Genomic DNA, 57531 nt, shown 5'->3' on the forward strand with positions numbered 1-57531 from the left:
AGCTGGCGCTGTGCAAAGCGGCAGTCCTGCCGCTTTGTCGCGCACAGGGTGCGCTCCTACAAAAGGGCCTCCCGTACAGGGGGCGATAGCATTCAGCGCTTGGACTTGAGCAACGTCCCGGTGCATTTCGTCGAACCGCAACGACACTCCCACAACTTCTTCAGCCGCGCCGTATGCGGCACGTCGAGCGTGATGCCGTAGTCGTAGGTCAGCTCTTCGCCGGGCTTGATGTTGCGGATCGCCTCGATCAGCACGCGGTCCTTGCGCGGATCGCTGTTCGCGCTTTCCTCGACCAGTGCCTGGCAGTTCGGATCGCAGCTGTGGTTGATCCAGCGCGCGGTGTTGCCCTTGCGATTGGCGTCGATCAGGTACTCGTCGTTGAGCGTGAACAGGAACGTGTGCCCGGTCTCGCCGCCGTCGCCATAAAGCACGTCGGCCTCGGCATGGGTCATCAGCGTGCCCTTGTACTCGATGACTTCCTCGCCCTTCTTGATCGGGGCGACGGCAAAGACGCCATTGCCATGGATGGGCGAGCGGCGGGCAGCGATACGTCGGGTCATGAGTGCCAGGCGGAGTTTTGGGGAAGCCGCTGATGATGCCTGCTGCAACGCGCAATGGGAACCTCCCGGCGCACGGCCGACGCCATCATGCAGGGATGACGGCGCCCGCCGCACCATGCAGCAAAATCGATCTTGAATGCCGAAGGCAGGTGACAGACGCCTCGGTCCTCCTGCTAAGATTCAAACAATCGTTTGAGGTGAATCCATGGGACGACTGCTTCGCTGGATGGCGCTCGCTGCTCTGATGGCCGCTTTGCTGGCAGGGCTGGTGGCTTGCGGGCCGCCGCGCAAGAGCGTGTTCCCGCCATCGGTGAGCATCCAGGAAGTGAGCCTGCGCCCGAACGGACAGTGGCAGCTCACCTTGCGCATCCAGAACAACAGCTACGGCGGCATGGACTTCCGCTCCATTGACGGTGAGCTGAAGGTGGCCGACCTTGTCCCGGTGCGCTTGCACACCCGCTTCGATCTGGACATTCCCGCCTTCGCCGCGGATGTCACCCAGATCAACCTGCTGCCCACCCCCGAGATGACCGCCGCCCTCAAGGCCACCGCCAGCAAGGGCAGCGCGGGCAGCCTGGCTTATAGCGTTTCGGGCAACACCAGCGCCCAGCCGGAGCAGGAAAAGGCGGCGCGCGATTTCACTTTCCACGACAACGACTGGCTGTCACCGGTGCCGGGCATCCCCAACACCTGGCGCTGACTGCTGGCGCCCGCATTACCCACGAAGGACTACGCCATGACCATTTACAAGGCTCCGCTCGACGACCAGCGTTTCGCCCTCTTTGACGTGCTTGGTGCGGAAGCCGTGCTTACCAAGTTGCAGGGTGGCGAAGGCCACACGCGCGATCTGCTGGACGCCGTGCTGGAAGAAGCCGGCCGCCTGAGCGAAGCCGTGTTGGCGCCGACCAATGCCAGTGGCGACGAGGAAGGCTGCCACTTCGACAAGGCCACCCTGACGGTGACCACGCCGAAGGGTTTCAAGGCGGCCTTCAAGGCGTTCGCCGACGGCGGTTGGACCGGCCTGACCCAGGCCGAGCACTTTGGTGGCCAGGCCCTGCCCAACACCATCGGCACCGCCACCACCGAGATCTTCCAGTCGGGCAACCTGTCGTGGAGCCTGTACCCGCTGCTGTCCGAAGGCGCCTGCCACGCGATGGAGGTGCACGGCACCGAGGCGCAGCAGAACACCTATCTCAAGCCGATCGTGGAAGGCCGCTGGACCGGCACCATGTGCCTGACCGAGCCGCAGGCTGGCTCCGACCTGGGCTTGCTGAAAACCCGCGCCGAGCCTAGCGCGGACGGCAGCTACAAGATCACCGGCACCAAGATCTTCATCAGCGCCGGCGAGCATGACCTCACCGAGAACATCATCCACCTGGTGCTGGCCCGCCTGCCTGACGCACCGGCCGGCAGTCGCGGCATCTCGATGTTCATCGTGCCCAAGTTCAAGGTCAATGCGGACGGCTCGGTGGGTGCACGCAATGCGGTGGCCGCTGGCGCCATCGAGCACAAGATGGGCCTGCGCGGTTCGGCCACCTGCGTGATGAACTTCGACGCCGCCGAAGGCTATCTGATCGGCCAGCCGCACAAGGGCCTGGCTGCCATGTTCACCATGATGAATGCCGCCCGCCTTGGTGTCGGCGTGCAGGGCCTGGCGCTCACCGAGCGCGCCCTGCAGAACAGCAGCAACTACGCCCGCGAGCGCCTGCAGTCGCGTGCGCTGTCGGGTCCGAAGTTCCCGAACAAGCCGGCCGACAACCTGCTGGTGCAGCCGGACGTGCGTCGCATGCTGCTCACCCAGCGCGCCATTGCCGAAGGTTCGCGCGCGCTGCTGTTGTACACCTCGCTGCAGACCGACGTCGAAGCACGCGGTACCGACGAAGCCACCCGCAAGCACGCCAGCGACCTGGTCGCCTTCCTGATTCCTATCGCCAAGGGCGTGGTGACCGAACTGGCGCAGGAGAGCACCAAGGAAGCATTGCAGGTGTACGGCGGCCACGGCTATATCGCCGAGAACGGGGTCGAGCAGTTCGTGCGCGATGCCCGCATCATCACCTTGTACGAAGGCACCACCGGCATCCAGGCAGCCGATCTGCTGGGCCGCAAGATCCTCCAGCTGCAGGGCGCCGGCTTCAAGATCTTCCTCCAGGAGATCCAGGCGTTCTGCCAGCAGCATGCGCAGGACGCATCGCTGCGCGAGCTGATCGCACCGTTGGCTATCTATGCCAAGCAGTGGGCGGATCTCACTTTGTCGCTGGCGCAGCGCGTGCAGGGCAACCCGGAAGAACTGGGTGCGGCGGCGAACGACTACCTGTACTACTCCGGCTACGTCACCCTCGCCTATATGTGGGCGCGCAGCGTGGCGGCCCTGGCCAATAGCAGCCAGCAGGAAGCGTTCAAGCAGTCCAAGCGCGATACGGCCAGGTTCTATTTCACCCGCATCCTGCCGCGCTGCCTGACCCACCAGGCCGCCGTGGAAGCAGGCATCGATACCTTGCCGGCGATCGCCTGACCAACCAGCGGCCCTCATCACGAGGGCCGCCTGGTTCCTGGGGGATGTAGGAGCGCACCGTGTGCGCGACAAAGCGGCAGGACTGCCGCTTTGCACAGCGCCAGCTGCCCGTAGGGCGAAGGCCAAGGAGGGCCCGAGTCAAGGAGGGCCCAAGTGAAAAGCCTACGTAGCGGCAACGCCGTGATCGCGCGCAGGGTGCGCTCCTACAAGAGCGATACCCGCCCCCAGGGACTACCGCGACGGCCGGGCAAGGTGTAGAACCAGCAAACCTTTCCCTCGCGGCCCGGTTTCCCCGCATGAGCGATGTAACCTACCTGATTCGTCTGGCCGAAGACGACGATGACTTCATTCTTGGCCTGGTGCCCCGCTTCGTGGATTTCACGCTGCCACCCTGGCGACGGCGGCACGAATGCATCGAGGGTATCCGCAAGGACCTCCTGCGCCATCTCGAGGACCAGCCGGCCAACAGCTTCCTGTTCGTCGCCGAAGACAGCGACGGCGAGGCGGTGGGTTTCGTCCACCTGCAGAAGACCCAGGACTTCTTCACCGGGCGCAGCAATTGCCATATTTCCGACCTGGCCGTGGCGCCGGCACAGGAAGGCCGCGGCGTGGGCCGGGCCCTGCTCGAACATGCCGAAACCTGGGCGCGCGAACATCGCTGCCAACTGGTGACGCTGGCCGTGTTTCCGGGCAACGAGCGTGCCCGGGCGATTTACGAAGGCGCCGGCTATGCCGCCGATCTGCTGCGGCTGGCCAAGCCCGTGCGCTGAAGCGTGACTTGCGCGCAAAATAGCTCCCAGCGCGGGCCACACGGAGATCCCAAACAGGCTCTAGGACAGGGGCGCTGGTCGCGGCGTACACGACCATCACCATGTAGGGAGACGGCGATGGAACCGCTACTGCATTCCGTTCGATTCCCTGGCGAAACCGACGCCTATCGCCGCTCGCGCGACCGCCTGCTCAAGGCCGAAATGGAATTGCGCCGACAGGTCGAGGCCACGGCCGCCCTGCGACGCGCCCTGCCGCCGGGCGGCCCCGTTCCCGTGGACTACAGCTTTGATGATGAGGGCGACACGCCGATCGACACGGATATCGAGCGACAAGTGCGCCTGTCGGACCTCTTCGAGGACGTCAAGGACAGCCTGGTCATCTACAGCTTCATGTACGGCCCGGCCATGGCCCAGCCCTGCCCGTCGTGCTCATCCATTCTCGATGCGCTCGACGGCGAGATGCCACACCTGCGCCAGCGCACCAATGTAGCTGTCGTGGCCAAGTCGCCGATCCAACGCATCCGCCATTTTGCCCGTGAACGCGGATGGCGCCATCTGCATCTGCTGTCGTCCGCGCACAACACCTACGGTGTGGACTATCACGGCGAGACCGCCGACGGTAAGCAGATGCCGATGCTCAACGTGTTCGTGCGGCGCGGTGGGCAGGTTCATCACACCTGGGGCAGCGAGTTGATGTTCGTCGCCACCGAGCCGGGACAGGATCCACGCCATGTCGATCCGATCTGGCCGCTATGGCATGTGCTGGACTGCACGCCGGAAGGCCGTAGCGTCGACTGGCGGCCCAGCCTGACCTACGGCGATAGCTAGGGCGGCGGCAAGGCCATCTGGCGAAATATCGACGCCACGTCACGGGCGCCCCATCGACGCTCGATATGCCCTTGCCTGATCGCGAACCACTCCATGGCGACGACTTCATAGTCCTTGCCGGTCACGGGACCACCGTGGAACGGCGCCACCGAACGGCCGCGCTCGGTGTAGCGCACCGCCACGGTTTCGCCCTCGGCGATCATGGCATCCACTTCGAGGCTGACCTGGAAGCAGCGCATCAAGTCGCCCCACAGCGATCGGGCGACGTCGAGCCCACCGCAGCCGAGCGCGCCATAAATCAAGGCATCGCTGGCAAAGGTGGCGCACATCGCGTCGAGATCGCCGCGATTGAAGGCGTCCACGTAGGTCAGCACGACACGCTTGTTCTGTTCCGACACGGTGGTACCTCTTCGGAAACGGAGATCACGCCGGGCGCTGGAGCAGCCCGATCAACCGGTCATGTGGCGGCAAGCATAGCCCTGGTCGGCGCTTGGGTAATGTGAGGACAACGTCGGGGAACGAACGGCACGTGGCCATGGCGGGCCGAGCCTGGGCGGCCGTCGCTCGACCCTTGGCGCCTTGCGCGCCAGAGGAAAAGCGTCGCGGCATCGAGAGAGGCCGCGACGCCGGTCGATCAGTTCTTGGTCGCGGAAGCCGCTTCGACCACTTCGACCTGCTCGCGCTGACCCAGGCGCTGGCCGATGCGGTCGATGTTGGACAGCGACAGCAGGTGCGCGTAGATCCAGCCGAACACACCCTCACGCAGGAACTCGTGCGTGGTCTTCTCGTCGAGCTGGCGCAGCTTGTCCTCGTTCACCACGAACAGGCCATTGAGGTTGATGGACTTGCCATCCTTCTCCAGGCGGATGTTGCGCGGCTCGAGCAGGTTGTGCTTGCGCAGCTGCTGCATGAACCACTGGGTGCGCGCGACATGCTGCTGGAACTCGCCGAGGAACTTCACGGCATTGGCCAGCAGCTCGGTCTCGGCGCCATCTTCCTTGAACAGGCGATCGCCTTCCGTCAGGCCGAAACCTTCGTAGGCCTCGTCGAGGAAGACGGTGAAATCATCGCCTTCCTGACCCACCGGCTTTTCAGCCAGCACGAACGGATAACGGCGCACGAAGGCGGGGATGTAAGTATTGGCTTCCCACTGGCCGGCTTCGTTGACGAACAGGTTCTCGTTCTCGCGCAGGCCGAGCAGCGCCATCGGGCCGGCATCCTCGGGGGTCAAGCCGCCGAACAGGATGGGCAGGTCGCGCGCCGCAGCGGGGAACTCCACGCCGGTCAGCGGCACCGAATGCACCGTGCTTGCGAACTTCAAGTTCGGAATCGGCTTGATGCGGAGGTCTTTGTGTGCGGTGCGGTTGAGCGGAACAGGACGCTCGTAGAACAGAACTTCAGCCACGTTTACTACCTCTCCCCCAGCCGTGCCGGGGTCGCCACCGAGGCTCCCCCTCCCAAACCCGGCCCCGGGTCTACAGATGAATGATCACTATATCAGTGCCTGAGGTCCCAGCGAACTCCCCTGCCGACCTAGGGTTCTGCCTGCCCAGACAAGCATTTGCGTGTGTTCTGTAACGAAAGTTGGTCTATGCTGCCCGGGTTACGAGCATCGTTGCATCGCCCGAACGTTCATTCGCCTTGGTTGAAGGACGCTTTGCATGCTGATGGAAGTGCCTCGCCGCGTGGTCGATCTGCATTCGACCCGCGTGCTTTCGCTAGATGCCGCCGGCCGCATTCTTGACTGGATCAGCTGGCAGGAAGCGGTTTGCCTGTATGTCCGCGACGCTGTCGCCTGGACGCTTGGCGACCCCTGCCTCACCGTGCATGGCGGCCACAACCGGCTTAGTGGTTTGCAGAGCCAGCTGTCGCTGCATCCGATCATCGCCAGCACCGGCCATTGCCGCGACCACGCGATTGATCCCGCGCCCGCGCTCACCAATACCGCCCTGTTCGCCCGCGACCGCTACCTGTGCATGTACTGCGGCGAGCGCTTCAGCCGCGGCGAGCTCACCCGCGACCATGTCCTGCCGATCTCCAAACACGGCAAGGACACCTGGGAAAACGTGGTCTGCGCCTGCCTGGCCTGCAACCTGCGCAAGAGCAATCGCACGCCCCAGCAGGCCAATATGCCCCTGCTAGCGGTGCCTTACCGCCCGAGCTGGGTCGAACACCTGATCCTGTCCAACCGCAACATCCTGGCCGACCAGATGGAATTCCTGGTCAGCCACTTGCCGCGCGACCGCCGGCAGCAGATGGCCTAAGGCCCCCCCCGTGGCCGCCCCGCGACGCAGCTGCCGCGGGTTTTCACTTCTCTGCCCTTGCCCCGCCCTTCCGCTGGGCCAACAATACGCCCATGAACGACCTGTCCCGCTACCCCCATCTGGCGCCCATCGAATCGCCGGCCGACCTCCGCCGCATCCCCGATGAGCAGCTCCCCGCCGTCGCCGATGAGCTGCGCCAATACCTGATCGAGGCTGTGGCCAGCTCGGGCGGCCATTTCGGCGCCGGCCTGGGCGTGGTCGAGTTGACTGTGGCCTTGCACCGCGTGTTCGACACGCCAAACGATCGCCTCGTCTGGGACGTCGGCCACCAGTGCTATCCGCACAAGATTCTCACGGGTCGCCGAGACCGCATCACCACCATCAAAAAGAAAGACGGCCTCGCACCGTTCCCGCGCCGTGAGGAGAGCGAGTACGACACGTTCGGTGTCGGTCACTCCTCCACCTCGATCTCGGCGGCGCTGGGCATGGCCATTGCCGCGCAGCGCAAGGGTGATCAGCGCAAGGTCGTCGCGGTGATCGGCGATGGCGCGATGACGGCCGGCTTGGCGTTCGAGGCGCTGAACCATGGCGGCGACGTCGAGCCGAACATGCTGGTGGTGTTCAACGACAACGGCATGTCGATCAGCGAAAACGTCGGTGCGCTGACCAAGATGGCGGGTCGCGCCATGTCCAGCCGCACGCTCAACGTGTGGCGTGAACGGGCCAAGCGCGCGATCCCCAAGCAATCGTTTTTCGGCCGCTTCTTCAAGCGCTGGGAAGAACACGCCAAGGGCATGTTCGTCCCGAGCACGCTGTTCGAGGAACTGGGCTTCCACTACACCGGCCCGATCGACGGGCATAACCTGCCCTTGCTGCTGACGGCCTTGCGTACGGTCAAGGACCTGCCTGGCCCGCAGTTGCTGCATATCATCACCACCAAGGGCAAGGGCTACGCGCCCGCCGAACAGGCGCAGATCGAATACCACGCGGTCGGCCCGTTCGACCCGCAGGCTGGCCTGGTGAAGAAATCGGCACCGTCCAAGCCCACCTACACCGATATCTTCAGTGACTGGTTGTGCGACATGGCCGCGGCAGACAGCCGCCTGCTCGGCATCACGCCGGCCATGCGCGAAGGCTCCGGACTGGTGCGCTTCTCCAAGGAATACCCGCAGCGCTATTTCGATGTGGCGATCGCCGAGCAGCACGCCGTGACCCTGGCCGCAGGCATGGCCTGCGAGGGCGCCAAGCCGGTGGTGGCGATCTACTCGACCTTCCTGCAGCGCGCGTATGACCAGGCCATCCACGACGTGGCGCTGCAAAACCTCGATGTGACGTTCGCCATCGATCGCGCCGGCGTGGTCGGCCCGGACGGTGCGACGCATTCGGGCAGCTTCGATCTGACTTACCTGCGCTGCCTGCCGAACATGATCATCATGGCGCCGGCAGACGAAAACGAATGCCGCATGATGCTGAGCACGGGCTTCCAGCATCACGGCCCGGCAGCGGTGCGCTATCCGCGTGGCAGCGGCCCCGGCGTTGCGCTGAGCAAGGAGCTGGAGACGCTACCGATCGGCAAGGCGGAGCTGCGTCGCCGCGGCCATGGGCTGGCCCTGCTCAGCTTCGGCGCAATGTTGGCGCCCGCGGCGGAAATCGCCGCCGAACTCGATGCCACCCTGGTCAACATGCGCTTCGTCAAGCCGCTGGACGAGGCCATGATCCTCGAGCTGGCGAAGACGCACGAGGCCTTCGTAACGCTGGAAGACAACGCCATCGCTGGCGGCGCCGGCAGTGCCGTAGCGGAGTGCCTGGCCGCCCATGGCGTGGCCATGCCGATCCTGCACCTGGGCCTGCCCGATGTGTATCTGGAACACGGTAGCCGCGAGGAAGTGCTCACCATGGCCGGCCTCGATCTGCCTGGCATCCGCAAGGCGATTCACACGCGCTTCCCGCATATCGGAACGTTGAGCCAGGTCAGCGCCTGAGTCTTGGTTCACTTGCAGCCGATGTGCGTGAGCACATCGGCTGGCAACGCCTAGTCGCCTTTGCGCCCACCACTCACGCGGTCGCGCTGTTCCAGATCGACGGCGGTGAATACCTCGGCGTAACCCGCACCAAGCAGCACGCTGCGCACGGCCTCGCCCTGATGCCAGCCGTGCTCCATCATCAACCAGCCGCCCGCTTCGAGATGGGCTCGCGCGTCCGCGACGATGCGCCGAATATCGTCCAGTCCATCGCGCCCTGAAGCGAGCGCACTGAAGGGCTCGAAGCGCAGATCGCCTTGCGCCAGATGCGGGTCGCCCGCTTCGATATAGGGTGGATTGGAGACGATCAGGTCGAAGCGCTGGTCAGCCAGCGCAGCAAGCCAGTCGCCCTGTGCAAAAGTGACGTTGGCGATGCCAAGTCGTTCGGCATTACGCCGGGCGACCGCTAGCGCTTCCGTACTTGCATCCGTGGCCACGACCAGCGCGTGCGGACATTCGCGCGCGACGGCAAGTGCGATAGCTCCGCTACCGGTACCGAGATCGGCAACGCGCGATGGCTTTTTTGCCGGCAACTTGTCCAGCGCCAGCTCCACCAGCAACTCGGTCTCGGGGCGTGGAATGAGCGTTGCCGGCGTGACTTCAAGATCCAGCGACCAGAAACCACGTCGGCCGGTGATGTATGCCACGGGCTCGCCATGCCGGCGGCGCTCAACCAACGCCGCGTAACGGGTGGCATGCGATGCATCCAGCGCTTCATCGGCATGCCCAATCAACCAGCTGCGCGGCTTGTCGAGAACATGAACCAGCAGCAGTTCCGCCTCCAGCCTGTCGCCGAGCTGGAGCGCAGCATCGGTCAATAACTGGCGCACGTCAGCCACGCGGCATGCTCCACCCACCCGGACAACGCTGCGTGAGGGAAATCGACCGAACAGGCATGCGGGTGTCCACCAGCAAAGGGCGAACAGTGTAGATCGAACGCACCTGATGTCAGCCGACGTCCGGGGCCAGATAGCGATGCACGGCCTGGATCACCACCGAGCCCTCGCCGACACTGGAGGCCACACGCTTCACCGAACCGGAGCGCACGTCGCCTACCGCATAAATGCCTGGCTTGGTGGTGGCAAACGGCGACTCCAGCAGGTGACCTTCGGCGCAGCGCCCGGTCAGCACGAAGCCCTTGTCATCCAGTGCAAGACAGTCCTTCAGCCATTCCGTGCAGGGTTCCGCACCGATCATCACAAACATGTTGCCGACCGGGCGGGTGGTCAGTGCACCGGTATCGCGATGACGCCAGCTCACCTGCTGCAGGCGTTCGTCGCCGTCGAGGCCGGTGATTTCGCTGCGCGTATGCAGGGTGATGGCCGTGGAGCGCGCGATGCGCTGCACCAGGTAGTCGGACATGGTGGCGGCCAGGCCCTCGGAACGTACCAGCACGTGCACATGTGCCGCGATGCCGGAGAGGAAGACCGCTGCCTGCCCGGCGGAATTACCGCCGCCGACCACCACGACTTCCTCGTTCTTGCACAGCTGGCCTTCCATCGCGGTGGCCGCGTAATGGATGCCCGCGCCTTCGTAACGTGCATAGCCGGGCACATCGAGTTTGCGGTAACGCGCGCCGGTAGCGACGATCACCGCGCGCGCCGCGACGGACTGGCCGTCGTCGAGCTGCAAGCGAAAGGGCTGCCCGGTGCAGTCGACGCTGGACGCCTGGCGCGAGATGGCCAGGCGCGCGCCGAACTTCTGCGCCTGCGCCTGCGCGCGTCCGGCCAAGGCCTGACCGGAGATCCCCGTGGGAAAGCCCAGGTAGTTCTCGATCTTCGACGAGGTGCCCGCCTGCCCGCCCGGCGCCAGGCTTTCCACCACCAGGGTGGAAAGGCCTTCGGACGCCGCATAGACGGCCGCCGCCAGCCCCGCCGGACCGGCGCCCACCACCACCACGTCATAGATGTGCTGTGGGTCGATCGACTCGGTGAGTCCGAGTTCATCGGCCAGTTCGCTGGTGCTCGGGTTCTGCAGGAAGCAACGTTCCGGGCAGATCACCACCGGCAATTGCTCGCTCTTGAGCTGGAAGCTGGCGACGAAACCGTCCGCATCCGGATCGACCTCGGTATCGATCAGCTTATGCGGATAGCCGTTGCGTACCAGAAAGCGTTCCAGCCGCAGCGTGTCGGCGCTGTGCCCAGGCCCCACCAGCACCACGCCACCAAAGCCCTGCCGGATCAGGCCGACCCGGCGCAGGATGAAGGCGCGCATGATGATCTCGCTGATATCCGCTTCCGAGGCGACCATGCGCCTGAAGTCCTCCGAGCGCACGCGCACTATCTTGCTGTCGCAGGCAGCGCGCCCCGAGGCGAGCACGCTGCGCTGGTTGAACAGGTTCATCTCGCCGCTGAACTGGCGCGCCGCATGAATCGTGATGACGTTGATGTCGCCGGTCTTGTCTGTCGCGAATACTTCGAGCAGGCCTTCCAGCACCAGGAAGAAGTCGGTGCCGCGCTGGCCCCGCTGGAACAACACGGTGCCGGTCGGCACAAACTCTTCCACACCGTAGGCCGCGATACGTCGCACCATCGCCGGGCTCAGCCGCGGGAACATCTGCTCCTTGCGCAGCATGGGATCGGTAGGGTCGTATACGAGCTCAGGCGATGGGGACTGATCCGACATGCAAGACTCCTCGTCATGGGCCATCCCGGCAAGCGCGGCCGGGTTCTTCCTGGGTTATCCGCCGCGCCGTGAAGATGTGCGCCCCGGTCCTGGCATCCTGCGCCTGTATCCGCGTCACCGGCAAGTCAGTTTTGCGACGGCTCCATCGCCTGCGTGATGGCCTGCACGAGGCGCTCGCGAAACCAGCGGTGCGCCTGGTCTTCGTCCTTGGCGTCATGCCAGTAGGCGAGGATCGGAAAGGCCTTCAGGCGGATCGGCAACGGGCGCACGGCAATCGGCAACAGGCCGGCAAGGTGATTGGCATAGGACTGCGGTACGGTGAGCAGCAAATCGCTGGCAGCAGCGATCTGGCACGCGGAAAAATAGTGCTGGCAGACCAGGCGTACTTCGCGAAACATGCCGCTCTGCCCCAGCAGCAGGTCCAGCGCGTTCGACTCACCTAGGGGCGAGACGACGACATGCTGTGCCCCGAGGTAGTCGGCGCGACGCAGTTGGCTCGCCAGCGGATGATCGCGGCGCATGACCACCGACAGCGACTCATCCAACAGATGGCGACGCGAAATACGCGGCCCGGCACGCAGCGGCCGGTCCACCGCCAGATCGAGTGCACCGGCGCTGAGCTCACGCTCCACCTCATCGGCAGCGAGACGGCGACTGACCACCCGCACGCCCGGCGCGGCGTGTTCGATATCCCGCATCAGGGACGGCAGCGCAATCGATTCGAGGATGTCGCGAAAACCAATGACAAACTCCATCTGCCATTGCGCCGCGTCGAACGGCGGCTGCGCATGGGTGCTGCCGAGCAATCCCTTCAGATGCGCCTGCACGGCCGGCATCATCGCGCGCACTTTCTCGGTGGGCAGCAGGCGGTTGCCCTGGCGCACGAACAGCGGATCGCCCAGGTGGTCGCGCAAGCGGCGCAACGCATGCGTCACGGCGGGCTGGGTCAGGTGCAGCACACGCGCCGCGGCGCTCACCCCGCCATGGCTGTAGATCGCGTCAAGCACACGAAACAGATTGAGATCGATGCGACTGTCGCGCTCCACGGCACCCTCCGTCGAGCCGACCCGGCTCACCGTCAACATATTCACACGGCTAATACCTGGACATAAAGCATATTCATTTCAATTATCAGGTGGCGCGGGCGTAGGCTGGCCGCTTCAGGAGGAACGCCATGGACTTCTCACCTTCCGAGCGCACCCAGGCGCTGACCGAACGCCTCGATCGCTTCATGCGTGAGGAAGTGATTCCCGCCGAGACGGTCTATGCCGCCCAGCTGGCCGGCGGTGCCGACCATCGCCAGTGGCGCCAGCCGGTCATCATGGAACAGCTGAAGTCGCGTGCCCGCGCCGCGGGCCTGTGGAACCTGTTTCTGCCCGAGCTTGAGGGGGGGCGCGGCCTCAGCAATCTCGACTACGCGCCGCTGGCCGAAATCATGGGGCACTCGTTCATCGCGCCAGAAGTGTTCAATTGTGCGGCGCCTGACAGCGGCAATATGGAAGTGCTGCATCGTTATGGCTCGCCCGCCCAGCGCGAACGCTGGCTGGCGCCGCTGCTCGATGGCGAGATCCGCTCGGGCTTTGCGATGACCGAGCCGGACGTGGCTTCGTCTGATGCCACCAATATGCGGGCGACGGCGCAAGTCGATGGCGAGCATATCGTGCTCAACGGGCGCAAATGGTGGACGACCGGCCTTGGCCATCCGCACTGCCGCTTCGTGATCTTCATGGGGCTGAGCGACGAGCAGGCCGACGTGCATCGCCGGCACAGCATGGTGATCTGTCCTCTGGATCAAGCTGGCGTGCACATCGAGCGCATGCTGCCGGTGTTCCACGACTACGACGAACCCTCCGGCCATGGTGAGCTCAGCTTTACTAACGTGCGACTGCCGCTGGACCACGTCATTCTCGGCCCCGGTCGCGGCTTCGAGATTGCCCAGGGCCGGCTCGGCCCTGGCCGCGTGCACCACTGCATGCGTGCGCTTGGCGCCGCCGAACGTGCGCTGGCCTTGCTCTGCGAACGCGCGCACTCGCGCGTGGCCTTTGGCAAGCCACTGCTCCAGCTCGGCGGTAATGCGGACATCGTGGCCAACCTGCGCATGGCCATCGAGCAGGCGCGCCTGCTGACCTTGAAGACGGCGTGGACACTGGACACGCATGGCATCAAGGCGGCGCTAAGCCTGATCTCGCAGATCAAGGTGGTGGTGCCCGCGGTAGCCCAGCAGGCGGCCGATGCGGCGATCCAGATCCACGGTGGCGCCGGCCTGTCCGACGACGTGCCGCTGACGCGCTTGTTCGCCTACGCGCGTGTGTTGCGCCTGGCAGACGGTCCGGATGAAGTGCATCGTGCCGTGGTCGCCAAACTGGAAGCAAAAGCCCAACTCGCGAAGGCAACGCAGGCATGACCGCCATGCAGGACCAGACGCGCCCGGTGCGCGAGGAAGATGCGTTCGATGCATTGCGCGTCGATGCGTTCCTCAAGCAACACATCGCGGGGCTGGAAGGCACGCCTGCGGTGTCGCAGTTCCCCGGCGGCGCTTCGAACCTCACCTACCTGCTCCGTTACGCCAACCGCGAACTGGTCTTGCGCCGACCACCGCGCGGCGCCAAGGCGAAATCCGCGCACGACATGATGCGCGAGGCACGCGTCATGAGCGCGCTCAAGCCCAGCTATCCGTACGTGCCGGCGATCCTTGCGCGCTGCGACGACGCTGAAGTGATCGGGCAGGATTTTTACGTCATGGAACGCTTCGACGGCACCATTCTCCGCCGCGACCTGCCGCCTTCGCTGGGCCTGGATCGCGATCGCGTGCATCGTCTGTGCCTTGGCTTTATCGACCGCCTGATCGAACTGCATCACGTCGACACGACCCAACCGGACCTCAGCGCTCTGGGCAAGGGTGAAGGCTATATCGCGAGGCAAGTAAGCGGCTGGAGCGAGCGCTGGCAACAGGCCGCCACCGACGGTTCCGACCCCTGCGAAGACATCCTCGCTTGGCTCGATGCGAATCAACCCGCCCACGACAACGCCAGCTGCGTCATCCACAACGACTACCGCTTCGACAACGTGGTGCTCGCTGCCGACGACCCGCTGCGCATCATCGGCGTGCTGGACTGGGAGATGGCCACCATCGGCGATCCGCTGATGGACCTGGGCGGCTCGCTCGCCTATTGGGTCCAGGCGGATGACGATGCGGTGTTCCAGTCGTTTCGTCGCCAAGCCACGCACGAAGCCGGCATGCTCACGCGGCGCGAGGTGATCGCCTACTACGGACAACGCAGCGGCCTGGACGTGTCGAACTTCGGCTACTACGAAGTGTTCGGCCTGTTTCGGCTGATGGTGATCATCCAGCAGATCTACCGCCGCTTCGCGCTGGGGCAGACCACCAACCCGCAGTTCGCCGGTTTCGGCGACGCCGCGCGCTACCTGGGCCAACGCTGCCGTCGCATCATCGCCGGCAAGGCGACGTAAGCGATGCGCGAACTGCTGCTGATCCGCCATGGCCAGGCCAGCTTCGGCGCCGAGGACTACGACAAGCTTTCGCCTATCGGTGAGCAGCAATCGTCGCTCCTCGGCGCATGGCTGGCTGCCTCGGGTCCAGCGCCCGACCTGGTGGCGATCGGACCTCGCTCGCGTCATCGCGATACGGCGTCATGGTGTCTGCAAGCGGCCGACCTGAGTGCATCACCCGTGCTGTTTCCTGGCCTGGACGAATTCGATCACCACGAAATACTCGCGCGGCAACGTCCGGACCTCGCCGGTCCAGGCGCCTTGCGTGCCGAGCTCAAACAGGCCACCGACCCGCATCGCGCCTTCCAGCACCTATTCGCCGAGGCCGTCGCACGCTGGGTCGGCGGTCAGCACGATGCGGAGTACACCGTGCCCTGGCCCTCGTTTCGCGCGAATGTGCTCGATGCACTTGAGCAGCTGTCCCGTCATCCGGCAAAGCGCCTATGGGCGTTCACCTCCGGCGGCCCCATCGCGGTCATCGCCAATGCCTTGCTGGAAGCGCCAGTGGCGCAGACCTTCAAGCTCAGTTGGCCGCTGGTGAATACCGGGGTGACCCGCTTGCGACTGAGCTCGCGCGGAGCCGCGCTGATGACCTATAACGCGTGGCCGCACCTGGAGCGCAGCAACGATACGCGCCTGGTGACCTTGCGATGAGCACGCGAATGCCTACTCGCATTTCGTCGCCGATTCGATCGCCCCTCATTCATTCATCGACTAGTGAGTATCGACCATGACTGCTTCCGCCACCTTCGACCTCACCGGAAAAATCGCCATCGTCACCGGCGCCAGTCGCGGCATCGGCGCCGAAATCGCCCGCCTGCTCGCCGTGCATGGTGCCCATGTGATCGTCTCCAGCCGGCGCGAGGCCGACTGCCAGACCGTCGTCGACGGCATCGTGGCGGAGGGCGGATCGGCCGAAGCCATCGCCTGCCATATTGGCGAGATGGAGCAGATCGAAGCGCTGTATGCACAGGTCCAACAGAAGCACGGGCGTCTGCATATCCTGATCAACAACGCCGCCACCAATCCGTTCTTCGGCCATATCCTCGATACCGAGCCGTCGGTATTCCAGAAGACCGTCGACGTCAATATCCGTGGCTACTTCTACATGTCGACACACGGTGCACGCTTGATGAAGCAGAACGGCGGCGGCTCCATCGTCAACGTCGCTTCGGTCAATGGCGTGGTGCCTGGTGTCGCGCAAGGCATCTACTCGATCACCAAGGCGGCGGTGATTTCGATGACCAAGGCTTTTGCCGTCGAGTGCGCCGAGTCGGGTGTGCGTTGCAACGCGCTATTGCCGGGCCTTACCGATACGAAGTTCGCCTCGGTGCTGGTCAATACGCCGGCCATCCTCAAGCAGGCGCTGGCCCATGTACCGATGCGTCGGGTGGCCCAGCCGTCGGAGATGGCTGGCGCTGCCCTCTATCTCGCCTCCGATGCGGCGCCCTACACCACCGGCGCCGTGCTGAACGTCGATGGCGGCTATCTCTGCGTCTGATGCGAAGGAACTCACCATGAATTACACCCCTCCTCTGCGTGCCGCCGACAAGCGTGCCTTCATCACCGGCGCCGCTGGTGGCCTCGGTTCCGCCACCGCTCGCATGCTCGCCCGCCACGGTGCCAGGGTATTCCTCACTGACGTGGATGCGGCTGCCACGGCCAGGCTGGCCGATGAGATAAATAGCGAACGCGGCGCGCCGGTGGCCTGGTCCGCGGCGCAGGACGTGCGCGATGAAACGGTGTGGAAGCAGGTGCTGGAACAAGCGGCACAGACCATGGGCGGCTTGTCGGTGCTGGTCAACAACGCCGGCGTCGGATCGCTGGGTAGTATCGAGAACATCACGCTGAAGGAATGGCAGCGTGTGATGAGCATCAACCTGGACAGCGTGATGATGGGCTGCAAGTACGCACTGCCGTACCTGCGCAACGCGCAACCGGCATCCATCATCAATATTTCCTCGCTGGCCGCCTTCAAGGTCGATCCGGACTACACCGCCTACAACACGTCCAAAGCCGCCGTGGCCATGCTGAGCAAGTCGGTGGCGTTGGATTGCGCTAGGCAGAAAATCGATGTGCGCTGCAATTCGGTGCATCCGGCATTTATCCGTACCGGCATCGTGGCGCCGTTCTTCGAAGCCCTGGGTGAAGAGGAGGCCACCCGCAAGCTGGTGCGTGGCATTCCGCTGAAGCGCCTGGGCGAACCCGATGACGTCGCCTATGCAGTGCTTTATCTAGCATCCGACGAAAGCCGCTACGTCACCGCCGCCGAGCTGGTGATCGATGGCGGCGCACGCGCCATCTGACCCCTTACCGCGAGGCCATCCATGTCATTCGTCAATCGCCAGCTGCGGCTGAAAAGCCGTCCCGAGGGCCTGGTCCGCCAGGACAATTTTGAACTGCACGAACAAGCCACCGCCGAACTCGCCGAGGGGCAGGCCCTGGTGCGCGTGCTGTACCTTTCAATGGACCCGACGAACCGCGTGTGGATGAGCGACATCCCGCAATACATGCCGCCCGTAGCCATCGGCGAGGTGATGCGTGGACTCGGGCTAGGACGCGTCGTCGCTTCACGATCCGCGCAGTACGCGGTCGGCGATCTGGTGCAGGGCCTGGTCGGTTGGCAGGACTACACCGTGGTCGACGACAAGCGGGCAAAGGATTGGGTGAAGCTGCCCCCGAAGCCGCCGGTCGCCTTGCCCACCCTGCTCGGGGCCTGCGGCTTCAGCGGCATCACCGCCTACTACGGGCTCACCGAAATCGCTCCCGTGCAGCCGGGCGAAACCCTGGTGGTGTCAGCCGCTGCCGGTTCAGTAGGCTCGATTGCCGGACAGATCGGCAAGTTGCGCGGCGCGCGCGTGGTCGGTATCGCCGGCGGCCCGGACAAGTGCCGGCACTTGATTGACGACCTGGGCTTCGATGCCGCCGTCGACTACAAGGCCGACGACTGGAAGCAGGCCTTGGCTGCCGCTACGCCCGATGGCGTGCATGTGAACTTCGAGAACGTCGGCGGCCCGGTGATGCGTGCAGTGCTGTCGCGCATGGTCAACGGCGGACGCGTGGCGCTATGCGGGCTCATTGCCAACTACACCAGCGGTGCGAAGCCTGCGGACGACTACAGCGTCATCATCGTCAAGCGCCTCACGATGCGCGGATTCCTTGCGTTCGATTACCGCGACAGCCAGCGCGCCGTGCAGGACCTGATCGGCTGGGTGCGCGAAGGCCGCATCAAGGCCGGTGAAACCATCGAGGATGGCCTGGAGAACGCACCGCTGGTGCTCAACCGCCTGTTCGAAGGCAGCAACACCGGCAAGCTCGTCCTGCGCGTGGCCGAAGACGCCTGAGTCATGCAAGATCATCGCTGCGACGGGCCATCCGTCGCAGCGATGCAGGTCAGTTACTCCGATGCCACTGGCACCGGCGGTGGCTCGACGACTTTAGGCTTGCGCGGACGCCAATAGCCGCCGCGAGTCCAGGCCTCGAAGCCCCAGCGCAGCCAGCCAATCAACGCATTGGCCAGCCACAGTGCCCACAGCAGCATGGCGATCTTGTAGACCCACAGCGAGACGCTGAAGACGCCAGCATGCGGCAGCACGCCATGACTCTGGTCGGCGAACCAGTTCAGATGCCAAGCGGTGGAGTCGTTGCCCGCCACGTGCATGTCCGGCAGGCCGAGTAGTCCTTTGGGCACCGCCGAGACCAGCACGACCAAGGCCACCAGCGTCAACAACGCCAAGCCTGATTGCAGCAGGTTGAAACTGGCACCGAAGCGTTCGGGCAACACATGCCGCGCGCGCAGGCCCAGCAAAATCAGCCAGACCACCACGAGCGCATACGCGCCCCACGCAAAAGCCGAGAAGCCAAGGCCCAGCAGAAGCCACTGATGGAAACGCAGCGGCGTCGGTGCATAGCGTGACAGCAACCACGCGGCGAGCAACAAGACGAGCAGCTGCGACCAATACATCACCGCAGGCCCTGCGGGTGGCCCCCATGTCCACAGCACCCAGCGGTCCTGCGGTAGTGACTGTTGCAGCGAGATGTTCGCCGCTGGAGCATCGAGCGAGAACGACGGCGTGCGCGTTCGTGTCGACATGCCCTGCGGCGTGCGCAGGCGCACGCTGTAGCGATGCGTGCCGGGCTGCAAGGGCAGGCTGACCTTGCCATCGCGTATCGCCAGGCTGAGCGGTGCCTCGTCGCGGCGCGCCTCCAGCAGTTCTGCACCGGGCGGCAAGCCGATCGCATGTTCGCCACCACGCGTACTGCGTGCCTTGAGTACGAGCACCGTTTCGGTCGCGCGGTCGCCTGCGCTACTGCGCACGGTCACCTCATCGAAGGCGAGACTATCGCCGGCCATGGCCTGGGGCCGGCCAATCGCCACCTGCAGGCTTTCACCGGGCAGCGGCAGGTAGCGCAGGCCATCGTCGCTGAGGTTCGCTGGTACGCCTTTGGCTTGGAGATGCCAGATCGGTGCCGCTTGCAATACCCATTCCTCGGCGCGATCGCCCAGGCCTGGCGCGGTCAGCGCCAGGTTGTCCGAAGTATCGAGGCGGCTCGTCCAACGAATGCGGTCCTGGCCCGCATTGAACGTCACGCCGATACGGCCGTCGTGGACCCGGATGTTGTCGCCGAACGGGTGCTCGCCCGGCAGCAAGGGTAGGTCCAGGCTGAAGCCGCCATCGCTCGGCGCGATGCGTTCGACCGTGTTTTCCACGCTCCAGTCCACGCCAAAGACCAGCGTGCGGGTCAACCTCACGTACGGCGGAAAGGTCTGCGCCGCCGCCTCTTGCGGCTTTCCATTCGCTGCAGCACGCACCCGGTTCAAGCTCAGGCTGTCGCCCAACAGGCGATGGTCGTCCACCCCGTCGACCGCCCACGCATCGCCACTGAACTCGATACGTTGCGGACGTAGCGGGAAATGCAGGCTGACCGTGTCGATTGGCGCAGCACGATAACGCAACGAAACGCGATGCACGCCACGCTCCAGCTTGAGCAGCAGCACATCGGCCTGCTGCGTCAGGATGCCATCGTGCCCATCCATGCTGACGCTGCTCAACTGCAGGGATGCATCGGTTTGCGGCAGCGGCACGGCCACCGTGGCGCCGGCCTGCATGTCCATATCGAGCACCACGCTGTCGCCGCTCGCTTGCACCGCCGCACGTGCCACCGCGGCACAATCCGGCGCGCAGGTCGGCGCTTCGGTGAGACGCGTGCGTAACTGCGTGAGCACCTCGTCGCTGGGCGTGTTTTGCGCCCGCGCGGCGTGCGGGATCAGGGCCAGCGCAAGTAGCGCAACGGCACCGCCGCGCAAGCTCCAACCGCGCCACTGCCCCTGCCATGGACGTAGCAAGCCAAGCGACATGCGGCCCAACAACACCAGCAACAGCGCCAGCATGGCCATGCGCAGCACACGCACCAGCCAGGCCGGAGCAATGACGAAGCGCGTGGTCTGCTCGGCCGTCACCGGCCCGGACCAGCCGAGGCGATAGTTGTTGCCGACATCCCAATGCGGCGCGCCGCGGCCCGCCTGGATGACGCTATGCGCATCCGTTTCCTGACCCACCGTCATGGAGGCAGTGATGCGCGTGCCCGTTACCGTCACAGCTTGAAGAACGTTCGGGGGCACCGTTTTTCCCGCCCTGATCTCCGCTACCGCTGCGGGTGGAGCGGGCGGAGGGGGTGGGGCTGGCTGCATCATCGCCATGGGCGCAGCGGCGGATTCGGGTGCGTTCGATGCCGCGAACTGATCCAGCTCTTCATCGTTCGCGTAAGCCTCCCTGCGGACGTAGCCCGGCGCAGGGGAATAGCCGCCACCGACACTGTGGCCCTCCAACTGCGGGTGCAGGGCATAGCTCATCTCGGTCACCGCGAAGGGCAACGTCCAGAGCACGGTCAGGGCGAGCAGCGCAGCAGCCGTGATGCGAGAGACTATCCGCAGCCGCCCTTCCGGCAGGGCACGCATGAGCAGGGCCAACGCGAGCGCCACCGCCAGCGTCCAACGCGGCGCGCCGGACTCATGTTGCGATAAGGCAAGAAACCCGACGGCGACCAGGGCCCACGGCCAACCCAGTAATCGTCCCGCGAGCAGCGCGATCACGGCGACCACGAACAGATCGAGCAGGCTCCAGTGGGCGATCCACGAATCCGGCGAACGGTCCGCACCGGCTGCGCCAAGCAAGCGGTAGCCATAGGGAAGATGTAGCGTGGCGTCGATGCTTTCCAACGGCAGCTGCCATCCCGTGCTCGGCATCGCACCGCGTTCGGGGAAACGCAGTCCGGCCTTGAGATTCAATTGGGTGTCGCGCAATTCAATGCCGCTATGCCCATCGCCGTTCGCGGTGATCAAGAGCGGCGTGCCGGCCTGCGCTGCGCTTTGCAGCTGCCAGGGCACGGTGACGTCGAGGCGCTGGTTGCGACGCAACGTACCGGTGAGGTGATCGGCTGCGTTGTAGCCGCGTCCATCGAAATCCAGCCACAGTTGGCGGTGCAGCGTGAGCTGATCACCCTGCCCGCCTTCGCCGCCACGCGTGCCTTGTTCGACGGCGAGCCCGTTGCTGGCATCAAGCAGATAAGCGGGCAGGTTTTGCCAATCGCCGGGCACGTCGGCCTGGGCCGCATCAGTGGCCTGGCCCTGGACCCGGGTACTTCGCAACGCGGTGTCGTCGGCGTAACTCCAGATTTCCTGGCGCGGCCAGGGCTCGGCGGGCAGGCTCAAGCCGATATGTTCAAGCACCTCGGTGCCGCGCGCGCCCAGGGTAAGCGTCCAATGTCCGGGGCGAAGTTGTACGCGCAGACGTCCATCGTTTTCCAGTCGTGCCGGCAGCTCACCCTGCAGCGAGGTCGCGACAAAACCTTTGGGCAGCGCCGGGCCCAAGAACTGCTCGCGCGCACTGCCTGTCACATCGAATTGAAGCTGGGTTTCCAGCCTGGATGGCAAGCCATCGGCGAGGCGCCGGTAGATCCGCAACGACAGCGCGTCCACGGCACGCTGTGCCGCTGCTGCCTCGCCGAGCGTGAGCTGGTCGGCGTGGCGTTCGACCCGGTTGACTGCGTTGCCATCCAGCGTAAGTGCCACCAGCCCGATGGATTCGGGTACGCGCAGGCGTGCTGGACGGCTCTCCCACGGCAATACCCCGCGGATGACGTAGTCACCCGCGCCCAGATGCAGCGCCGGATTCTGCTCGTGATCAAGCACCGGCCAGGGCTTGTTGTCGACACTGACCTGCTGCGGCCAGTTGCGTGCGTCGCCCGGCAGGCTCACCCAGCTCTCGGCGTCCACGTGTACATCGAGGCTGAAGTGCGCGCCGTCCTTGCCGACATCGAGGGCAAGACGTCCCGGCCAAATGCAGGCATTGCCGCCACCGACTCCCGGTGTGGCCAGCAGCGGACAGGCGTGTTGTGGCACGTCATGCAATACCCAACTCTGCCAATCGTGCAATGCGGGCGGCACGTCCTGCGCCAGCAACGGCGCGGCCACCAGCATGAGTCCCACCAACCATTCCCATGGACGACGCATGTATCTCTCCCTGACGACCCGAGCGGGTCGGCACAGTGTAGAAGCAAGCCAGGGAGCGCGTGCTGCGCTCCCACGTCATGCAACGCCGGTGCGGGTCGAAAGGGGTTGCCGCAAAAAAAGCCGGGCGCTTGGCAGCGCCCGGCGTTGGTGTGACTGCAGGTCGGCCGGCCTTTGCGCCGGCCCTTGACTCAGAGACCGGCGGTCGTTGTTTCCTGCTTGGCCTTGAGCGCGGCGCACAACAAGCTCGACTCGCTGGTCTGCGCCAGGCCGCGTTCGGCACCGGTGACGTCCTTGGCGCGGGTCTTGAAGAACGTCTGCAGGCGATCGGCCTCTTCCTTCGAGCAACCGCCACCACCCATCAGGCTCGGCAGCTGGCCGCCCGAGAAGCTGCCGGTACGCTCCACGATCTTGTCGTAGTTGGCGACCGACCAGTCCCAGGAGGCATCGCGCTGTGCGCGGGTGTCGCGACCGCCACGCAGAAGCGCGGCCATCTCGCCCACCTTCACCTGCTTCACCAGCGCGAAATCACGCACCTTGGTCGCCAATGCCGGATCTTCCACTTCGCTCAAGCCACCGAGGATGGCATTGCGCATGGCCGGATCGCTGGTCTGCGGCAGTTCGGCGATCAGCGCGTCGACCGCGCTCTTGCCGCGCTCCTGCACGGCGACGCCAAGCGCGATGCCGAGCAAGTCGGGATCGGCAGCGGCCAGATCGAGACGGCCATCGGGCTTGCGCTTGAGCGCGGCATCACCTTGCTTGAGCAATTCCGCACGCACTTCCGGCACCTTCACCACCAGCGCCAGCTGGTCGGCCAGCGTGTCGCGCATCAGCGAATCGGTGTCGGCCTCGCCCGGCTTGCGGTGATAGCCCAGCTGTTGCATGCGCGGCAGATAGGCCGCCTTGGCCCACTCGGCCAGCTTGGCGCGCTCGGCATCGTTCTGTGCCACGTTGCGGTAGATCCAGTTGAAGCTGCCCAGCGGCGCGGTGGCCACTTCGCGCGTCTTGGACGAGGTCAGCGGCTTGAGCGCTGCGAGCACGTCGGCCGCATTCAGATCGCCATGCTTGAAGCTTGCATACACCGCATCGGCGTAGGCGAGCTGCTCCGCATCGCCGAGCTTGTCCACCTGCTGGCCAAGCTTGGCCAGATCGTCCTTGGCCATGGCGAAGCGGTAGTAGCCGCTGCCATTCGCATTGGGCATGACCCAGGTCGGGTTGCTTGCGCCGGCCAGCACCATGGTGCCCTGCGCCTTGTCGAGCAGTTCGCAGCTCACCTTGCTGCCATCGGCGGTGCCGTAGCGCACGCACATCGGCACGCCCCACATGCTCTTGGCGTCGCCGCTGCTGCCCAGCGGCAGGTAGCGGCTCTGGCTCAGGTGCAGCACGGTCTTGCCGCCTTCCTGGCTCAGCTGGGTCTGCACATAAGGCACGCCCGGCTGGTTGAGGAAGCTCTTGAATGCCTGCTGGAAGTCCTGGCCCTTGTCAGTCGCCTTGGCGATCGACGCCACCAGGTCGTTTGCCGTGGCATTGCCGAACTTGTGCTCCTGGATGTAAGCGCGCATGCCCTTCTGGAACGTGGGCTCGCCGACATAGCCCTCGAACATGCCCAGCACGGCCGCACCCTTCTGGTAGGTGATGCCGTCGAAGGCCGTCTCGATATCGCCATTGCCGGTGATCGGCTGGCGGATCTTGCGCGTGGTCACCAGGCTGTCGCCATTCATCGCACCCTGCGCGCCGCGCACGCGGTCGAGGTCGGCGCGATATTCCGGATGCACCTTCTGGGTGACCTTCTGCTGCATCCAGGTGGCGAACGCTTCGTTGAGCCACAGGTCGTCCCACCAGCCCATGGTCACGGTGTCGCCGGTCCACTGGTGCGCCAGCTCGTGCGCGGTGACGTTGAACGAACCGCGCACGTAGTTGGCCGGAGAATCCGGATCGATCAGCAACAGCCAGTCGCGGAACGTGACCAGGCCCGGATTCTCCATCGCACCGGCGGAGAAGTCGGGCGCGGCGAGCAGGTCGAGCTTGTCCCACGGATAGCCGAAGCCGTAGTAGTCCTCGAGCGTGTGGACGATGCTCGGCGTTTCGCTCAGCACATGTTGCATGCGATGGCCTTCGCCCTTCGCCGCAATGCCACGCAGTTCCGTGGGCTGTGCGCGGTACTGGGTCGAGGAGATTTCCGGCCCCTTCACCACGTCCCACGGACCCACGCCGAACGCGACCAGATAGGTCGGCAGCGGCTGCGTCTTGGCGAAGGTCAGCGTCTTCCAGCCATCACCCGCGGCCTCTTCCTTCACCTGCTTGGTGTTGGCAATGCCGACTTCGTCATTGGGTATGGTCAGGCGGACTTCGAACGGCGTCTTGAACGACGGCTCGTCGAAACCGGGGAAGGCGAAGCGCGCACTGATCGGCTCCATCTGCGTCATCGCATACGGCTGGCCTTCGTGGCTCACCTTGTACAAGCCCTGCAGCTGCTGGTTGAGCGACGCGCTATAGGTGATCGCCAGGCTCAGCTCCTGCGGCGCCAGCTGGCTGCCGAAATCGATGCGCACCACCCCCTCTTTCGGCGCCACATCCACGTACTTGCCCTCGTGCGTCTTGCCAGCTGCGTCGGTGATGACGACCTTGCTGACCTTCAGCTCGCGACCATGCAACCACAGGTGATCGGCCGCCTTTTCCAGCTTCAGCTTGATCGTGGTGGTGCCGGAGAAGTCCTGCTGGCGCGGATCGACCTTGAAGTCGAGCTGATACGACTCGGGCATGGCCCAGCGCGGCAGCTTGCCTTGCGGTTGATCATTGACGGCCGGAGCGGCAAGGGCGGCACCGCAACAAGCGGCAAGGGCGGTAAGGACGAGCGGGCGAACGAAGCGGCGCATGGTGCGTGGGCACTCCTGGGACAAATAAACGCCCACGCTACGGGCTGCCATGACGAGCGACACAGTGCCAGAAGACATGGCACGCATTGTCCAAATCGATGAATACCATCAGAATCCATAGACATCACCTATCGAATCCGTGTGGACGCTCATCCATGAACCTGCGCGACCTGCACTACCTCGTGGCCCTGGCCGAGCACCGGCATTTCGGGCGCGCCGCCGAGGCCAGTTTCGTCAGCCAGCCCACCCTCTCCACCCAGATCAAGAAGCTGGAGGACGAACTGGGCGTCGCGCTGGTGGAACGCACGCCGCGCAAGGTCCTGCTGACCGAAACCGGTCGCGAAATCGCCCGCCGCGCCCGGGGCGTGTTGTCGGAGATCGACGAGATCAAGGCGATTGCGCAGCGCACGCGCGACCCCGAATCGGGCACGCTGCGACTGGGCATCTTCCCCACCCTCGGCCCTTACCTGCTGCCGCATCTGGTGCCGCTGGTGCGCAAGCACTTCCCTCGGCTTGAGCTGCTGCTGGTTGAGGAGAAAACCGAGCAAGTGGTGAAGATGTTGCGTGAGGGCGCGCTCGACGTCGGCGTGCTCGCCCTGCCCCTGCACGAGGACAGTTTGCATGCCGAGTTTCTGTTCGAGGAACCGTTCGTGCTGGCCGTGCCGGACGATCATCCGCTGGCGCACAAACGCACGAGGTTGAAACTCGACGACCTGGCAGATCAAAGCCTGTTGCTGCTGGAAGATGGTCATTGCATGCGCGACCAGGCGCTGGAGGTATGCCAGCTTGCTGGTGCCGGCGAACGCTCCGGCTTTCGCGCCACCAGTCTGGAGACGCTGCGCCAGATGGTTGCGGCGAACGTGGGCATCACCCTGCTCCCCACGCTGGCGATCAAGCCACCGATGGCACGTACCGACAACGTGCACCTGGTCGAATTTTCCGGTCACGCGCCGAGTCGGCGCATTGCGCTCGTGTGGCGCAAGAGCTCGTCGCTAGGTGTATTCCTCGAGCGTTTCGGCGATGTGATCCGCGGCTTGCCGCCGGAGCTGCTGCAGCCGAACTTGAGCGAAGCCAAACCCGCCAAGCGCGCCGCGCCCTGAGTCCCCATGCCGCGCTTCCTGCTGATCGGGCTACTACTGATTGCCGGCCTCGGTGCGGCTCACTGGTGGCGGGCGCGCCCGCTCGCAGCGGGGCCCGGCGTCCTGGCGCCGGAGGTACCCACGCAAATCGATCTCGACCAGGGCACCTCGCTGCAGCGTGGTGACATCACGCTCGTTACGCGCGCGCGCTTCGAACTGACGGCGCGCGTGCTGTCCCGCGAGGACTACCACGTCGATGCGGGCGCCAAACTGGCACCGATCGATCTCGCGATGGGCTGGGGCCGCATGTCCGACAGCAGCGTGCTGGCCAGCATCGAGATCAGCCAGGGCAACCGCTTCTATCACTGGCACGTCGACCGCTTTCCGATTCCACGCCGGGAGATCGAGACGTCCAGCGCCAATATGCACATGATCCCTGCCGACCCTGGCGTGCTTACCGAACTGGAGCACGTACGCCCGGGAGAAGTGGTGCACCTCGAAGGCTTTCTGGTCGATGCCAGCCGCCCGGACGGCTGGCGCTGGCGAACATCGATGACGCGCAACGATACCGGCGATGGAGCGTGCGAGCTGGTCTATGTCGAGAGCATCTTGCCGGCGACGCCCTGAGCTGTCGCGTCAGCGGCTCGGCGCCATCCACTGCGTCAGATCAGCGACAAAAACCACGTGAGGCCTGCTCAATAGCGCAGCAAGGCATGCAACGGCGTGTCGTCTTGCCAGCGGCTGCGCCCCTGCAGAGCGGCCAGTTCGATCACGATGCTGGCACCGACCAGCTGCGCCCCGAGCTTTTCCACCAGGGCTCGCGCCGCGGCTACCGTGCCGCCCGTGGCCAGTACATCGTCCACGATCAATACGCGTTCGCCCGGACGCAGCGCATCGCTACGCGCCTCCAGCCGATCGACGCCGTATTCCAGCTCATAGTCCACCGAAACCACCGGTGGTGGCAGTTTGTTGGGCTTGCGCAGCGGCACAAAACCCGCGTGCAGTTTCTGCGCCAGCGCGGCGCCGAAAATGAAGCCGCGTGATTCGATACCGCATACCGCCTGCACGCCGCTGCCCTGCCAAGGCTCGGCCAACGCGTCCACGCAACGCGCAAAACCACCGGCATCGGCGAGCAGTGGCGTGATGTCGCGAAACACGATGCCGGGCTTGGGAAAGTCGGCTACGGCGCGGATCAGCGCGCGGATCTGGGTCAAGGAACTGGAACTGTCCACCTGGTTCACTCCGATGACCGCACACGGGGGCGTTGCGCGCCCAACAGAATACCGCCCGGAGCCAGGGCCACGCTGGCCCAGTCCTGCCATGCGTTCGAGCAACGGAGCGCCGAAATCGACGGCGCCATCTCAGCAGAAAGCGGGCTGCGGGGCGTCCGTATCGTCGTCCGCTTCGTCCATGGCGAGGCGGGCCTCGGCCAGGGTGCGCTCGACCTCTCGCACGATCTGCTCGGCCGTATCGAGGCTCGCTTCGGGCACCAGCACGGCCACGTAATCCAGCGCCGGCAGCTGCCCTACCGCCCCGGTCAGGTATTCGCCCGAGATAAATGCAGGGATATCGGCACGCTCCAGGGCGTCCTTCACCAGGTGGGCGTCGATCAGGGTTTCAGCTCGGTATGCGATGCGCATGGGGGCACGCTAACGCGGTGGGGGGCGGGGGGCAAGTTTTTGCTTGAGCGTGATGATGAGGTGATGCCCTTTTGAGCCAGTTGTAGGAGCGCACCCTGTGCGCGACAAAGCCTTCGGGGCGGCTGAGGGCCCGCTGAAACCCCACAAAACACCACCACCTTGGACAGGGTAAACTGGCCCATTTCCGCCACCGTGTACGAGCTACGAGTCCCGATGTCCACCGAAAATGCCGCCATTGAACCCATTGTCTCGTCCGCCGCACCGCAGACCGAGGGTCAACGGGCCGATGGCCAGCGGGATTTCATCCGCCAGATCATTCGCGAGGACTTGTCCACCGGCAAGCACCACGCTATCCGCACGCGCTTCCCGCCCGAGCCCAACGGCTACCTGCATATCGGCCACGCCAAGGCGATCTGCCTGAACTTCGGCATCGCCGCGGAGTTCACCGGCTGGTGCAACCTGCGCCTGGACGATACCAATCCGGGCAAGGAAGACCCCGAGTTCGTCGAGGGCATCAAGGACGACGTGCGCTGGCTCGGCTACGAGTGGCACGACCTGCGCCATGCCTCGGACTATTTCGAGGTGTTCTACGATTCGGCGATCAAGCTGATCGAGGACGGCGTCGCCTATGTGGACGACCTCAACGCTGAGGAGATGCGCGCCTACCGTGGCACGCTGACCGAAGCGGGCCGCAACTCGCCGTTCCGCGAGCGCAGCGTGGAAGAGAACCTCGATCTGTTCCGTCGTATGCGCGCGGGCGAATTCGCCGATGGCGCCAAGACGCTGCGCGCGAAGATCGACATGACGTCGGGCAATATGAACATGCGCGACCCGGCGATCTACCGCATTCGCAAGATTTCCCACCAGAACACTGGTGACGCCTGGCCGATCTATCCGATGTACGACTACGCGCACTGCCTGTCCGATGCGCTGGAAGGCATTACGCATTCGTTGTGCACGCTGGAGTTCGAAGACCACCGTCCGCTGTACGACTGGTTCGTCGACAAGGTCGATCTGGTCAACCACCCGGAGCTGTGGCAGCACCTGCGCGAGAGCGGCTTCCGCACCGAGCCCGACAAGCCGCGACAGATCGAATTCTCGCGCCTCAACCTGACCTACAGCATCACCAGCAAGCGCAAGCTGGCCCAGCTGGTGAACGAGAACCTGGTGGACGGTTGGGACGATCCGCGCATGAACACGCTGCGCGGCCTGCGTCGTCGCGGCTTCACGCCGGCCGGCCTGCGCCTGCTGATCGAGCGCCTGGGCGTGAGCAAGCAGAACAGCATCATCGACTACTCGATCCTCGAGAACTGCATCCGCGAAGATCTGGACGCCACGGCAGCGCGCCGCATGGCGGTGCTGGACCCGCTCAAGCTGGTCATCACCAACCTGCCGGTGGACCACCAGGAGACGCTGGTGTTCTCCAACCATCCCAAGGACGAGAGTTTCGGTACGCGTGAAGTGCCGTTCTCCCCCGAGCTGTGGATCGAGCGCGAGGATTTCGCCGAGGTACCGCCCAAGGGCTTCCATCGCCTGAAGCCCGAAGGCGAGGTGCGCCTGCGCGGCGTCGGCATCGTGAAGTGCGAGGAGATGGTGAAGGACGCCGACGGCAACGTCACCGAAGTACGTTGCACGCTCGATCTCGCGTCGCGTCATGGCATGCCCGGTGCCGACCGCAAGGTGAAGGGCACTATTCACTGGGTCAGCGCGAAACATGGCGTGTCGACCGAGGTCCGGGTATATGACCGTTTGTTCAACGTGGCGGCCCCGGATGATGAAAGCGACGGCAAAAGCTGGATCGAGCACATCAACCCGGAAGCCAAGCGCGTGGTGCGTGCCTGGCTGGAGCCGGCGGCGACGAACGCCACCCCGGAACAGCGCTACCAGTTCGAGCGTCTCGGTTACTTTGTGGCCGATCGCATCGACCATCGCGCCGAAGCGCCGGTATTCAACCGTACCGTTACGCTGCGCGACACCTGGGCCAAGCAGGCGGGCTGAAGTCCGATAAGGAGTTACGCATGCTGCGCCTGCAGATTCACCTGACCCTGCCGCCGTGGATCGGCGACGTGGTCGACACCGGTAAGCGCTACATCACCGACGAAGAACGCGTGGGGCTCGCCATCGAACTGTCACGTCACAATATCGAGCACGGTCACGGCGGCCCGTTTGGCGCGGCGGTGTTCCATGCGGATGGACGCCTGGTTTCCGTGGGCGTCAACCGCGTGGTGCCGCAGATCTGCTCCGTCGCGCACGCGGAGATGATGGCCTTTATGAGCGCACAGCAGCGCCTGGCCAGCTATCGCATCAATGAGGACGGTGGGCGCTACACGCTTGCCACCAGCGCCCAGCCTTGCTGCCAGTGCTACGGAGCGACCGTATGGGCGGGTGTCGACGAACTGTTGATCGGCGCACGCGCGGAGGATGTCGAGGAGCTCACCGCGTTCGACGAAGGTCCGCTGCCCGCCGACTGGACGGGCGAACTCGAACGCCGCGGTATCACCGTACGCCGCGATATCCTGCGCGAGCAGGCGCGCGGCGTGCTGGCCGCCTACGGCCGCAGCGGGCAGCCCTATTGAGCCGCCTGCGCGCCTCGTTGCCGCTGATCCTGCTGGTGCTGGCCGGCATCGTGCTGTTTAGCTCTGGCGTGCTCGATCGCCTGCACCCCGAGCAACTGGTGACGCACCAGGCCCAGTTGCGCGCGGGTATCGCCGATAGTCCCTGGCTTAGTCGCCTTGCCTATATCGGCCTGCTTACGCTGGCCATGTCGACGGGCATCCCGGGCACGGTGATCATCATCATGGCGGGCGGCTTCGCCTTCGGCACGCTCGAGGGCAGCATCTATTCCTCCATCGGGCTCACCCTGGGCACCCTGATCCTGTTCCTGGCCAGCCGCTACGCGTTCGGCACCGGCAGCAAGCACCCGCCGGCCTTGGTGGATAAGCTGCACCACGGTTTCGAACGTCATCCCACGGCCTACACCATGTTCCTGCGCTTCGTGCCGGTGGCGCCGTTTGGCCTGGTGACGGTCGCGCTGGCATGGCTGCGCTGCCCGCTGTGGCTGTTCCTCGGCGCGAGCTGGTTGGGCGGCACTGTCTCCCTGATCTTCGAGACATCGATCGGGGCCGGCCTGGGCGAGGCACTTGCCCGCAGCCATGGCCACTTTGGCGTGAGCCTGTTGATGCAGCGCGCAGTGTGGATGCCGCTCAGCGCCATCGGCCTGCTGGCGCTGTTGCCTCTGCTGGCCGAACGTATCAGCCGCCGACGCCGGAGCGGACTGTCGGCCTCAGCGAATACCCACGACCAATGAGGGGTATGCCCTCGACCAAGAGGATAGCTGCCCTACTCAACAAATCGCGCTAGGCTCTGCGTCTATCGGCGCACGAAACGCCGAATGGGGTGACGGCCAATGGGTGCAGGGGCGAACTCCCGGGCGGTTCGGTGGTGGCGGCGCACGTCGCTGATGCAGCGATTCGCGCTGGTCGCGCTTGTGCCAACGATGGTGACCGCCACCCTGCTGGTCACCATGCTCACCCAGAGCCAGCTAGTCGCCTTGCGCGACATGGCGCAGAACACCGCCGGCGCCATCGCCACGCAGGCGGCCTCGGTGTCCACGGCCCCCTTGCGCGACATGCAGCGCCGCGAGCTCGTGCGAATCGCCGAATCGATCGGCGACTTGCCCCATGTGGCGCGTGTGCAGATCCGCGCGGCCGATGGCGAGATCCTCGCCGACAGCCTGGGCCGCAGCGGCTCGGACACGACGGAAAGCCTGACCGTGGTGCGCGATGTGGTCGACAGCGACCAGCCCGGACAACCGGTGCTCGGTTCGGTGCTGGTGGATGTCAGCCTCAGCGATGCCATCTCCGCGCAACAGGCCAGCCTGCGCAATGCGTTGATCGCCCTGTTCGTCAGCCTCCTGGTGGCCTCCGTGTTCGCGTGGCAGGCCGCGCGCTGGATCAGTGCGCCGCTACGCCGCCTCGTTGCGGCGGTGCACCAGCTCGGTCGCGGCGATCGCCACGTCGAAGTGGAGGTCACCGACCAGTCGGAAATTGGTGAGCTGCAACGCGGATTCAACAGTGCTGCGCTGGCGCTGTTCGACGTACAGCTCAGCATGGAAAGGGAGATCGAACACGCGACCGTGGAACTCGCCCGAAAGAACGCGGCGCTTGAAGCGGCCAGCGTGGCCAAGGCGCGTTTCCTCGCCGCCGCGTCGCACGATCTACGCCAACCCTTGTATGCCTTGACGCTGTTCTCGTCGTCGCTGGCGGTGGACGAGCGCGACCCGGTACGGCTGGATCGCATCGCACACATCCAGGAATGCGTGGAAGCACTCGACCACTTGTTCAGCGAGCTGCTCGATCTCTCGCGTCTGGAAACCGGCGCGATGCAGATCGAGATCACGGAATTTTCGCTTGATCAGGTTCTGCAGGAAGTCAGCCGCAACTTCCGCATGATTGCCGAGCAGCACGGGCTGCGGTTGATCATGCGCGCTACCGACGTATGGGTGCGCAGCGACCGCACCATGCTGTCGCGCATTCTCAACAACCTGGTGAGCAACGCGCTGCGCTACACCAGCAAGGGCGGCGTCCTGGTGGTCGCGCGACGCCGTTGTGATGGCACGGTTCGCCTTGACGTCTGGGACACCGGCAGCGGCATTGCGCCCGAGCACCAGGCGCGCGTATTCGACGAGTTCTACCGGGTGGAATGTCACGGCACCAACGAGCACGATACCGGTACCCGCCGGGGCTTGGGCCTGGGCCTGGCTACCGTGCAGCGCCTGGCGGAACTGCTGGACACGCAGGTGCTGCTGAAATCCCACCCCGGACGCGGCAGTGTCTTTTCCTTTCATCTGCCCGAGATCCCACCGCAGCTGGTTTTTGACACGCCGGCTGAGGAGGCGCCGATGGATGTATCGGGTATGCGCGTGCTGGTGATTGACGATGAGCCGGCTATCCTCTCCGGCATCCGTTACCTGCTGCGCAGCTGGGGCTGCGAGGTCGCCATCGCCGAGGATCGGATTCAGGCCTTGCAGGCGGCCGAAGAGTGGCCTACGCCACCCGATATCGTGATTTCGGACCTGCGCCTGCGTGACGGCGAAAGTGGCCTGGACGTATTGGCGGCGCTGGATCAGCTCTATCTTCGCGATGGCCACGCCCCGTTCCCACGCCTGCTGATCACCGGTGAAACGCGCAGCGATCGTCTTCGCGAGATCATGGCCGCCAATATCCCCGTGCTCTACAAGCCGGTGTCACCCGAGCAACTGCGCGAAGCCATGATGGTTGCCTGGAATGTCGCCCGCGCGACGCTCGCCTGAGCCACCGTATCGCCGACAGCACGCGTGGCGTCAAGCGATCCTGCGCGCCAGCAGACGGTCGCCGGGCAGGAACCGGTTGAACAGATCTTCCACGAATTCGCCGCCCGTCGCGTCGCCCCGCGACACGCCAGTGAAATAAAGGCCACACCAGCGCAGCCGTTGTTGGCCGGCGGGCTCCTCCACCATCAACTGGTCGAGGAAGGCATGGAGTCCATGCTGAAGATCGAACAAGGACTGTCGGAACTCGAAAATCTCGCGGCGCCCATGCGGCTCGGCCTGTTTGGCCAGCGCCGCCAGGCCGATCATGCGCATGCGCTCGAAGGCTTCGTCAAAATGGCCGTCCATACGGCCAGCCGACCTGCCCGAAGGCATGGCCTCGGATTTCCGCCAACCCAGCACTTTACGAAACACAGACGGCGGCAATACGGCTTTGAACGAGGCATGCCCGGGCAGCGTGTCCAGGCCCGTCACCACGACATAGAGGGGGAGCTGAAGGTGCAGTCGCTCGGTGGCCTCATTCGCCATCCTGCGCAACCTCGCGGCGGTGGCCAGGAAGTCGGCAGCCGGACCCAACAGGCTTTGTGCGGCAACGCCAAGCACCACGCCATCGAGCGGCAACTTGCGCCGTTCGCGCGCCAGGCGTGTCAACGCCTCCGACCAGAGCAGGTCCTGCGCCTGGGTATCCTCGCCGGCCTGGGCCAGGCGCGGGTCCATTTCGATAGCCACCAGGGATCGAAACAACCACCAGTGCCCGTTCGTCGACGCGGCGTCGCCGGTCAGCCGCCGGCCGTGAGATGACTGGGCCGCCGCCTGCAGCAGGCCCCGTACGTCCGCCCCGCTGTCACCCAGAAACATCAGCCAGGGATGACGAGACAGCTGCCGCCATTTGCCACGGCGCCGGAACGGGTGAAGGATCGTGCCACGCACACGACGCAAGGCATCCTTGAGCGCGGTCCAGAGGCTGCGGATGTCCAATACGGCATGGGTATCGGCAGATGCCCGCGTGGTGGCCAGCCAATGCCACGCCAGCGATCCTGCCCATGCAAGCATGCCCGCGATCACCAGCAGGATGCCCGCCAGATACCAGGCCTGTGCCGGCACCGCGCTGCTGAATACGGGGGCGACAAAGGCCACGAGCACCAGCAAGACCACGCCCAGCGCCACGAACAGGGCCGGTCGCCTGCCCGTCCAGGGCCCCGGCATGCGTCGAGCCGGTGAATCCGGCATGAGGTAGGGTTGGGGCGTGATCGACTCGCGCTGCAGTGCCTGGAGGATCGCCGCAGGTGCTGCGTAGGGGCGGCAATAGACCGACTTGATCCGGCCCAACTCACCGCCATCACCCTTCTCGTAGTAATACTGGCCGACGAAACCGAGTAGCAGGGCCGTGCAATAGACCTCGCGCACTTCCTCGGCCTTGCTGTCGAGCCTGGCGAGATGCTCGAAGAATTCGCTGGAGGCGTCACTGGTGTGGAACAGCGTCAGCTGCAACGGACTGGGCTGATCCCGCTTGGCCTCATGACGCTGGATGATCTCGTCAAACCAGGCCACCACGGCGAAGCCCGCAAGCTCAACGGCCTGCATCGACCTGCCATTGGCGAGCGCGATTTTGCGGGCCTGATCGATCAACTCCCGCGCCCGTGCATTGAGCGGCGCAAGCTCGCTAGCGACGGCTTGAGCCCTGGCCTGCTCATCGACGGCCAGGCCGTAGGCGAACAGCGGTGCAAAATAGTCCAGCAACCGCATGACGACTAGGGCCACCCGTAAGCAGGCAGGATAGATTTCAGCGTTGTGACCGCGCCGCGCCAGCGATCATGCATGCCGCAGAGCTTGGCATCAACGAACCCAGGGCATTCACGAACACGCCCGCGCAGGGAGGCCTCGCGCCCGCCATAACGGCGTCGCCGCTGCCCCACCTGATACACGGTACGCATGGCGACTCCCCTCATCGCGGTGAATCGATTCTCGCTAGCGGCTCGCAAGGCAGCCATATCACCTTGAGACTAGGCCATTCGTAGGCGTCTTGAGGTTGCCGCGCAGGCGGTGTGGGGCTATGTTGCTCCAAGCAAGCATGCGGCGATCGGATCTCCGCGTGCCGCCACGGGGAGTGACATGCGCATACTGATTGCGGACGACCATCGGCTGATCGTCGAAGGGGTCAAGCTCAAGCTGGCCGAGCTTGGCCCGGACACCGAGTTCGTCATTGCCATGGACATGGCCGAATTGCGCGAGGCGATTCACGCACCCAACGCCTCCTCGCTGACCCTGGCCCTGGTCGACCTGGCCATGCCTGGCGTACAGGGCAGCGAGCATCTGACCGAAGTGGTTGAGCAGCTGCCCGATGTACCGGTGATCGTGCTGTCCGGCTCGGAAGATCCCGGCTTGATGAAAGACCTGCTGGCCATGGGTGTGCAGGGTTTCATTCCCAAGGCCTACTCGCCTGAGGTGATGTTGTCGGCGGTGCGGCTGGTGCTATCCGGCGGCGTCTATGTGCCTCCCTTGCTTTTGCAGGAGCGCGGCAACGGTGCGGGGGCCGCTCCCATGACCATGCCCTCCTCGACGTCGTCATGGCAGGCGCCGTCGGCCAGCCAGGATTCGCTCGAAGAACGGCTGCGCAAGCTACTCACGGAACGTCAGATCGACGTACTGCGCCTGCTGTCGCAGGGCAAGCCGAACAAGCTCATCGCCCGCGACCTGGGCATTAGCGAAGGCACAGTAAAAATTCATCTCGCTGCGATCTTCCGCGCGCTCAACGTGCGCAACCGGGTCGAGGCCGTGGTGGCTTCCAGGCGCATAAGCGGCATCTGACGCCTTTCACCTGTCGCTGACAGCGGCAGCGTATGCTGCGCGAGCAGAGGGATGGCGTACTGCCTCGCCGTTTTCCGGCCACAGGCATGCGTCGGTCTCCAGGGGGATAGCGCGTTGCTGAAGGGGTGGATCTCAAGCCACGGGCGATACTCGATCCGGGCAGGCCTGCGAGTCCGCCTGGTCCTGGTCGGTCTGCTCGCCTGCGCCATGCTTGGCCCGCAAGCGTCCTTTGCTGACCCCGGGGGTACGGCCAACACCCATATCCGCGCGCTGACCTTCGGCATCCTGCCGATGGGCGGGCCCTCCGAATCACTGGAAGCATGGCGCCCCATGCTCGACGACCTCAGCCGCACGTTGCGTCTGCCGGTCCGCAGTCTCTCGGTCAGTACCTACGAAGGGCTAGCCCAGGCGATGTCGGATGAACGTGTCGACTTTGCCTTCGTGTCCGGCCGCCTGGCGCTCGAAGCGGTCACCCGCAACCGCATGCAGGTGATCGCTCAGCTCACCCGAAGCACCGGTCCGCGCGGCTACTACTCCGTGCTGCTGGTCGAGAAGGATTCGCCGCTGCATAGCCTCGATGACATGTTCCGCCAGCCGGGCCGCCTGCGTTACGCAAGAGGCGAGGTGCTGTCGGTCTCTGGCTATCTGGTGCCGGAGACACAGGTATTCGCCAACCGCCGGCTCGACTCGGATACCTTTTTTGCAAGCGTCTCGGTGGACAACCACCAGAACAACGCGCTGGCGGTCGCCAACAAGGAGGTCGATGTCGCCACCAACAACACCGCTGACCTGGAGCGCTTCGCCAAGCGCTTTCCCGATCAATATGAGCGGCTACGCGTGCTATGGACGTCCAGCCTGATTCCGCATGCCGTCATCGTGATACGCACCGACCTGCCGTCGGAGCTGCGCCGACGGATCGCAGCCGCGTTGACCGCGTACGGCAAGGGCAAGAACGCCACCGCGGAACTGGCCAAGCTGCAACTCATCCACGACATCAGCGGCTTTTCGCCCGCCGGCAATGAAACGCTGGTGCCGTTTGCGGACATCGAGTTCAACCTCGACAAGCGTCGCGTCTACAGTGCGCAATGGGTAAGCGACGCGGCCATGCAAACCCGCCTGCGGAAAATCGCGGTCGAGCACGAGGCACTGATACACCAGCTCATGCAGCCGCCCTCTCCTTAGGGAAGCTCGCACGACCTTCGACGTGGGAGCGACTTCAGCCGCGATAAACACTTACCTCGATAGCCGCCGTCGCGACTGAAGTCACTCCCACGGGCGTCCTGGCGGACGTCCGTCAGGCCCGTATCAGGGATGCATGTCCTTGATGTTCATGGTCTGTCCGTTGGGCATGATCATGTCGCCAGGCTTCTGGCCGGCCGCGCATGGCCCGACCCAGCGCCCGGTACTGCTCACGGCCATCTGGCCCATGCCCGCGGGAGCCGGGTCGTAGCTTATGTGGCCATCGGTGTGATACGAGGTGTCGCCATCGAACTGGGTCTCGCTATGGCTGGTCATGCTCACGGGGCCGCTGGGGCCGTCGACCTTGCAGACGGCGTCGGACACCACGCTATTGCCCTTCACGTCGATGTTGAACTTGCTGCACTTCTGGCCGCTCATCTGCGTACCCATCTTGTACATGGCCCGATCCGTATCCGCGTCGAGGCACAGCTTCGTCGTCTGCTGCCGCCCGCCCATGCCGGTGGTCTGCATTTCCCACAGCCCGGGCTTGCGCTTGGGCATGTTGGCGGGGATGTCCTGGGCAAGGAGCACGCTGGTGACACTCAGCAACGAAAGGGCAAGCAGAAAGCGAAAACGAGCGGACATGACGATCTCCATGCGGCCGACGGGCCGTGCGGGTTTGCAAGGTAACGCCAAATCGTCTCCGCGTCATGCAACAAGGCTCGACCGGGCCGTGCGCCCGCCGCCATGGCATTGCGTGCACACCCGCAAAAGCCGCCGGCCGTGCGGATAGACCGTTCGTCCTATGGCACCTCGCGCTAGAACGAAATGTGTATCGCCGGGTCTCATCCGATTCTTTACAGTTTCAAGCAGGGCGGCCTCCATCGGGGCCTTTCCAGGATGATCGTCTCCGTTGCTCTCCTGCTGCGGGTCAAAAATCATGCAACCGGCTCACGTCATGCACCGTCAACAGACTCTCGAGCCATGCCTGGCGCCGCCTCCATCGAGCCACCCACCGGTGGAGGCCTGACCCATGGAACAGCGTGCACAGCTGCTGTCCCGCCTGTTCATCGATGCCATCATGCCGAGCACGATCGCCGCGCTGGCACTCGTCCTCGCCTTGTGCATCCAGCAAGCGCACAACCTCGGCGAACGGGCCGACGCGGCAGTGACTTTGCGCATGGAGCGCCTCGCCAACCAACTGGGCAGCGAGGGCATCGCGTCGCCGCAGGCGACGCTGGATCGGGCCTTGCACGATGGCCAGGCAGACCAGTTGCGACGGGTTGAGCTCCATCGTCCTGACGGTAGTTTCTGGGGCAGTGGCGCAGCACTCAAGCACGATGGCGTGACCTATCGAAGCGAACTGGCCGAGCATGGCAGCGCATCTTCCTGGCTGAGCATGCAGATCGACCCGCGCGCACTGCATCGGTCCCAGGGCCTGGTGTGGCTGCTCGGCGGCCTTTGCGGCACTGGCGTCATGATCCTCGCATGGTTGGCGCGCGTGACGCTGCGCAATCGCGTGCTCGAACCTCTCGCGCATATCGAGGGAGCGCTGCACGACTTGATCAACAGCCGGCGCCCCGCTGCCGACAGCAAGCCGGGCAGCGCAGAGCTGTCGCGCATAAACCAGGCCTTGCAGCGCCTGTCCGAATTGCAGGAAGAACAGCAACGCGACTGGAGCGCGGTCCAGCACGACAACGCCACCGAAGCGTTGGATCGTCTGCGGCAGAGTCAAGCCGCCACGCGCAGCAAATCCCAATTCATCGCGCTTGTCAGCCATCATTTCCGCCAGCCGCTGCAGGCACTGGAGTTGTTTGCCGGCGGCCTCGACACGGATGCCGACAACGAGCAGCAATCCATGCTTCACCAGATGCGCACCAGCATCGCGTCGATGACACGCTTGTTGGATGCGCTACTGGAAATATCACGGCTCGATGCCGGCGTGATTGCCGTCAAGCCCGTAGGGTTCACTGCCGCGGAACTGTTCATGCGTGACCGCACCTCGCTTCATCACGAAGCGGCGCAACAACACGTGGCGCTGTCCTGGCGGGGTAGCCAGCATCGACTGCACGGTGACGCCGATGTCGCCGCCAGCCTGCTCTATCAACTGGCCAGCAACGCGATCGCCAATGCTCCGGGCGGTCGCGTGCTGATCGCTGCGCGACGTCGCGGCCAGGCGATCCGGATCGAGGTGCGCGACAACGGACCCGGCATCGCGGTCATCCACCAGCAACGTATCTTCGAAGAGTTCGTGCAATTGCAGACCGCGGAAAACGAGCGCCGCAACGGTTACGGCCTTGGCCTCGCCATCGCCGAGCGACTCGCCCGCTTGCTGGGCACGCGCATTGGCCTTCGCTCCGAGCCCGGGCAAGGCAGCACGTTCTGGTTCGACCTTCCCCGCATGCCCGCGATGGAGCGCCATTCCAACAGCCGCAGCCGCGCCTCGGCGGCCTGGCGTCAGGCGGGTTGAGCCCACCGATCGATCGCGCCCCGGCATGACGCGTCATCGACCCATCGCTCATGCCGGGTCGAGATAGCGGCCAAAAAAAGACCTGCGTTTCCGCAGGTCCCTGAATGCTTTGGTGGGCCGTCCGAGATTCGAACTCGGGACCAATAGATTAAAAGTCTACTGCTCTACCGACTGAGCTAACGGCCCATCTTCAAAGGCAAGCCCGCAATTTTATTGAGTTAGCGCAAAAGGCACAAGCAACGGCGTTCAGATATAGCGGGTTGGATCGGGCAAACCGGCCGAAATGAAGCCTTGTGCACGCAGCCGACAGGCGTCGCAATGGCCGCAGGCCCGGCCTTCGGCATCCGCCTGGTAGCAGCTGACGGTGATCGAGAAATCCACCCCCAGGCGCTGGCCTTCCCGTGCGATATCCGCCTTGCTCATGCGCATCAACGGCGCGTGGATCTTGATGCCTGCCCCTTCCACACCGGCCTTGGTGGCCACATTGGCAAGATGCTCGAAGGCCTCGATAAAGGCAGGACGGCAATCCGGATAGCCGGAATAGTCCACCGCGTTCACGCCGCACCAGAGGTCACTGGATCCGAGCACCTCGGCCCAGCCCAGCGCAATCGACAACATGATGGTGTTGCGCGCGGGCACATAAGTGACCGGAATGCCCTGGTCTCCGACCTGATCCAGCGGGACATCGATATCGGCGGTCAGCGCCGAACCGCCAATCGTGCGCAGGTCCACCTGGACGGTCTTGTGTTCCACCGCGCCCAGCGCACGCGAGACGCGCTCCGAAGCCTCCAGCTCGGCGCTGTGGCGCTGCCCATAGGCAACGCTCAGCGCGTGGACCTGATAGCCCTGTTCGCGCGCGATGGCGATGGTGACCGCCGAGTCCATGCCGCCGGAGACGAGCACGACGGCTTTGCGGGGGGATTCCTGTGACATGCGTTACATCCATCCAAGTCAGGCCGGTCACCGGCCGAAAGACGCCACCGGCAAGATAGGCCAGCGCGCAGAAAACCTTTGTCATGGCGTTGACCGCCGGCAAAACACGGGCGCGGGCATGGCCTCGCACAAGCTCAGTGACCCGGTTCGTCGTTCCACAGCAGCTTGTGCAGCTGCATCTGGAAGCGCACGTCGAGTTTGTCCTCGATGATCCACTCGGCCAGTTCGCGCGGCTGGATGGCGCCGTGCACCGGTGAAAACAGCACCATGCAGCGCTCGATCAGCCGATGCTCGGCCAGCATGGCGCGCGCCCATTCGTAGTCGGCACGGCTGGCAATGACGATCTTGACTTGATCGTGCGGCAACAGCAGGTCGAGGTTCGACCACAGGTTGCGCTTGCTTTCACCGGAATCGGGCGCCTTCAGATCCATCACCTTGCGTACGCGCGGGTCGACCTGGGACACATCGAGCGCGCCGGAAGTCTCCAGCGACACGTCGTGGCCGGCATCGCACAGGCGTTTGAGCAGGATCAGGCAACGCTTCTGCGCCAATGGCTCGCCGCCGGTCACACAGACATGCCTGGCACCATGCGAGGCCACTTCGGTGACGATGTCGTCGATATCGCGCCAGTCGCCGCCGTAAAACGAATACTCGGTGTCGCACCACACACAGCGCAGCGGACAACCAGTAAGCCGCACGAACACCGTGCGCCAGCCGATCGCATCGGCCTCGCCCTGGATCGAGTGGAAAATCTCGGTGATGCGCAAGCGCTCGGTCGATGCCTGCGCTGAGGTGGTGGGCGCCACGCTCGCATTACTACTCACAACTACAACCTCAATTGGCCGGCTGCAGCTGTAGCCGGCGCAGGCGTTCCTGGGCCAGCTTGGCAGCGTTGGAACCCGGAAACTTGGTGGAAACGTCTTTCAGCGTAGCCTTGCCGGCATCGACTTGCTTGAGCTCGAGCTGACTGTAACCGAGCTTGAGCATGGCATCGGGGGCCTTCTCGCTCTGCGGAAACTGACTCAGCAGGTGCTGGAAAGCCTCGACTGCCACCGGGTAGTTCATGGTGACGTAGTACGACTCGCCCAGCCAGTAAAAGGCATTGGGCGTCAGCGGACTGTCGGGGTACTGCTGGATGAAGGTGCGGAAGCCACGCGAGGCCGTCACATAGTCGCCGCCACGCAGCGCCTTGAACGCATCGTCGTAAGCAGCCTGCGCACCTGCGGCGTTGGCCGGCGCAGCAGCGGCGCCAGCGGCCTTCGCGTTCTTGCCCTTGCTCGCGTCTGTCGTGGCCGGAGCCGCCGCAGCCGCGGCGGCCGGCGCGGCATTCGCCGCGGGCGCCGGATTGGCATTGGCTGCAACAACACCGGCATTGGCCGCTGGTGCACCAGCGCCGCCTTCAAGGCGGCCCAGGCGCGAATCGAGATCCGTGTACTGCGCCTTGTTCTTGTCGTCGAGCTGCTGCAGCTGATGCTGAAGCTCCTCGATCTGACCTTGCAGCTGCTGCACCTGCGACTGCAGTGCCTGCACCTGATTGACGAGGCCGACGCCACCCTGATTCTGGTTTTGCGCTTGTTGCTCGAGCCGCGACACGCGGTCGGCGAGGCTCAAGCGGGAATCCTGTGCCAGTGCTGGAACAGCAAAAAGCATGGCGGACGCTAATGCGCCCGCCATGCTGATCCTGGCTGTGAAACTTTTAGCCAGCTGCTTCTTCATTACTTCGCCGTGTAAACGATCTCGACGCGACGGTTCTTGCTCCAGCAATCCTCGTTGTGCTCACGGCACACCGGCTTTTCCTTGCCGTAGGAGATCACGCTGAGCTGGCTGGCCGAGCCGCCATTGGACTGCAGGGCGTTGGACACGGCGTTGCCGCGGCGCTCACCCAGGCCAAGGTTGTACTCGCGGGTGCCGCGCTCGTCGGTGTGGCCTTCCAGACGGATGGCAGCCATCGGGCGATCCTGCAGGTACTTCGCATGGCACTGCATGATCTGCTGGAACTCAGGACGGATCTCGTCCTTGTCGAAATCGAAGTACACGACGCGCTGACGCAGGCAGGCATCGGTATCGAGATCGGCCGGGGTGAACTTGTGGCTGGTCGGGGCCGGCTGAGTCATGGGCTGCGGCTCAGGCTGCGGCTGCGGCTTGACTTCCTGCTTCTTCGAGCATGCGGCCGCGCCAACGCAAAGCAGGGCGACCAGGGCAACGCGAATGGTCTTATTCATGGTGGACGTTCCTTCAAACAGGTTTGAGTTCCGACAGTCAGTAATGATTGCGGTTTCGGGACAGTGATCGCCGGTCAACCGGCTGTTATTTTGACATTTTGGTGCCGGCGGTGCGCTGTCTCGCCACCGCCTGACCCGCCGACTGCGACGCATTGCCGCGACCGACAAGCTGTTTGATCCGGGGTGTCGTTTATACGTTCACACCCGAATCACATGGCCGTGGCGCTTACGCGTCACGGCATGAACTGTTCAACGCTCCCGGTAGGGACCCCAAGCCGGCTCGCGGACATCGCCGTCGGACAGCACCAGGCGCTGCCGCACCAGGCCGTCAGCCGATACGGCATACAGCACGCCGCGGCGTCCTTCGGTAGCGGCATACAACAGCATGCTGGCATTAGGCGCGAAACTCGGCGTTTCATCGATAGGACCCGGCGAAATGAAGCGCACCTGCCCACCCAGACTGCGGTCCATAATGGCGATACGATACACGTTCCCGTTGCCCTGCACCATCGCGATCTGCTTGCCGTCGTAGCTGATCGAGGCGTTGGCGTTGAACTGACCCTGGAAGGTAATGCGGTCGGCACCACCACCACTGGCCGGCATTTGGTAGAGCTGCGGACGGCCGGAACGGTCGGAGGTGAAGATGATGCTCTGACCGTCCGGGGTCCAGCGAGGCTCGGTGTCGATCGCCAGGTTGTTGGTCAGGCGGGTCTCCTGGCGGCTGCCCAGGTCGAGCACGTAGATTTCGGGATTGCCGACGAAGGACAGCGCCATGGCGAGCTTGCTGCCATCCGGCGACCAGGCGGGGGCACCGTTGATACCCTTTGACTTGGCAGACACCAGCTGACGCGAGCCCGTGGTGATGTCCTGCACATAGATGGCCGAATTGCCACTCTCGAACGACACGTAGGCGATCTTGCGGCCATCCGGTGACCAGGCCGGCGACAACAGCGACTCGCGCGAGCGCGCCACGACCTGCGGGTTGTAGCCGTCCGAATCGGCCACGATCAGCGCGTAGGTGGTGTTGTTACCGAGGCCCACGGCGGTGATATAGGCAATGCGCGTCCAGAACGCCCCACGTACACCGGTGATCTTTTCATAGATCTGGTCGGCAATCTGATGGGCGACGCCGCGCAGGTCCCCGACCGGTGCGGTGAAGGCCTGGGCCAGCAGACTCTGCTGCTTGTTGACGTCCCACAGTTCGTACTCGACGCGCAAGGTGCCGCCACCCGCGTCAATGATGCGCCCCACCACCATGTAGTCCTGCTTGAGCAGGCGCCAGGTGGCGAAGTTGATGTCCGCACCCTTGGACGGCGTCTCCACGATCTCGCTCTTGGCCAGCGAGCGGAATTTGCCGGAGCGGTTGAAGTCGTTGCGCATGACGTCGGCGACGTCGGTCGCCAGTGGCTCGCCGCCGGCCTGGGCAAACGGCACCACGGCGATCGGGGTAGCGGTCTTCAGGCCACCGACGATATCGACATTGAGCGACTGGGCTGCAGCCGGACCGGCGATCAACGCGGCCACGACCAGCAGGACGAGGGCAAGGCTTGTGCTCAATTTGCGCATGGGCTTCATCACTGCGGCCTGAAAGTAAAATCAAGTTGGCGTGGGAACACGCTCTCGAAGCCCTTGTAGGGCAACGGCTGTGCACGTAGAACGGCGTTTTCGATAGAGCGCCTGCCGGCCTCGTCGTACGGACAGCTCGAGTCGACCTTGGCGCTCATCACCTCGCCGCCCGGCAGCTGCACGATGTGCACGATGCACGGCGCGTCCGGCATGTTATCCGGCCGCAGCCAATTCTGCGTGACCGCGTTCTGAACCGCTGCCAAATATTGCGCCAGCAGACCGGCATCCGGACCGTTCGTACCGGTCTGGCGCTGCTCGGCGGCGGGTACGTTGGCCAGGCCGTTGTCCTTGGCGTTCTTGAGGTCTTCCATCTGTTGCTTGGCCTGCTTGGCCTTGTCCTGTGCCTTCTGGCTGGCGTTTTGGGCCGCGTCCAGCTTGGCGAACATGTCGTCGAGCTTCTGCTTCTCCTGCTTCTGCTTGGCCGCCTGAGCGTCCAATTCAGACTGCCGCTGACGCTGCTTCTCTTCCTGTTCCCGCTTCGCGTCTTCGGCCTTCTGCAAGGCATCGGCCACGACCTTCTCCTGATCCTTGGTATCAGGATGCTCGGGTGGCGGCGGCAGCGTCTTGACCACGGGCGCCTGTTCCTGGGGTACCGGCGGCGGCACGGTGGGCGGCGGCGGCACGGTGTCCGGTATGGGCTTGGCCTTGACCGCCTTCGGCGGCGGCGCACCCGTGGGCCCGACCAAGGTGGCCTCGATGATCTGGCCCGGCAGCTCCAGCGGCTTGGCGCAGGTAATCGGATTCCAGCTCGCCGGCAGGTGCAGGGTCGCGAACAGGCTCTCGTAGAACGAGCACGGCACCACCGCGAGGATCAGAAAACCCACGATGCCCAGATGGAGGATGGCGGAGAGTACGACCGCCTTGGGCGTACCCTGGGGGGAGTCGTCCCTCATTTCTTGCTGCCCGACTCCGGCGCGCTCATGAGTCCGACCTTGGCCACGCCGGCCTGCTGCAGGTCGGCCAGCACCTGGTACACGCCGTCGTACTTGCCGTCGCGGTCGCCGGCCACGAGGACGCTGACTTCGGGGTTGGCCCGCACGAACGCGCCGACCTTGGTCTTCATCGTCTCGACGTCGATCGGCTGTCGTTTCGAATCGCCCAGGGTCAGGAACAGCTGCCCCTTCTCGTCGACCGCGACGATGATCGGCTCCTTCTTGTCCTGCAGCGACTTGGCGTTCGCCTGCGGCAAGTTGATGTCGACGTTCTTGTTGATCATCGGCGCCGTGACCATGAAGATGATCAACAGCACCAGCATCACGTCGATATAAGGAACGACGTTGATTTCGGATTTGAGCTTGAAGCGCCTATGTCGCGCAGTGCTACGCATGGATCAAGTCCTCAAGCAGACGCATCGTCGGCCTGGATCTGCCGCTGCAGCACGGAGGAGAACTCCTCCTGGAACACCTCGTAGCGGGAGGCCACGCGCTCAACCTTGTTGGCGAAACGGTTGTACGCCCAAACCGCCGGGATCGCGGCGAACAGGCCCATGGCGGTGGCAATCAGCGCCTCGGAGATATGCGGCGCCACCACGGCAATGGTCACGTCCTTCATCTCGCCCAGGCCCTGGAACGCGCCCATGATGCCGATGACGGTGCCGAACAGGCCCACGTAGGGGCTGATCGAACCGACGTTGGCGAGGAACTCCAGGTTGCGCTCCAGCCGTCCGATTTCGCGGGTACCAGCCACGCGCATGGCGCGCTCGGAACCTTCAATGACCACACGCATGTCGGGCGTCTTGCGCTGGCGCTGGCGCACGAACTCGCGGAAGCCCGACTCGAACACGTTCTCCATGCCACCGTTCTCGGCGCCGCGGTTGCTTACCTCACGGAACAACTGGGCCAGGTCGGCACCCGACCAGAAGCGCTCCTCGAAACCCTCGGCCTCCTCCATCGCGGACTTCAGCTGCGCATGCTTGCGCAGGATGATCACCCATGAAAGGAAGGAGAACACCAGCAGTATCAGCATGACTGCCTGTACCAGGATGCTCGCTTCCGCGATCAGCTTGAAAATGTTCACTCCACCGTTCATTGCTTGAAGGTTCTCCAGCGCACGTACTTTATTGAGGGGCAAGGCCAGGGGTGAAGTCGGCCGGAATCTGCACCGGACGCATTCGGCGGACATCGACACAAGCCACGCGCACTTTCGCGCGAATCAGCTCCGAACCGTCCACCCGGCGGATCGTTTGGGCGAAGAGGATACTGGCTGCGCGCCGTTCTTTGACTTCGACGCTTACGGACAGTTCATCATCCAGCAGGGCCGCCCGCAGGAAGTCGATCTGCATTTCCCGGACCAGGAAGGCCAAACCGGTCGCCTCCTTGTAGGCCGACTGGTTGATGCCCAGGGCCCGTAGCCATTCGCTGCGAGCGCGTTCCATGAAACGCAGATAGCTGGCGTGGTAGACCACGCCGCCCGCATCGGTGTCTTCCCAATAGACGCGTACCGGCCACAGGAAGGGGTCGGAGGCGGTGTCTTGCCTGGGGTCAGACATCGGCGTTGTCGGCGGTGAAGAGGTCGATGGGCGCCGGCTGACGCGGCGGCGGGGTCAGACCCAGGTGGCGCCACGCCTTGGCGCTGGCCATGCGGCCGCGCGCCGTGCGCACCAGGAACCCCTGCTGGATCAGATAGGGCTCGACCACGTCCTCGAGCGTGCCGCGGTCCTCGCTGAGCGCGGCGGCCAGCGACTCCACCCCTACCGGGCCGCCGTCGAAATTTTCGATGATGATGTTGAGCAGACGACGGTCCAGTTCGTCGAAACCTTCAGCATCCACCTTGAGCATCTCCATCGCAGCGCGGGCGGCGTCGAAGGTGATCTGCCCATTGCCGCGCACTTCGGCGTAGTCACGTACGCGACGCAACAGGCGATTGGCGATACGCGGAGTACCACGTGAGCGACGGGCAATCTCCTGCGCACCCTCCGGATCGCAGGGAATACCCATGATGCGTGCGGAGCGTCGCACGATCGCGGTGAGCTCTTCGGGCGTATAGAACTCCAGACGCTGCACGATGCCGAAGCGGTCTCGCAGCGGCGCCGTAAGCATGCCCGCCCGCGTGGTCGCGCCGATCAAGGTGAACGGAGGAAGGTCGAGCTTGATCGAGCGAGCGGCCGGGCCCTCGCCGATCATGATGTCGATCTGGAAATCCTCCATCGCCGGATAGAGCACTTCCTCGACCACCGGCGAAAGACGGTGGATCTCGTCCACGAACAGCACGTCGTGCGGCTCGAGATTGGTCAGCAAGGCGGCCAGGTCACCGGCGCGCTCAAGCACCGGGCCCGAGGTGGAGCGCAGGTTGACGCCGAGCTCATTGGCAATGACGTGGCTCAAGGTGGTCTTGCCCAGGCCGGGCGGCCCGAAGATCAGTACGTGGTCCAACGCGCCGCCGCGCTTCTTGGCAGCCTCGATATAAATCGACATCTGCTCGCGCACCGCCTGTTGGCCCAGATACTCGGCCAGCCGCTTGGGACGAATGGAGGCTTCCAGGGCCTCGTCGTCCAGATGGGCGGCGGCGGTGACGATGCGGTGGTCGGTCATGGGGCCAAATTATGGCAGAGCGCGGGTCTGCAGGCTCGAAAAAGCTGCATGCGCCGCGTATTCCACCTGGTGCCGGGCGTCCTCGGACGCCCCTCGCTCAGATCTCGACCTGGGCACCCAGCTCGATCAGGCGATTGCCGGGAATCTGGAAGAACGCCGTGGCCGGCAACGCATTGCGCGCCATGAAGGCGAACAGCTTGTCGCGCCACAGCGCCATGCCCGGACGGCGTGCATCCGCGATGATGGTTTCGCGGGACAGGAAGAACGTGGTGTCCATCATGTCGAACGGCAGTCCGACCTTCTGGCACTTGGACAGCGCGCGCGGGATATGTGGATCCTCGGCGAAACCGAAGCGCAATTCGAGACCGTAGAAGTTGCCGCCCATCTCGGTGATCTCGATGCGCTCGTTTGGCTCGGCCACCGGTGTCTCCAGCATCTCCACCGTCAGCAGCACGTTGCGCTCGTGCAGCACCTTGTTGTGCTTGAGGTTGTGCAGCAGCGCATGCGGCACACCACTCTGGTTGGCGGTGAGGAACACGGCCGTACCCGGCACACGCAGCGGCGGATGCTCGGCGATGTTCTCGATGAACGGCTGCAGCGCCAGCCCGGACTGCTTGATCTCGCGCACCACCAGCTCGCGACCGCGCCGCCAGGTGGTCATCACGATAAACACCGCCACGCCCAGCACCAGCGGGAACCAGCCGCCGTACTCGACCTTGATCAGGTTGGCGCCGAGGAAGGAAAAATCGATGGTCAGAAAGAACAAACCGGCGACGATGACGGCGAAGCGACTCCAGTGCCACTGCCGGCGTGCGACGATCAGCGCCAGGATGGTGGTGATGGTCATGGTGCCGGTCACTGCGATGCCGTAGGCCGCGCTGAGGCTGTCGGAACTGCCGAAATGCAGCACGGCCGCCAGCACCATCACCAGCAGGAAGTTGTTCACCCAGGGCACGAAGATCTGGCCGGACATCTCGCGCGAGGTGTGCACCACCGGCATACGCATCGAGTAGCCCAGCGACATCGCCTCGCGCGTCATCGAAAACGCTCCGGAGATCACCGCCTGCGAGGCGATCACCGTCGCCACGCAAGCCAGGCCGATCATCGGGTACAGCAACACGCTGGGCACCAGCTTGAAGAACGGGTTGTCGATGGCCTCGGGGTGTTCGAGCAGCAGCGCGCCCTGGCCGAAGTAGTTGAGCACCAGGGCCGGCAGCACGAAGCTGAACCAGGCCAGCCGGATCGGGCGCTTGCCGAAGTGCCCCATGTCCGCATACAGCGCCTCGGCGCCAGTCAGCGCCAGCACCACGCCACCGAGCGCGATGAACGCCTGGAAGCCGTGGTTGAAGAAGAAACGCACGCCATAGACGGGATTGATCGCCGTCAGCACGTTCGGGTTGTGCGCGATCATGTTCGCGCCCAGCAGCGCGATGACGATGAACCAGATCACCATCACTGGGCCGAACAGCTTGCCGACCCGTTCGGTGCCATGACGCTGCAGCGCGAACAGGAAGAACAGGATCACCGCCGTGATCGGCACGATCCAGCGATCGAGATGAGGCGCCGCAACCTTGACGCCTTCCACCGCCGAGAGCACGGAAATGGCCGGTGTAATCACGCCGTCGCCGTAGAACAGCGACGCACCGAAGATGCCGATGATGGCCAGCAACCAACGCTGCCTGGCATCACCCTTGACGCTGCGCAGGGCCAGCGCGAGCAGCGCCATGATGCCGCCCTCGCCCTTGTTGTCGGCGCGCATGATGAACACCACGTACTTCAGCGACACGACGATGATCTGCGCCCAGAAGATCAGCGAGAGCACCCCATAGATGCTCTCCGGCGTCGGCTTCATGCCGTCGTGGCTCAGCGTCGTCTGCAAGGTGTACAGCGGGCTCGTGCCGATATCGCCATAAACCACGCCGATAGCACCAAGCGCCAACGCCGCAAGGCGTCGCTTGGTTTCGGCGTCGGTCATGCCGTGGATGGAATCCGGGGTCACGGGTCAATTCCCTAGTGCGGCGCGCAGCGCCTTGCGGATGATCGATTCAGCAGTGTCGCCATCGGCGGCGACCTTCTGCACGAGACGCGTGACTTCAGCCGGCTTGTAGCCGAGCTGCTGTAATGCGACGGTGGCCTCGCCAGCGGGGTCCAGTGGCGCGCCACTCGACTTGGTTCCCAGGCCGAGCGGCGTGGCCAGTCCATCCATGCGGTCGCGCAGCTCAACGACGATGCGTTCGGCGGTCTTCTTGCCGATGCCGGGAATCTTGGTCAGGGCAACCACGTCGCCGGTTTGCACCAGTCGCGCAAAATCATGGGTGGATACACCCGACAGCACGGCGAGCGAAATCTTCGCGCCGATGCCGCTGACTTTCTGCAGGCTGCGGAACAGCGTGCGCTCGGCTTCGTGAAAGAAGCCATACAGTGCCACGCTGTCTTCCTTCACTGCATAGTGGGTGAGCAGCGTCACTTCCTTGCCGATGGATGGCAGGTCGTAGATGGTGGACATCGGCGCTTCCAGCTCGTAGCCGACACCGCCCACTTCAACCAGCAGCCACGGTGGCTGCTTGGACACCAGGATGCCACGCAGTCGACCGATCATCGGCGACGCCTCCATGCCGTGCGCGGAATGCCGACGCGATCCAGGCTTGCGCGGGTATGCGCGTGGGTCACCGCAATGGCGAGCGCATCCGCCGCATCAGCCTGCAACGGCCCCTTCAGTCCGAGCAGGACGCCAATCATGTGCTGCACCTGGGTTTTGTCACCGCGACCGCTGCCGACCACGGCCTGTTTTACTTCCGTCGCTGCGTACTCGTGCACCGCGACTCCCTGACTGACAACCGCGCAAATCGCGGCTCCCCTCGCCTGGCCCAACTTCAGCGCCGAATCGGCATTGCGCGCCATGAATACGCGCTCGATGCCGCATTCGTCCGGCCGATGGGCGGCGATGATGGCACACAGCTCGTCAAATATGCGTTTCAGGCGCAACGGAAAACTGGCTTCGCCAGCCACCGCCAACGCGCCATGAAAAACGTGGGATAGCTTGCCGCTGGCGTCGACATCGATGATGCCGACACCGGTGCGCTGGCTGCCCGGATCGATGCCGATGATGCGCGTCATGGGCGAAGGTTCGCGTGGGCTCGAAGAGCCCCTGCGAACTTAGTGTGCTGCCTCGGTCGGCAGCAAAGCGTTATGCGAAACGTCGCTGACGTCGTCGAGCGCATCGAGCTTCTCGAGCAGGTCCTGCAGTGTCTCCAATGCTTCGTCGGGCACGGCCACGCGATTGTTCGGACGCATGCCAACGCCGGCGTGCTGGGCATTCAGGCCCGCCGCCAGCAAGGCCTGCTGTACGGCTTCGAAGGTTTCCGGCGCGCACAGCACGGTGCTTTCGCCGTGCTCATTCACGACGTCGTCGGCACCGGCGTCGAGCGCGGCTTCTAACACTTTTTCTTCCTTGGCTTCATCACCGCCGGTGGCGAATACCAGCTCACCCACTCTTGAGAACTGGAAGGCTACCGAGCCCGAGGTGCCCAGGTTGCCGCCGTGCTTGGTCAGCGCGTGGCGCACGTCCGCCACGGTGCGGACCGGGTTGTCGGAGAAGCAGTCGATGATCAGTGCGATACCGGCCGGACCGTAGCCCTCGTAGCGCAGCTCTTCCATCGCGGCACCGCCATCGGCACCCGAGCCGCGCTTGACCGCGCGCTCGATGGTGTCCTTGGTCATATTGGCGGACAAGGCCTTGTCCACCGCCGCGCGCAGACGCGGATTGGCGGCAGGGTCAGCGAGACCGGCGCGGGTGGCCACGGTGATTTCGCGGATCAGCTTGGTGAATACCTTGGCGCGCTTGGCGTCTTCGGCGTTCTTGCGACCTTCGATGGACGGGCCTCTACCCATGACACTTCCTGCAAATCTGGCTTGAACAGAGCGCGAATTCTATCCCTTCGGGACGGCGGGCAGGCAAGCCGCCTGATCAATCGACGAAATCCACGGCCCCGGCTCAGTGTTCCGAACGGTCGAAACGGCCGCGCTGCAGGAATTGCGTCACCTGACGTGCCGCCTCGACCGAGAACAGCAGGCCCGTATGGTTGGTCTCGATCACGCAATGGTCGGCGATACCTGGCAGATGCGTCTCGTCGACCGACACGGTACCGTCGTTGTCGCCCTCGAACTGGCCCAGCACCGCACCCAGGCCGAGCGATAGGCGCCCGGCGACCACGCCGACCTCACGCTCACCCTCCCAGCGCTCGAAACCGTATTCGAGCAGCTCGCGATTGCCGCCCAGCAGCGCTTCGCCACCGCGCCCCATGCCGGCGAAGCCGCGCGCAGCGGCACTGCCTTTCAAGGGAGACCCCAGGCAGACGACCCGGCCGGGGGGCAGCCCGGCATCTTCCGCACAGGCGCGCAGCGCCAGCAGACCGCCAAGGCTGTGACCCACCAGATGTACGGTCGGCGTGTCCTGCGCCAGCTCGTGGATACGCGCTTCCAGCCGACTGAGGATGCGCTGCTGGGTGGTCGCCACGCTCATGTAGTCGAAGCGGTGCACGCGAAAGCCCGCCTCCATCATGCGCCGGTGCAGCATGGCAAGCGCAAAACCGCGCATCCACAGGCCGTGCAGCAGGATCACATGATCAGACATTCAGGGACCGCGGAATGGGAGTCGTGAATGGAACCATAGGCAGGATTGCCCCAGCGAAGCAAACCTGCCTGTAATCAATCTGTCGACCCGGCGCATCAGACCTCAGCCGTGAAGCTTGTCCGCCGCGGCAATGCGCACGTGAAGCTCCTTCAGTTGCGGCTCCGACACCGTCGACGGTGCGTCGGTCATCAGATCCTGCGCGCTGGTGGTCTTGGGGAAGGCGATCACGTCGCGGATCGACTCGGTGCCCGCCATCAGCGCCGCAATACGGTCGATGCCAAAGGCCAGCCCCCCATGCGGCGGCGCGCCGAACTTCAGCGCCTTCAACAGGAAGCCGAACTTGAGCTCGGCCTCTTCCGGACCGATGCCGAGCAGATCGAACACCGTGCTCTGCATCTCCGGACGATGGATACGGATCGAGCCACCACCGATCTCGTTGCCATTGACCACCATGTCGTAGCCGCGGCTCACCGCGATCGCCGCATTGGCACGCAGGTCCGCCACGTCATCCACCTTCGGCGCAGTGAACGGATGGTGTAGGGCGACGAAGCGCTGGTCTTCCTCGTCATACTCGAACATCGGGAAATCGGTGACCCACAGCGGCTTCCAGCTGTTTTCGACCAGGCCGCGATCCTTGCCGACCTTCAGGCGCAGTGCGCCCATGAAGTCGGTCACCGCCTTCCAGCTGCCCGCACCGAAGAACAGCATGTCGCCTGTCTGCGCGCCGGTAAGCTTGAGCAGGCCATCGAGTGCGGCATCGTCAAGGAACTTGGCCACCGGCGAATTGATGCCCTCGCGGCCCTTGGACAGATCGTCCACCCGCAACCAGGCCAGTCCCTTGGCGCCGTACTTGGCCACGTATTCGGTGAGCAGGTCGATTTCCTTGCGGGTCAGGCTGGCGCCGCCGGGCACGCGCAATGCAGCCACACGGCCGTTGGCAGCGTTGGCCGGTTCGGCGAAGACCTTGAACTCGACGTGCTTGACGGCGTCGGCGATGTCGACCAGTTCCAGCGCGATGCGCAGGTCGGGCTTGTCCGAACCAAAGCGACGCATCGCCTCGGCCCAGGTCATGCGCGGGAACGTGGCATCGAGCTCGACACCCTGCACTTCCTTGAACACATGGCGGATCAGCTCCTCCACGAAGTCCTGCACGTCCTTTTCTTCGACGAAGGCGAACTCAAGGTCGAGCTGGGTGAATTCAGGCTGGCGATCGGCGCGCAGATCTTCGTCGCGGAAGCAACGGGCGATCTGATAGTAGCGATCGAAACCGGCCATCATCAGGATCTGCTTGAACAGCTGCGGCGACTGCGGCAGCGCGTAGAACTGGCCCGGATGCACGCGGCTGGGCACCAGGTAGTCGCGCGCGCCTTCCGGCGTGGCCTTGGTCAGGATCGGCGTCTCGATATCCTGGAATCCGCGTGCGTCGAGATAACGGCGCAAGGTCTGCACCAGCTTGATGCGGGTGCGCATCATGCGCTGCATCTCCGGACGGCGCAGGTCGAGGTAGCGGTAGGTCATCCGCATGTCCTCGTTGGGGTTCTCATGCATCGCGAACGGCAAGTCCTTCGCGGCGTTGAGAATCTCCACCGTATCGGCGAGCAGTTCCACCGTGCCCGTGCGCAGCTTGTCGTTCACCGACAGGCGCTTGCGGATGGTGCCGGTGACGCGCAGGCAGTACTCATTGCCGATCTCGCCAGCCACGGCGAAGGCGGCCGCATTGTCGCGCTCCACCACCACCTGGGCGATGCCTTCGTGATCACGCAGGTCGACGAAGGCGACGTGGCTCTGCAGGCGCAGGGTGTTGACCCAGCCGCACAGGGTGACAGTCTGACCGATCAATGCCTCGTCGATGAGGCCGCAATAGTGCGTGCGCATGCGCTTGGAGCTCCGGGCCGCAGGGCGGCGTAATGCGTGGAAAAGACCCGGAATGTTAACACCGGAGCGGCATGGGACGGACGGTGCTGCGCGACTTAAGGCAACGCTGAATAAGTATCGCCGTCGCCACCGGCCCTGTCTGCGCGCAGATCACAGGGGCGGCGGCGACGGCAGACTGGCTGTCTGTCGAGTCGGCGCCCCGACGAGATGCGGGCAGACAGGGCCGGCCCAACCGATGGGATTTCAAGTGTTTGGGTGATGTCTGGAAGGCCCACAGGCTGCGCCGCACGGCTTGGCAAGACGGCCAGTCTTCCCGGCGCCGCACGACACACCCTGCGAGCCTTCCAGACATCATGGCGACGGCGATACTTATTCAGCGTTGCCTTAAGCCTGCGCGCAGCACCCGGCCACGGCCGGCTTACCAGCGACGATCCACCGAGAACAGGCCACGGCAGCCGCGGGTTACCCATACGCCGGCCCGGTTCCAGCCCCAGCTGTAGCCTTCTTCGCATGGGGTACCCGAAAGCTGCTGCAGCAGATGGACGCGGCCGTGGCGACCGACATCGACCTGGCAAAACTGCTGCTGCTTGTCGTTGCTTTCGCACTGGAAGCGGATTTCGCGATCCCAATCGGGACCCGGATGCCAACCGCCACCGTCTTCCCGGTCAGCGTCGCGGTCATCATCACGGTCATCGTCGTGCCGGCCGTCACCCCGCCAACCGCCGCCACGGCCCATTTCGACGAACTGACCGCGGCAACCGCGATCGACCCACAGGCCGTCGCGATCCACGCCCCAGCTCTGCCCACGGATACAGGGGCTGTTCGATTCCTGGCGCACGAGATCGGCGTCGCGCCAGGGCACCTGGCAGCGGGAAAAACGGCCGTCGTCACTGCCACAGCGAACCGCCTCACGCTCCTGGGCGTGCACCGCTGGCGCGGCGCTCCACAGCGCACCCGCTGCCACGCCGACCAGTACCCCCATCCAACCTGCTCGAATCCGCTGCATCGATAACGCTCCTGTGTGGTGGGGCGTCACGCTAGCGGGCGCATGCTCAACCGGATTTGAATAACTTGCGATGGACGCGCAGAAACTTGCCTCACGGCCATGCGGCGTTCAGATCCGGCCCCGATCAGCTGTCGCTGCCGCTGCTCGGCGCCGGTGCTGGTGCGGGTGCTGGTGCTGGTGCCGCTGCCACTGCGGCTGGCTTGGGGGCCTCGCTGTCGCCGGCCAGGTTGCGCTTTTTGTCGCCGTCTTTCTTGAAATCGGTTTCGTACCAGCCGCTACCGGCCAGGCGAAAGCTCGGCGCGCTCAAGCGACGCTTCACCTCGGCCACGTCGCAGGCGGGGCAGACGCTGGGGTCGGGATCGGACAACTTCTGCAGGCGGTCGAAACGATGGCCGCAGCCGCTGCATTCGAATTCATAGATAGGCATGGAAACTCCGGGATCGGCCAACGCGAACGCTGGCAACCATCCATTATCGAGGCAGGCAGCGCAAATTCAACGTCCCGGCGTCGTCCAGACGATGAACCTGCGTCATCGATGTCCCTGCTGGACGTCCAAACGCCAGGCCGAAGGGTGCTCAGGCATCCAGGGCCAGCGCCAGCAGCACCGCGGCTTCGGTCAGTTCGGTCAGTGCGCCGCAGGTGTCGCCGGTCATGCCGCCCAACCGCCGCATGCAGGCCAAGCGCCAGCAGGCAAACACCGCCAGCGCCACGACCAGGGCGCGCAGGCCATGCCAGCCATCGCAAAGGCTGAGCAAGCCGGTCACCCCCAGGGCAGCCACGCTCGCCCCGCGGGAAGCGCCCGCCAGCGCACTACCCAGTCCGCCGCTGCGTACGTACGGCATCACCATGAACGCCGCCGTCAACGCGGCCCGTCCGAGCAGCGGCGCCAGCCATAGCGCCGCGCCATGCGGCGCAAGACTGGCCAGCGCGGCGAACTTCAGCAGCAACACCAGCACCAGCGCCGCCACGCCCATGGGGCCGGAGCGCGGGTCTTTCATGATGGCCAAGGTGCGCTCACGGTCGCCAAGTCCACCCACCCAGGCATCGGCGCTGTCGGCCAGGCCGTCCAGATGCAGGGCGCCCGTCAAACCGACCCAGACCAGCAAGAGTACGGCGGCAGCCAGCAACGGCGGCACCGCGGCCAAGAGCCAGGAAAGCACCCACAGCAGTCCGCCTATCAACAGGCCCACCGCCGGATACCAGGGCAACGAGGACGAGGACACCGAAGCGCCATCGAATACCTTCGCCGGTACCGGCAGGCGGGTGAGGAAGCCGATGGCGACAAGCAGGCCGCGCATCAGGCTTTGGCTAAGCCGGTCGCTGGCGCCACCCAGTCCAGTGGATGCACCGAGGCGTGCGGCACGTCGATATTCGCCATCTCCCCGAAGTCACGCCCTTCCACCTCGCAACGAAGCAGGCGGATCACGCCGCCATGCGTCACCACCAGCACGCGGCGGGACTCGGCCTCGACGGCGACGTCATTCAACGCTGCGCACAAACGCTGATGAAAGGCCGCGAAGCGCTCACCGCCCGGCGGCGGACAGTTCACCGGATCGGCCCAGAATCGCGCCAGCGCATCGCCCTGTTCGCTGGCCAGGACCTCGATGGGTACACCTTGCCATTCGCCGAAGTGGTATTCGGCCAGTCGCTCATCCACCCTGAGCGGCACATGCCGCGCGGTCGCCAGGTCGTGGGCGAACTCTGCGCATCGTCGCAACGGCGAACTAACCACCGCGTCCCAGCTGC

53 protein-coding genes and 1 tRNA gene (1 of these 54 only partly in view) are annotated in these 57531 nt (G+C 64.7%); 21 read left to right on the forward strand and 33 right to left on the reverse strand.

Going from position 1 to position 57531, the window contains the following annotated elements:
- Positions 1–92: 92 nt before the first annotated feature.
- On the reverse strand, positions 93–560 hold the full coding sequence (locus ACT01B_RS17390; RefSeq protein ID WP_445144465.1) for an SET domain-containing protein: 468 nt from the start codon (positions 558–560) through the stop codon (positions 93–95).
- A 205-nt stretch (positions 561–765) separates the two neighbouring features.
- Here ACT01B_RS17390 and ACT01B_RS17395 point away from each other — a divergent pair, with 205 nt between their 5' ends.
- From ACT01B_RS17395 to ACT01B_RS17410, 4 genes are all read left to right on the forward strand, one after another.
- Positions 766–1260 carry a hypothetical protein gene (locus ACT01B_RS17395; protein ID WP_445144466.1) on the forward strand — a complete coding sequence of 165 codons (495 nt, stop codon included), beginning with the start codon at positions 766–768 and terminating at the stop codon, positions 1258–1260.
- A 36-nt stretch (positions 1261–1296) separates the two neighbouring features.
- Entirely contained in the window at positions 1297–3072 is a 1776-nt protein-coding gene (locus ACT01B_RS17400; protein WP_445144467.1) for an acyl-CoA dehydrogenase C-terminal domain-containing protein, read from the forward strand.
- Positions 3073–3368: 296 nt separating this feature from the next.
- A complete protein-coding gene (locus tag ACT01B_RS17405; RefSeq protein WP_445144468.1) occupies positions 3369–3842 on the forward strand; it encodes a GNAT family N-acetyltransferase in 474 nt (157 codons plus the stop codon).
- 117 nt (positions 3843–3959) lie between these two features.
- Positions 3960–4670, forward strand: a complete 711-nt coding sequence (locus ACT01B_RS17410) for a DUF899 family protein (RefSeq protein ID WP_445144469.1) — start codon at positions 3960–3962, stop codon at positions 4668–4670.
- Here the strand turns inward: ACT01B_RS17410 and ACT01B_RS17415 are convergent.
- Positions 4667–5068 (reverse strand): ester cyclase, encoded by a 402-nt coding sequence (locus tag ACT01B_RS17415; RefSeq protein WP_445144470.1) that lies wholly within the window; start codon positions 5066–5068, stop codon positions 4667–4669. The genes ACT01B_RS17410 and ACT01B_RS17415 overlap by 4 nt on opposite strands.
- Positions 5069–5304: 236 nt before the next feature.
- Positions 5305–6075, reverse strand: a complete 771-nt coding sequence (locus ACT01B_RS17420) for a SapC family protein (protein WP_445144471.1) — start codon at positions 6073–6075, stop codon at positions 5305–5307.
- Between the two features lie 256 nt (positions 6076–6331).
- Between ACT01B_RS17420 and ACT01B_RS17425 the strand changes: the two genes are divergently transcribed.
- Both ACT01B_RS17425 and dxs read left to right on the forward strand, forming a co-directional pair.
- A complete protein-coding gene (locus ACT01B_RS17425) occupies positions 6332–6934 on the forward strand; it encodes an HNH endonuclease (protein WP_445144472.1) in 603 nt (200 codons plus the stop codon).
- A gap of 92 nt (positions 6935–7026) precedes the next feature.
- On the forward strand, positions 7027–8916 hold the full coding sequence (dxs, locus tag ACT01B_RS17430) for a 1-deoxy-D-xylulose-5-phosphate synthase (RefSeq protein WP_445144473.1): 1890 nt from the start codon (positions 7027–7029) through the stop codon (positions 8914–8916).
- A 50-nt stretch (positions 8917–8966) separates the two neighbouring features.
- Here the strand turns inward: dxs and prmC are convergent, their stop codons facing one another.
- The 3 genes from prmC to ACT01B_RS17445 all read right to left on the reverse strand — a co-directional run bounded on the left by prmC (position 8967) and on the right by ACT01B_RS17445 (position 12665).
- Positions 8967–9794: a peptide chain release factor N(5)-glutamine methyltransferase gene (prmC, locus tag ACT01B_RS17435; RefSeq protein WP_445144474.1), complete on the reverse strand. Its 828-nt coding sequence runs from the start codon at positions 9792–9794 to the stop codon at positions 8967–8969.
- 109 nt (positions 9795–9903) lie between these two features.
- Positions 9904–11580, reverse strand: a complete 1677-nt coding sequence (locus ACT01B_RS17440; protein WP_445144475.1) for an FAD-dependent oxidoreductase — start codon at positions 11578–11580, stop codon at positions 9904–9906.
- A gap of 125 nt (positions 11581–11705) precedes the next feature.
- Positions 11706–12665, reverse strand: coding sequence for a LysR family transcriptional regulator (locus tag ACT01B_RS17445; protein WP_445147518.1), 960 nt, complete (start codon positions 12663–12665; stop codon positions 11706–11708).
- Positions 12666–12754: 89 nt separating this feature from the next.
- Between ACT01B_RS17445 and ACT01B_RS17450 the strand changes: the two genes are divergently transcribed.
- The 6 genes from ACT01B_RS17450 to ACT01B_RS17475 all read left to right on the forward strand — a co-directional run bounded on the left by ACT01B_RS17450 (position 12755) and on the right by ACT01B_RS17475 (position 18434).
- Positions 12755–13984, forward strand: a complete 1230-nt coding sequence (locus ACT01B_RS17450) for an acyl-CoA dehydrogenase family protein (RefSeq protein WP_445144476.1) — start codon at positions 12755–12757, stop codon at positions 13982–13984.
- On the forward strand, positions 13981–15051 hold the full coding sequence (locus tag ACT01B_RS17455; protein ID WP_445144477.1) for a phosphotransferase family protein: 1071 nt from the start codon (positions 13981–13983) through the stop codon (positions 15049–15051). The genes ACT01B_RS17450 and ACT01B_RS17455 overlap by 4 nt, the downstream gene beginning before the upstream one ends.
- A 3-nt stretch (positions 15052–15054) precedes the next feature.
- Positions 15055–15744, forward strand: a complete 690-nt coding sequence (locus ACT01B_RS17460; protein ID WP_445144478.1) for a histidine phosphatase family protein — start codon at positions 15055–15057, stop codon at positions 15742–15744.
- A gap of 76 nt (positions 15745–15820) precedes the next feature.
- Positions 15821–16591 carry an SDR family oxidoreductase gene (locus ACT01B_RS17465; RefSeq protein ID WP_445144479.1) on the forward strand — a complete coding sequence of 257 codons (771 nt, stop codon included), beginning with the start codon at positions 15821–15823 and terminating at the stop codon, positions 16589–16591.
- A 16-nt stretch (positions 16592–16607) separates the two neighbouring features.
- The gene (locus tag ACT01B_RS17470; protein ID WP_445144480.1) at positions 16608–17396 is read left to right on the forward strand and encodes an SDR family oxidoreductase; all 789 of its coding nucleotides are present in this window, start codon (positions 16608–16610) and stop codon (positions 17394–17396) included.
- Between the two features lie 21 nt (positions 17397–17417).
- Entirely contained in the window at positions 17418–18434 is a 1017-nt protein-coding gene (locus ACT01B_RS17475) for an NADP-dependent oxidoreductase (RefSeq protein WP_445144481.1), read from the forward strand.
- A 53-nt stretch (positions 18435–18487) separates the two neighbouring features.
- Here ACT01B_RS17475 and ACT01B_RS17480 read toward each other — a convergent pair whose 3' ends face one another.
- Both ACT01B_RS17480 and ACT01B_RS17485 read right to left on the reverse strand, forming a co-directional pair.
- Positions 18488–22603, reverse strand: coding sequence for a hypothetical protein (locus ACT01B_RS17480; RefSeq protein ID WP_445144482.1), 4116 nt, complete (start codon positions 22601–22603; stop codon positions 18488–18490).
- Between the two features lie 188 nt (positions 22604–22791).
- Positions 22792–25476, reverse strand: coding sequence for a M1 family metallopeptidase (locus ACT01B_RS17485; protein WP_445144483.1), 2685 nt, complete (start codon positions 25474–25476; stop codon positions 22792–22794).
- Positions 25477–25631: 155 nt separating this feature from the next.
- Between ACT01B_RS17485 and oxyR the strand changes: the two genes are divergently transcribed.
- Entirely contained in the window at positions 25632–26576 is a 945-nt protein-coding gene (gene oxyR / locus ACT01B_RS17490; RefSeq protein ID WP_445144484.1) for a DNA-binding transcriptional regulator OxyR, read from the forward strand.
- A gap of 6 nt (positions 26577–26582) precedes the next feature.
- Positions 26583–27182, forward strand: a complete 600-nt coding sequence (locus ACT01B_RS17495; protein WP_445144485.1) for a hypothetical protein — start codon at positions 26583–26585, stop codon at positions 27180–27182.
- A 68-nt stretch (positions 27183–27250) separates the two neighbouring features.
- Here ACT01B_RS17495 and ACT01B_RS17500 read toward each other — a convergent pair whose 3' ends face one another.
- Together ACT01B_RS17500 and ACT01B_RS17505 are read right to left on the reverse strand one after the other, a co-directional pair.
- Positions 27251–27787, reverse strand: a complete 537-nt coding sequence (locus ACT01B_RS17500) for an adenine phosphoribosyltransferase (RefSeq protein ID WP_445144486.1) — start codon at positions 27785–27787, stop codon at positions 27251–27253.
- Positions 27788–27916: 129 nt separating this feature from the next.
- The gene (locus ACT01B_RS17505) at positions 27917–28195 is read right to left on the reverse strand and encodes a putative signal transducing protein (RefSeq protein ID WP_445144487.1); all 279 of its coding nucleotides are present in this window, start codon (positions 28193–28195) and stop codon (positions 27917–27919) included.
- Between the two features lie 213 nt (positions 28196–28408).
- Here ACT01B_RS17505 and ACT01B_RS17510 point away from each other — a divergent pair, with 213 nt between their 5' ends.
- The 4 genes from ACT01B_RS17510 (at position 28409) to ACT01B_RS17525 (ending at position 33506) form a co-directional block, all read left to right on the forward strand.
- A complete protein-coding gene (locus ACT01B_RS17510; protein WP_445144488.1) occupies positions 28409–30193 on the forward strand; it encodes a glutamine--tRNA ligase/YqeY domain fusion protein in 1785 nt (594 codons plus the stop codon).
- A 20-nt stretch (positions 30194–30213) separates the two neighbouring features.
- The gene (locus ACT01B_RS17515; RefSeq protein WP_445144489.1) at positions 30214–30771 is read left to right on the forward strand and encodes a nucleoside deaminase; all 558 of its coding nucleotides are present in this window, start codon (positions 30214–30216) and stop codon (positions 30769–30771) included.
- Entirely contained in the window at positions 30768–31502 is a 735-nt protein-coding gene (locus ACT01B_RS17520) for a TVP38/TMEM64 family protein (RefSeq protein ID WP_445144490.1), read from the forward strand. The genes ACT01B_RS17515 and ACT01B_RS17520 overlap by 4 nt, the downstream gene beginning before the upstream one ends.
- A 153-nt stretch (positions 31503–31655) precedes the next feature.
- Entirely contained in the window at positions 31656–33506 is a 1851-nt protein-coding gene (locus ACT01B_RS17525) for an ATP-binding protein (protein WP_445144491.1), read from the forward strand.
- Between the two features lie 30 nt (positions 33507–33536).
- Here ACT01B_RS17525 and ACT01B_RS17530 read toward each other — a convergent pair whose 3' ends face one another.
- Positions 33537–35249: a type VI secretion protein IcmF/TssM N-terminal domain-containing protein gene (locus ACT01B_RS17530; protein ID WP_445144492.1), complete on the reverse strand. Its 1713-nt coding sequence runs from the start codon at positions 35247–35249 to the stop codon at positions 33537–33539.
- 366 nt (positions 35250–35615) lie between these two features.
- Between ACT01B_RS17530 and ACT01B_RS17535 the strand changes: the two genes are divergently transcribed.
- Positions 35616–36311 (forward strand): LuxR C-terminal-related transcriptional regulator, encoded by a 696-nt coding sequence (locus ACT01B_RS17535; protein ID WP_445144493.1) that lies wholly within the window; start codon positions 35616–35618, stop codon positions 36309–36311.
- A 114-nt stretch (positions 36312–36425) separates the two neighbouring features.
- Positions 36426–37493 carry a phosphate/phosphite/phosphonate ABC transporter substrate-binding protein gene (gene phnD, locus ACT01B_RS17540; protein ID WP_445144494.1) on the forward strand — a complete coding sequence of 356 codons (1068 nt, stop codon included), beginning with the start codon at positions 36426–36428 and terminating at the stop codon, positions 37491–37493.
- Between the two features lie 123 nt (positions 37494–37616).
- Here phnD and ACT01B_RS17545 read toward each other — a convergent pair whose 3' ends face one another.
- The gene (locus tag ACT01B_RS17545) at positions 37617–38135 is read right to left on the reverse strand and encodes a DUF3617 domain-containing protein (RefSeq protein ID WP_445144495.1); all 519 of its coding nucleotides are present in this window, start codon (positions 38133–38135) and stop codon (positions 37617–37619) included.
- 388 nt (positions 38136–38523) lie between these two features.
- Here ACT01B_RS17545 and ACT01B_RS17550 point away from each other — a divergent pair, with 388 nt between their 5' ends.
- Positions 38524–39960 carry a sensor histidine kinase gene (locus tag ACT01B_RS17550; protein ID WP_445144496.1) on the forward strand — a complete coding sequence of 479 codons (1437 nt, stop codon included), beginning with the start codon at positions 38524–38526 and terminating at the stop codon, positions 39958–39960.
- 110 nt (positions 39961–40070) lie between these two features.
- On the opposite strand, the gene ACT01B_RS17555 is transcribed toward ACT01B_RS17550, so the two are convergent.
- The 21 genes from ACT01B_RS17555 to ACT01B_RS17655 all read right to left on the reverse strand — a co-directional run.
- A tRNA-Lys gene (locus tag ACT01B_RS17555) sits at positions 40071–40146 on the reverse strand.
- Positions 40147–40206: 60 nt separating this feature from the next.
- Positions 40207–40893: a 7-cyano-7-deazaguanine synthase QueC gene (queC, locus tag ACT01B_RS17560; RefSeq protein WP_445144497.1), complete on the reverse strand. Its 687-nt coding sequence runs from the start codon at positions 40891–40893 to the stop codon at positions 40207–40209.
- Positions 40894–41027: 134 nt separating this feature from the next.
- Positions 41028–41717 carry a 7-carboxy-7-deazaguanine synthase QueE gene (queE, locus tag ACT01B_RS17565; RefSeq protein WP_445144498.1) on the reverse strand — a complete coding sequence of 230 codons (690 nt, stop codon included), beginning with the start codon at positions 41715–41717 and terminating at the stop codon, positions 41028–41030.
- A 10-nt stretch (positions 41718–41727) separates the two neighbouring features.
- A complete protein-coding gene (gene ybgF / locus ACT01B_RS17570) occupies positions 41728–42609 on the reverse strand; it encodes a tol-pal system protein YbgF (protein WP_445144499.1) in 882 nt (293 codons plus the stop codon).
- The gene (gene pal, locus ACT01B_RS17575; RefSeq protein WP_445144500.1) at positions 42609–43115 is read right to left on the reverse strand and encodes a peptidoglycan-associated lipoprotein Pal; all 507 of its coding nucleotides are present in this window, start codon (positions 43113–43115) and stop codon (positions 42609–42611) included. Before pal ends, ybgF begins: the two co-directional genes overlap by 1 nt.
- A 249-nt stretch (positions 43116–43364) precedes the next feature.
- Entirely contained in the window at positions 43365–44681 is a 1317-nt protein-coding gene (gene tolB, locus ACT01B_RS17580) for a Tol-Pal system beta propeller repeat protein TolB (RefSeq protein ID WP_445144501.1), read from the reverse strand.
- Between the two features lie 8 nt (positions 44682–44689).
- Complete coding sequence (tolA, locus tag ACT01B_RS17585; protein WP_445144502.1) at positions 44690–45634, reverse strand: cell envelope integrity protein TolA; 945 nt, start codon at positions 45632–45634, stop codon at positions 44690–44692.
- Positions 45631–46068 carry a protein TolR gene (tolR, locus tag ACT01B_RS17590; RefSeq protein ID WP_445144503.1) on the reverse strand — a complete coding sequence of 146 codons (438 nt, stop codon included), beginning with the start codon at positions 46066–46068 and terminating at the stop codon, positions 45631–45633. The genes tolA and tolR overlap by 4 nt, the downstream gene beginning before the upstream one ends.
- An 11-nt stretch (positions 46069–46079) precedes the next feature.
- A complete protein-coding gene (tolQ, locus tag ACT01B_RS17595; protein WP_445144504.1) occupies positions 46080–46769 on the reverse strand; it encodes a protein TolQ in 690 nt (229 codons plus the stop codon).
- A gap of 28 nt (positions 46770–46797) precedes the next feature.
- On the reverse strand, positions 46798–47229 hold the full coding sequence (gene ybgC / locus ACT01B_RS17600; protein WP_445144505.1) for a tol-pal system-associated acyl-CoA thioesterase: 432 nt from the start codon (positions 47227–47229) through the stop codon (positions 46798–46800).
- Positions 47222–48271: a Holliday junction branch migration DNA helicase RuvB gene (gene ruvB, locus ACT01B_RS17605; protein ID WP_445144506.1), complete on the reverse strand. Its 1050-nt coding sequence runs from the start codon at positions 48269–48271 to the stop codon at positions 47222–47224. Before ruvB ends, ybgC begins: the two co-directional genes overlap by 8 nt.
- Positions 48272–48368: 97 nt before the next feature.
- A complete protein-coding gene (locus ACT01B_RS17610) occupies positions 48369–50246 on the reverse strand; it encodes a potassium transporter Kup (protein ID WP_445147519.1) in 1878 nt (625 codons plus the stop codon).
- 27 nt (positions 50247–50273) lie between these two features.
- On the reverse strand, positions 50274–50870 hold the full coding sequence (ruvA, locus tag ACT01B_RS17615) for a Holliday junction branch migration protein RuvA (protein WP_445144507.1): 597 nt from the start codon (positions 50868–50870) through the stop codon (positions 50274–50276).
- Positions 50867–51388, reverse strand: coding sequence for a crossover junction endodeoxyribonuclease RuvC (ruvC, locus tag ACT01B_RS17620; protein WP_445144508.1), 522 nt, complete (start codon positions 51386–51388; stop codon positions 50867–50869). Before ruvC ends, ruvA begins: the two co-directional genes overlap by 4 nt.
- A 39-nt stretch (positions 51389–51427) precedes the next feature.
- Complete coding sequence (locus tag ACT01B_RS17625; protein WP_445144509.1) at positions 51428–52162, reverse strand: YebC/PmpR family DNA-binding transcriptional regulator; 735 nt, start codon at positions 52160–52162, stop codon at positions 51428–51430.
- Positions 52163–52265: 103 nt separating this feature from the next.
- Complete coding sequence (locus ACT01B_RS17630) at positions 52266–52904, reverse strand: esterase/lipase family protein (RefSeq protein ID WP_445144510.1); 639 nt, start codon at positions 52902–52904, stop codon at positions 52266–52268.
- A 102-nt stretch (positions 52905–53006) separates the two neighbouring features.
- Positions 53007–54779, reverse strand: coding sequence for an aspartate--tRNA ligase (gene aspS / locus ACT01B_RS17635; RefSeq protein WP_445144511.1), 1773 nt, complete (start codon positions 54777–54779; stop codon positions 53007–53009).
- Between the two features lie 418 nt (positions 54780–55197).
- A complete protein-coding gene (locus tag ACT01B_RS17640) occupies positions 55198–55785 on the reverse strand; it encodes a DUF3011 domain-containing protein (protein WP_445144512.1) in 588 nt (195 codons plus the stop codon).
- Between the two features lie 124 nt (positions 55786–55909).
- Positions 55910–56212: an FmdB family zinc ribbon protein gene (locus ACT01B_RS17645; RefSeq protein WP_445144513.1), complete on the reverse strand. Its 303-nt coding sequence runs from the start codon at positions 56210–56212 to the stop codon at positions 55910–55912.
- Between the two features lie 148 nt (positions 56213–56360).
- Complete coding sequence (locus ACT01B_RS17650) at positions 56361–57086, reverse strand: adenosylcobinamide-GDP ribazoletransferase (protein WP_445147520.1); 726 nt, start codon at positions 57084–57086, stop codon at positions 56361–56363.
- Positions 57083–57531: the 3' portion of a histidine phosphatase family protein gene (locus ACT01B_RS17655; RefSeq protein ID WP_445144514.1), read on the reverse strand. Its footprint extends 130 nt past the window's final position; only the last 449 of its 579 coding nucleotides appear in the window; its start codon lies beyond the right edge, outside the window — the gene reads right to left on this strand; it ends in the stop codon at positions 57083–57085. Before ACT01B_RS17655 ends, ACT01B_RS17650 begins: the two co-directional genes overlap by 4 nt.

The organism is Dyella sp. Tek66A03, from assembly GCF_052567735.1.

Bases quoted from the DNA above. Each gene is read 5' to 3' on its own strand.
- ACT01B_RS17390 (WP_445144465.1), bottom strand. From the start codon at position 560: ATGACCCGACGTATCGCTGCCCGCCGCTCGCCCATCCATGGCAATGGC.
- ACT01B_RS17395 (WP_445144466.1), top strand. From the start codon at position 766: ATGGGACGACTGCTTCGCTGGATGGCGCTCGCTGCTCTGATGGCCGCT.
- ACT01B_RS17400 (WP_445144467.1), top strand. From the start codon at position 1,297: ATGACCATTTACAAGGCTCCGCTCGACGACCAGCGTTTCGCCCTCTTT.
- ACT01B_RS17405 (WP_445144468.1), top strand. From the start codon at position 3,369: ATGAGCGATGTAACCTACCTGATTCGTCTGGCCGAAGACGACGATGAC.
- ACT01B_RS17410 (WP_445144469.1), top strand. From the start codon at position 3,960: ATGGAACCGCTACTGCATTCCGTTCGATTCCCTGGCGAAACCGACGCC.
- ACT01B_RS17425 (WP_445144472.1), top strand. From the start codon at position 6,332: ATGCTGATGGAAGTGCCTCGCCGCGTGGTCGATCTGCATTCGACCCGC.
- dxs (WP_445144473.1), top strand. From the start codon at position 7,027: ATGAACGACCTGTCCCGCTACCCCCATCTGGCGCCCATCGAATCGCCG.
- ACT01B_RS17440 (WP_445144475.1), bottom strand. From the start codon at position 11,580: ATGTCGGATCAGTCCCCATCGCCTGAGCTCGTATACGACCCTACCGAT.
- ACT01B_RS17445 (WP_445147518.1), bottom strand. From the start codon at position 12,665: ATGTTGACGGTGAGCCGGGTCGGCTCGACGGAGGGTGCCGTGGAGCGC.
- ACT01B_RS17450 (WP_445144476.1), top strand. From the start codon at position 12,755: ATGGACTTCTCACCTTCCGAGCGCACCCAGGCGCTGACCGAACGCCTC.
- ACT01B_RS17455 (WP_445144477.1), top strand. From the start codon at position 13,981: ATGACCGCCATGCAGGACCAGACGCGCCCGGTGCGCGAGGAAGATGCG.
- ACT01B_RS17460 (WP_445144478.1), top strand. From the start codon at position 15,055: ATGCGCGAACTGCTGCTGATCCGCCATGGCCAGGCCAGCTTCGGCGCC.
- ACT01B_RS17465 (WP_445144479.1), top strand. From the start codon at position 15,821: ATGACTGCTTCCGCCACCTTCGACCTCACCGGAAAAATCGCCATCGTC.
- ACT01B_RS17470 (WP_445144480.1), top strand. From the start codon at position 16,608: ATGAATTACACCCCTCCTCTGCGTGCCGCCGACAAGCGTGCCTTCATC.
- ACT01B_RS17475 (WP_445144481.1), top strand. From the start codon at position 17,418: ATGTCATTCGTCAATCGCCAGCTGCGGCTGAAAAGCCGTCCCGAGGGC.
- ACT01B_RS17480 (WP_445144482.1), bottom strand. From the start codon at position 22,603: ATGCGTCGTCCATGGGAATGGTTGGTGGGACTCATGCTGGTGGCCGCG.
- ACT01B_RS17485 (WP_445144483.1), bottom strand. From the start codon at position 25,476: ATGCGCCGCTTCGTTCGCCCGCTCGTCCTTACCGCCCTTGCCGCTTGT.
- oxyR (WP_445144484.1), top strand. From the start codon at position 25,632: ATGAACCTGCGCGACCTGCACTACCTCGTGGCCCTGGCCGAGCACCGG.
- ACT01B_RS17495 (WP_445144485.1), top strand. From the start codon at position 26,583: ATGCCGCGCTTCCTGCTGATCGGGCTACTACTGATTGCCGGCCTCGGT.
- ACT01B_RS17505 (WP_445144487.1), bottom strand. From the start codon at position 28,195: ATGCGCATCGCATACCGAGCTGAAACCCTGATCGACGCCCACCTGGTG.
- ACT01B_RS17510 (WP_445144488.1), top strand. From the start codon at position 28,409: ATGTCCACCGAAAATGCCGCCATTGAACCCATTGTCTCGTCCGCCGCA.
- ACT01B_RS17515 (WP_445144489.1), top strand. From the start codon at position 30,214: ATGCTGCGCCTGCAGATTCACCTGACCCTGCCGCCGTGGATCGGCGAC.
- ACT01B_RS17525 (WP_445144491.1), top strand. From the start codon at position 31,656: ATGCAGCGATTCGCGCTGGTCGCGCTTGTGCCAACGATGGTGACCGCC.
- ACT01B_RS17530 (WP_445144492.1), bottom strand. From the start codon at position 35,249: ATGCGGTTGCTGGACTATTTTGCACCGCTGTTCGCCTACGGCCTGGCC.
- ACT01B_RS17535 (WP_445144493.1), top strand. From the start codon at position 35,616: ATGCGCATACTGATTGCGGACGACCATCGGCTGATCGTCGAAGGGGTC.
- ACT01B_RS17545 (WP_445144495.1), bottom strand. From the start codon at position 38,135: ATGTCCGCTCGTTTTCGCTTTCTGCTTGCCCTTTCGTTGCTGAGTGTC.
- ACT01B_RS17550 (WP_445144496.1), top strand. From the start codon at position 38,524: ATGGAACAGCGTGCACAGCTGCTGTCCCGCCTGTTCATCGATGCCATC.
- queC (WP_445144497.1), bottom strand. From the start codon at position 40,893: ATGTCACAGGAATCCCCCCGCAAAGCCGTCGTGCTCGTCTCCGGCGGC.
- ybgF (WP_445144499.1), bottom strand. From the start codon at position 42,609: ATGAAGAAGCAGCTGGCTAAAAGTTTCACAGCCAGGATCAGCATGGCG.
- pal (WP_445144500.1), bottom strand. From the start codon at position 43,115: ATGAATAAGACCATTCGCGTTGCCCTGGTCGCCCTGCTTTGCGTTGGC.
- tolB (WP_445144501.1), bottom strand. From the start codon at position 44,681: ATGCGCAAATTGAGCACAAGCCTTGCCCTCGTCCTGCTGGTCGTGGCC.
- tolA (WP_445144502.1), bottom strand. From the start codon at position 45,634: ATGAGGGACGACTCCCCCCAGGGTACGCCCAAGGCGGTCGTACTCTCC.
- tolR (WP_445144503.1), bottom strand. From the start codon at position 46,068: ATGCGTAGCACTGCGCGACATAGGCGCTTCAAGCTCAAATCCGAAATC.
- tolQ (WP_445144504.1), bottom strand. From the start codon at position 46,769: ATGAACGGTGGAGTGAACATTTTCAAGCTGATCGCGGAAGCGAGCATC.
- ybgC (WP_445144505.1), bottom strand. From the start codon at position 47,229: ATGTCTGACCCCAGGCAAGACACCGCCTCCGACCCCTTCCTGTGGCCG.
- ruvB (WP_445144506.1), bottom strand. From the start codon at position 48,271: ATGACCGACCACCGCATCGTCACCGCCGCCGCCCATCTGGACGACGAG.
- ACT01B_RS17610 (WP_445147519.1), bottom strand. From the start codon at position 50,246: ATGACCGACGCCGAAACCAAGCGACGCCTTGCGGCGTTGGCGCTTGGT.
- ruvA (WP_445144507.1), bottom strand. From the start codon at position 50,870: ATGATCGGTCGACTGCGTGGCATCCTGGTGTCCAAGCAGCCACCGTGG.
- ruvC (WP_445144508.1), bottom strand. From the start codon at position 51,388: ATGACGCGCATCATCGGCATCGATCCGGGCAGCCAGCGCACCGGTGTC.
- ACT01B_RS17625 (WP_445144509.1), bottom strand. From the start codon at position 52,162: ATGGGTAGAGGCCCGTCCATCGAAGGTCGCAAGAACGCCGAAGACGCC.
- ACT01B_RS17630 (WP_445144510.1), bottom strand. From the start codon at position 52,904: ATGTCTGATCATGTGATCCTGCTGCACGGCCTGTGGATGCGCGGTTTT.
- aspS (WP_445144511.1), bottom strand. From the start codon at position 54,779: ATGCGCACGCACTATTGCGGCCTCATCGACGAGGCATTGATCGGTCAG.
- ACT01B_RS17640 (WP_445144512.1), bottom strand. From the start codon at position 55,785: ATGCAGCGGATTCGAGCAGGTTGGATGGGGGTACTGGTCGGCGTGGCA.
- ACT01B_RS17645 (WP_445144513.1), bottom strand. From the start codon at position 56,212: ATGCCTATCTATGAATTCGAATGCAGCGGCTGCGGCCATCGTTTCGAC.